Origin of the sequence: Methanoculleus sp. MH98A (assembly GCF_000691865.1) — an archaeon.
Lineage (GTDB): Archaea > Halobacteriota > Methanomicrobia > Methanomicrobiales > Methanoculleaceae > Methanoculleus.
The window spans coordinates 1-57,220 of the sequence record NZ_JMIO01000002.1 but is presented as its reverse complement, the minus strand read 5'-3'; the positions used below and the strand labels follow the sequence as shown (position 1 = coordinate 57,220).

The following is a 57,220-nucleotide window of genomic DNA, read 5'->3' as shown; positions in this document are numbered from 1 at the left end:
GCCGCTCCTGCAGCCTCTGCGTGAAACGGTGCCCGTGCGAAGCGATCCGTCTCGACAAGGAGGCGAAGGTCTGGGAGATCGACCGCATGCGGTGCATCGCCTGCGGCGACTGCGTCGAGGGCTGCCCGTTCGGGAGCCTCACGATGGAGCAGAGTTACCACCCTCCGGTGACGGAGCACGTGGTGGAGCGCTACACCATCACCTACGTGAAGCCCGAGAGGCCCGCGAAGAAACCGGCCGAAGAGAGCACAAAGGAAGAAGGCGTCGGCGAGAGCGCGTGAAGCATGGGGGCGGGGTGCAGGGGCACCCCGGTGGAGCCCCTTTTTGAGAACTTTTTTGGTTCGCGCTCAGTGGCCGTTCGAGCGCCTGAGGTGTAGGTAGTAGTTTAGGATCGATACACGGGACGGTTCGGAGTTATGGCTCTCCGAAAGGGATGATGATGCACGGTCGCATTCTGTTTCTTGTACCTGAGGATTCGTGAACTCCACCAGCACATATGCCGGCCACGGCTTTCCAGTGGATATCGCGTCTGGGGGAGGGGCGACGGGGAGGGGGCTGGCCCCCTCCCCTGTCTCTACCCCGTAAGGTTCTACCTGTGACCCCACCCCGCCCGGCCTCCGGCCTCCTCCCCCGCCCCTTAGGGGCGGGGGCAGTGCGTGGCGATATCCCCCCGGTCCAGTGTACCAGATTCGCTCATGGTCTCGGTTGTTCCGGCAGTCACAATCGCACCCAACACACGTCAAGAAGTGAAAAAACCGTTTCTTTCTAAAATAGGGTGCCTACCACACCCCTACGAGACTCTAACCAGTCGGAATAACATTGCCTTCCGGTTAATTTTACTCCTTTCACTTCCTCACCAGCGGATACACCATGTGGATGATGTCGTAGGTGTTGCTCGGGTAGGCCCACGGGATCGCGTCCAGCGTGAGGTCGTCCACCGTCAGACCGTGTTTGATCGCGAGGGCGAAGATGTTGATCACCTCCTCGACGTGGGGCCCGATGAGGTGGGCGCCGAGGATCCGGCGGGAATCCTCGTCGACCAGGAGTTTGTAGCCGGCGTGCCTCTGCCCAATGCTCCGGTTCGTGAACCGCCCGGAGAGGTCGCCGGCGTTGGCGACGTAGGGGATTCCCTTCTCCTTCGCCGCTTCTTCCGTGAGCCCGACGGAGGCGATGGGCGGGTTCGTGAAGACGGCGCTCGGGACGACGGAGTAGTCCGCAACGCGGGCATCGCTGCCCAGGATGTTGTCGACGACGATGTGGGCGTCCCTCACCGCCACCGGGGTCAGCTGCGGGCTCTGCGGGTTCGCGTCCCCGGCAACGTAGACCGCGGGATTCGAGACGCTCCGGAGGTGTTCGTCGACCACGATCCCGCGGCGGTCGGTCTCGACGTTCCCCGCGGCAGGATCGAGTTCCTCGACCGCCGATACCCTGCCTGCGCCGTGGACGACCATATCGGCACCAAAGGTCTTCTCCTCTCCGTCCCTTCCGGCCCGTACGCGCAGATCGGCGGCGTTCTTCTCGACCGAGACGAGCGGCATGTTCATCTGCACGTCGATCCCCGCCTCCCCCGACGCCAGCAGCAGCCGGTCGACGATATCGGGATCGAACTCTTTGAGCACCTGCCCGCTCCGCTGGAGGATGGTCACCGCCGACCCGGCAGCGGCGGCGATGTGGGCGAATTCAAACGAGATGTAGCCCCCGCCGACGAATACGATCCGTTCCGGGAGCGCTTCAAGGTAGAAGAAGTCGTCGCTTGAGGTCATCAGGTCCTCGCCCGGGACGTTTAAGGGGCGGGGGTGCGCACCGGCGGCGATCACGATGTACCGGCCCGTGAGCGTATCGGCGGCGACCGCCACCCTATCCGGCCCGGTAAAGCGGGCAAGCCCGTGGTAGGTATGGATCCCCGCCCCCCGGAAGCGCTCCTCCTTTTGCCGGGGAACGGGATCGGTGAAGGTCCTCTCAAAGGCGATCAGTTCCGGCCAGTCGATCGCGATCGCTCCCCGAATACCGTTCCCCAGCTGGTCATGGGCACGGGAAACCACCTCTGCGGCACCGGCGAGCACCTTTTTGGGGACACAGCCCCACAGGGCGCACGTCCCCCCGTAGTCCCGGGAATCAACGATCGCTACCTGCATCCCGGCCTTCCTGCAGTGCCAGGCGATGTCGGAACCGGCGTTCCCCGTTCCGATAACGACGACGTCGTACTCCCGCTCCATGGTGAGAGCCCGGTCGCCATGGACCGGCATAAAGGTTTACCCGGCCAGGAAGAATGCGGCACCGCCGGCTGCCCGGTCCGGGGACGGCACGGGAAGTCAGAAGTAGAGAAAAGAGACGATGCCGACGGCGATGAGGATGAAGACGACCGTCATGATGCTCCCGGGGACTATGTAGTCCCGGGTCCGGTAGTTCCCCGGGCCCATCAGGAGGGCGTTCACCGGATGTGTCGGGAGGAGGAAGGAGTTCGACGTGCAGATCCCGACGAGGAGCGCGAGGCCGCGCGGATCGAGCCCGAACGAACCCGCCATAACCAGCGCGAGCGGAACCAGGAGGACGGTGGCGGCGATATTCGACATGACAAGCGAGAAGGCGGTCGCGAGGACCGCAACCGCGATGAGGATGAGGGGCGTCGGGTATCCGGCGACCAGGCCGGCCGTCTGATCCGCGATGAATCGGGCGGTCCCGCTCGTATCCATGGCGATGCCGAGGGGAAGAATTCCGGCAATCAGCGTGAGCGTCCGCCAGTCTATCGCCCGGTAAACCTCGCCGATCGGGATGACCCGGAGGAGGATCATCGCGAGCACTCCCGAAAGAAGGCTCGTTGCGATCGAGAGCCCGGTGTAAGTGAGGGCGACGGCGGCAAGAAAGCAAAGGACGGCAGCGGCCGCACCGCGCTCGCGAACCCCCGCCCGCCCCTCGACGGGAGTCACCATGACGAAGTTCCGGTTCGTGGCGAGCGCCCGCAGCCGTTCCCAGCGCCCTAAAACGACCATCGCGTCCCCCGCCTGCAGCGGGCGGTCGGCAAGGTTCCTCCGCTGCTCCTCGGTTCCGGAGAGGAGGATCAGCACCTCGACGCCGTAGGTCACCCGGAACTCGAGGTCGCGAAGCGTTTTACCGACGATCTCTCCATACGGGCGGACGATCACTTCCGCAAACCCCACGTTCGGGTCGGCCATGACGTTCGCGGTGCTCTCCCCCGCCCGAACCCACTCGAGCCCGAAATTGTCCACGAACCGCCTGACATCCTCATCCTGCCCGAGAATGCCGAGTTCCTGCCCGGCGACGAACCGGGTGTGGCGCCACGGCGTGTAGGTGATCTCGCCCCGCTCGGCAAGAGAGATGAGATGGAGATTGTAGTGCGAGATCATATGCACCTCCTCGCGTGTCTTCCCGACGATAGGGCTCCCGGGCGGGACCCGCAGGTAGAATATCCGGCATGGCGGACACCATGTCCGGATCAGTTCCTCCTGCGGGCTCAACCGCGCCTTCTCGCGCCGGGGAAGGACCCGGTCCCCGAAGAAGCAGAAGAAGGCAATCCCGGCAAGCAGGAGCGGCACGCCGATGGGCGTCACAGCAAAGAGTCCGAAGGGGGCATACCCCTGCTGGGAGAGGAGATCGTTGAGGATGATGAGGGTGCCCGCCCCCACCATGCTGACGGTGCCCCCGAGGATCGCGGCATAGCCGACGGGCAGGAGAAGTCGCGATGCCGGAACCCCGGAAAGCGACGATACCCGCAGGAGCGACGGGAGGAAGACGGCGGTCGCTCCGACACTCTGCATGAACGCCGAGAGAGAGCCGGCGACGATGGAGACGGCGGCGATGAGCCGACGCTCGCCGGTCCCGGCGAGCCCGACGATCGCGCGGGCGATGCGGATCGTCACCCCGGTCCGGTCGAGCCCGTGGCCGAGCACCATCACCGAGAGCATCGCGACGACCGCGCTGCTCGATAACCCCGAGAGAGCCTGCGCCGGAGTAACGAGCCCGAGCCACGCGAGCGCGAGGGCCACGAGCACGGCGGCGACATCGACCCTGACGGCGCCGGAGATAAAGAGGACGGCGGTGCCGGCCACCACCAGCAGGGTGAGGAGGATCTCGGTCTCCATCGGGCACCCGGAGGTGAGCGGAGCAGAAAAAGGTGCGGGCGGATTGTCTCGAAACCGGCCGGAGCGTTACTCCCCGTACACGTCGCGGGTGACCCGGTGCGGCTCAAACCGCCCGCGGTGGAAGACCAGAACTTCGGCCTCTGCGCCTTTTCGGAAATCCCGCATCAGGAGATCGTAGGTCCGCCGGACGTACCGCAGTCCTTCCCGGTCGAAGAGGTCGCGGAGGGCCCGCCGGAACCGGATCGCCTGGTCGAGAAACGCCGCTTCGTAGGCCCGGGTCTCCCGGGCAATCCGGGCGCACTCGGCATCGTCAATCGGGTTGTTGTAGCATCCGTGTTCGTTCAAACCGCCGATCTGCCGCCAGTCGACGGCACCCGTCTCGTCGGCCTCCCGGTGGAGCATGTAGGGGTAGACCCGGCAGATGGCGAATCGCCGGTCGTAGATGCTGCACCTGCCATCCTCAAGGAAGATACAGGAGCCGTCCGGGTTTGTCCGGAGGGCGTAGCCCGAGACGTAGAACCTCCCCTGCTGATCGCAGGCATCAAAATCGGGTGCCGGGACGACGGCGTCGGGCGCAAACGAGCGGACGCTGTCGGTATCCTCCTCCAGCAAAAAGACATGACCGTTGAACTCCCGGGTGCAGCACCGGCCGCAACAGTCGCAGGAGAACCCCACCTCCCGGATGATCGCGATGAACTCGTCTTCCGGGAACCGGAGAAGTCTTTCGCGTTCCGCTTCAAGGGCAACAATCTGTTCGTCGAACGTGAACGTAGCCGGTAACCTCCGTTTGTCGGCCCGGCACGAATGCCGGACCTTCTTCCCTCAGGTGTAGAACGGGGAGGGGGATATGCCCTTCGGCACCCGCCTTCTTACGGCTTTTTCCCGACAGTCGCAACGTAGATCAGGAATTGGCGTTCGCCGTCGATGCCGAGAAGCAGGTTCATCGCCGCGTCGTCGAAAGCGGCGATCGCGCAGACGCCGCACCCCACGCCCGATGCCGCCAGGTAGAGGTTCTGGCAGGCGTGGCCGGCATCGAGATGCAGGTAGCGGTAGCCGCGCTCGCCGTAGCGCCACGCCATCCGGTCGGGGACGGCAGTCCAGAGGAAGGTGACGGCGCTCTCGAGGACGTGCGGCTGATCCAGGCATCCCGCCGCCACTTGCCGCGCAATGCCGGGGTCGCGTGACTCTTCGGCAAGGCGGTGCTCCAGCGCGAGGTAGCGGTAGAGCCCCGGCGGGACACCCTCGACCCGGTTGACCAGGAGGTAGGTCTCGAACGCGTGGCGTGCGCCTGCGGACGGGACGGTACGGAGGGTGAACACCCCGTCGACGACGCGCCTGACCCCCTGGGTGCACCAGAGGAGAAAGGCAACTTCCTCAAGCGTGAGCGGTTCCGATGCGTAGTTCCTGACGCTCTCCCGCTGCTCAATCGCGTCCCGAAGATCGACGGCAGGGGTGGCGATATCACCGGGCGCGGGCAGCGGAACGACCGTCTTCGCTTTTGTGTACGGAACCTCGAGAGGGGGAGGGGGACGGCCGAACATCTGATCCGACGGCGGCTGGGCTCCTAACTCCGTCCTCTGCATGAACTCCCTTCCCGCTCCGTGCAGGGACCTGGCTCCCGGAGTGAACATGACCGGGCCGGTGGATGCCGGGATTACATAACTTTTTGCCCGCCGCGCACTCGCCGCTCCCGGCAGCCTCCGGGACTCGGATTCGGAAACGTATTAGCAGACCCCGCCCAATTAATATCACTACTCCCGGGGCATTCCAGTGATCGTGACCATTATCGTATTCATCGTCGGCGTAGCCTCCTCGTCAAAGGAGCCGACCTCTTCGTGGGCGGCGGAAGCGGCCTCGCTCTCCGCCACAGCATCTCCCCGGCCCTGATCGGGTCGACGATCATCGCGTTCGGTACATCCCTCCCGGAACTCGTCGTCAGCACGAACGCCGCGGCAACCGGCAACACCGGAATTGCCCTCGGGAACGTCATCGGGAGCAATATCGCAAACATAGCCCTGGTTCTCGCCCTCTGCACCTTCATCCGGCCAGGTATGGTTGCCGATTCAGGGACATCGCGTTCCGCGCTCACCCGGCACACCGTGCTGATGCTCGTTGCGACGGCGGTGTTCGCCCTGTTCGCCTTGAGCGGTACACTCGATTCCCTTGCCGGAGTTGTCTTCCTCATCCTCTTCGCAGGGATCCTCATTGTTCTCCTGCGGAAGGGGCGCGAGGAGGAAGACGTCGAGATAGAATCCCACGGATGGGCCGACATCCTCTACATCGGCCTCGGGCTCGTCGCCGTTATCATCGGCGCGCAGCTGGTCGTCGATGGAGCTGTTACGCTCGCAGAAGTCTTCGGGGTCCCGGATTTCGTCATCGGCGTCTCGGTCGTCGCCGTCGGCACGTCGCTGCCTGAACTTGCGACCTCCCTCGTCGCGGCCGTGAGAGACGAGGGCGCCATCTCCATCGGCAACATTCTCGGGAGCAACATCTTCAACCTCCTCCTGGTCCTCGGGATCAGTCTCCTCCTCGCCCCGGCCGCCATCGGGTCGACCATCGATATCATCGTCGTCGTCCTCATCTCGGTCGCGATCCTCCCCCTGCTCTTTGCCCGCCCCTCCGTTGTCCGGGGCTGGTCGGTCCTCCTGCTCCTCGGCTACGCCGCCTACATCGCCTGGAGTTTCGGGGCGGTGCCGATCGGGTGAGAGGATGTTCAGAACCGTCGTTCTTCGCGTGAGCACCGAAGGTGCGAAGGGGGGTTACAGGTAATTAGGCCAAACTTCGCGTCCTTCGCGGCTTCGCGTGAGTGAATTGGGGGATATCGACAGAACTTCACGCGAAGAACGCGAAGCCGCGAAGGGGAATTTTTCACCTTTCTACCGAATTTCGCGTTCTTCGCACCTGCGGTGCTCACGTTCCTGCCCACGCATCTCGCACCTCGGTGCTCGAACTCCGTTCGCACCCGACGGTGCTCAAGCTCTGGCCTTCCGGCCCGTCGCATTCCCATGGAACGTCGTTCCTACCGGTGCTCAAGCTCCCTCCCCGCAGGGGAGGTCGCACTTCGCATCACCCGAAGACTTCGAAAATATTCGTAGGTTACGCAAACCTGAAGCATAGGGACGTGCATCTCCCCCTATCGGAAGGTGAACGGATATGTGGAACCGAAACGCGGTGCTGGTGGCCGTCCTCGGGTGTCTCGTGATCGCCGCGATCATCGGGACCGCCCTCGCGTCGGAGGGCGGCGGGGAGGAGACCCAGGGAGACTTGCTGAAGTTTTCGTCGAAAGAAGAGATCGAAGCGTTCCTGAAGGAACACGCGCAGGGAGTGAAGAGCGGTAACGGCTACCCCTGGATGGCGGGGACCGGACAGGAGACCGCCATGGACGCGCCTGCACCGACGAGTGCGCCGCCCGCCCCGTCGGCCGCACGCGACTACTCAACCACGAACGTGCAGGTAGAGGGCGTGGACGAGGCCGACTTCCTGAAGAACGACGGAAGATACATCTACGTCATATCGGGCGAGACCATCGCGATCCTCGAAGCGTTCCCGGCAGAGGATGCCAGGATCGTCTCCGAAACCCGGATCGAAGGGTTCCCGACGGCGCTCTTCCTTGCAGGCGACCGCCTGACGGTCTTTGTCACCGGAACGGAAGAGATCATGACCACCGTGAAAGGGAGCGCGACACCCGTTCCCGTCCAGCGGGCGGTGACGCACGCATACATTTACGACATCGCCGACCGGAGCGATCCCGAACGGGTCCGGACCCGGACCTTCACCGGCAGTTACTACGACGCCCGGATGATCGGGGACAACGTCTACGTCCTCACGCGGGAGGCCCCCGTCTGGATACGGGACGAGATCGTCCTCCCCGAGGTGCGGACGGACGGCAGCGAGCCCATCCTGCCCGACGTCTATCGCCCCGGAACCCCGCTGCAGAACTACGTCTTCTACACCGCAAGCGCCTTCTCCGTCAAAAACGACAGGGCCACTCCCGACGCCGAGACGTTCCTCCTCGGCTACGACACCACCCTCTTTGCGTCGCAGAAGAACCTCTACATCGCTACCGCCACATGGGGACCCCCGGAACGGCGCCCGACTACGCCGGCAGCCGGGAGCAGACGATCGTCCACCGGTTCGCGATCGATGACGCAAGGATTGAGTATGAGGCCATGGGCAGGGTTCCCGGGCACCTCTTGAACCAGTTCTCGCTCGACGAGTACGAGGAGAACCTCCGGGTTGCGACGACCGTCGAGGGCTGGACGCGTGAGGGGTCGGTCCAGTATAACAACGTCTACGTTCTCGACCCCGCAATGGAGGTCATCGGGACGCTCGAGCACATCGCGCCGGACGAGAGGATCTACGCCGCCCGGTTCGTCGGCGACCGGCTGTATCTCGTGACGTTCAAGCGGATCGATCCCCTCTTCGTCATCGATCTCTCGGACCCGGAACACCCCGGCATCCTCGGGAAACTCAAGATCCCCGGCTACTCCGATTACCTCCACCCCTATGACGCCGACCACATCATCGGCATCGGCAAAGAGACGAGCGAGAACACCTGGGGCGGCGTCTCGGTGGAAGGGCTCAAGATCGCGCTCTTCGACGTCTCGGACGTGAATAACCCGATCCCGATCGACGACGTCGTGATCGGGGAGCCCGGAACCGACTCGGAAGCCCTCCGCGACCACAAGGCCTTCCTCTTTGTGAAAGAGAAGGACCTCCTCGCCATCCCGGTGAGCGAGATAAAACGGGTGGAGAACGCCGAATCGAAGTACCCCGGCTCCTACGGCACCGCGGCCTGGCAGGGGGCTTACGTCTACCGGGTGAACCCGGCAGAAGGGTTCGTCCTGCAGGGCACGGTCGCCCACGCGGAGAAAGGTTCCCCGTACACCTGGGACTCGCCCGACGCCGTGCGCCGGTCGCTCTTCATGGACGACACCCTCTACACCGTCTCGGCAAGAAGCATCGTCATGACCGATCTTGCCGACGGCAGCCGGGTGAACGAGGTCTTCCTCCCCTACCGGTGGGGGGCCTCCCCGACCCCTGTCCCGGTCCGGTGAACGGGAGGGCGGTGTCTCCGGACCGCCTTGAAGACCTCCATCACGATCACGACCGAGGAGGCCAGGGCGAGCAGCGAGAGCCACTCGACCAGGGAGACGGGCTGCAGCTGGAGGACATCCTGAAGGAAGGGGACGTAGAGCGCGAGGATGTGTATACCCTGGGCGGCAATGACGCCGGCGACCAGGAAGTAGTTGCGGCTGATGGGGACGCGGAACGCAGAGAGGTACTCCGACCGGCAGTTGAAGGCATGGAAATTCTCGAAGAGTACCATCAGCAGGACGAGCAGGTTCCGGGCCGCGAACTCGTCCCACCCGTTTGAGATAAGCCAGTGCCAAGCACCGAGCGCAACCAGCGCGATGACCGTACCGGAGAGAAGCACTTCTTCCATCATCAGCCGGTTGAAGATCCCCTCCTCGGGTCTTCTTGGTGGTCGTTTCATGACGCCGGGCTCACCCCCTTCGAACGCCAGCGCCACGTCCTGAATGCCGTTCGTCACCAGGTTCAGCCAGAGGAGCTGGACCGCAAGGATAGGCAGCGGCAGGCCTATGAGGAGGGCGAGCATGAAGAGGAGGACCTCCGCAAATCCGGTCGAGATCAGGAGGTAGACGACTTTGCGGACGTTGTCGTAGGCGTACCGTCCTTCCTCGATCCCGGCGACGATCGAGGCGAAGTCGTCGTCGGTGACGATCAGCGACGCCGTATCCTTGGCGACGTCGGTCCCGGAGCCCATCGCGACCCCGATGTTCGCGCTCCGGAGCGCCGGCGCATCGTTGACCCCGTCTCCGGTGACCGCGACGTATGCCCCGCTCTCACGGTATGCCTCGACAATCCGGAGTTTCTGCAGCGGCGTCACCCGGGCAAAGACCCGGGCACCCTGCACCCGGTCGATGAACTCCGTGAACGTCGGGATCTCTTCATCGCCCAGTTCCGCGCCGGTGACGACCCTGTCGGGGGAGTCCGTGATCTTGAGTTCCCGCGCGATGGCGAAAGCCGTTGCGGGATGGTCCCCCGTCACCATCACCACGTCGACCCCGGCGTCGCGGCACCGCCGCACGGCGTCGGGCACGTCGGGCCGGATCGGGTCGATGAACCCGACCAGGCCGAGGAGTTCGAGGGGAGGGACCTCTGGGTTCTCCGCAGAGACCCCTCCCTCCGCACGACCGTGAGCCACGGCAAGCACCCGGTAGCCGCGGGAGGTAAGGCTATCGAGTTCCTCCTGCACCCGGTCCGGATCAAGGGGCATGCTTCTGCCCGGCCCTGCAGCCATGGTGCGGCAGAACGGGAGAACGGTCTCGATGGCCCCCTTGACCGCCACCAGGGTCTCCTCGCCCTCCCGGTACCAGACGGCGGCATACCGGCGCTCGGACTCGAAAGGAATCTCGGCGACGGACGGTGCGCTCTCGCGGATACCGGCGGGGTCGAGCCCCAGCTTGTAGGTGAGCGCGAGGAACGCCACGTCGATTGCATCGCCCCGGTGCGTCCAGTCACCCCCGTCGTTCCGCTCCAGGGTGGCCTCGTTGCTGATCGTCGCGGCCCGGGCCAGGCTTTCTATCCGGTCACGGACGGAGCCGGCGACCGCGGTGCCGCTCTCGTCGAGGATCTCTCCTTCGCCCGCGTACCCGGCCCCGGTGACCGAGAACATTTCGCCCGTGGGCAGGGCGACGACCCGGGCGGTCTGCTGGTTCACGGTGAGGGTGCCGGTCTTGTCGCTCGCGATCAGCGTGCAGCTCCCGAGACTCTCCACGGCGGCAAGGAACCGGACGATAACGTTTCGTCCGGCCATCCGTGACGCTGCAATCGAGAGCGCGACGGTCAGGGCGATCGGCAGGCCCTCGGGGATCGCCGAGACCGCGAGGGCGACGGCGAGGAAGAAGACCTCGATGGGGGGCACCCCCTGGCCGAGGACGATGATCGCAAGCACCCCGGTGGCGGCAAGGACGGCGATGCTGATCTTTTTGGAGAAGTCTTCCATGCGGATGACGAGCGGGGGTTTGCCCGCCTCCGACGCCGTGACCGTCTCGGCGATCTGCCCGATCTCGGTGTTCTGGCCGGTCGCGACCACGACTCCTATGCTCCGGCCGGTCATGACGGTGCTGCCGGCGTAAAGCATACTCTGGCGGTCGCCGAGAGGCAGGGACACATCCACGGGATCGGTGTTCTTCCCGACCGCGTGGGACTCACCGGTCAGGAGCGACTCGTCGACGGCGAGTGATTGCGCCCTGATGACACGGACGTCGGCGGGGACGCGGTCGCCCGACACCAGGACGACGCGGTCGCCGGGAACCAGGTCTTCTGCCGGTACGGTCGCCTCGCGGCCGTCCCGCCGCACCCGTGCATGGATCTTGAGCATCTGTTGCAGCGCCGTTGCGCTCCGCTCCGCCTTCACCTCCTGGAACGTCCCGATGACGGCGTTAATCAGGATGACGATGAAGATGAAGACCGCGTCGGTAAAGTCGGCGAAGAGGACGGAGATGATCCCTGCTGCAAGGAGCACGTAGATGAGCGGACTCGTGAACTGGCGAAGGAAGACCTCAAACACCGTCGGAGGCCGCTTCTGCGGGAGTGCGTTCTCCCCGAAGGTCCCGCGCCGCCGGGCGACCTCTTCGTCCGTGAGGCCCGCCTCCGGCGAGGCGAGGTTTTCGGCTGCGTCGTCCGCCGGTAGGGCGTGCCATGCCGTCGTCCGGGACTCTTCGGGGGAGAGGGGTGCGTCCATACGATCATCTCACGGGTCTACGCCACAGGATGCAGGTGCCCCGGAAGAAGGGGTGCACCGGCCATGCCGAACGATCCGTATCAGCAGTAAATCGACCGAATGGTGAAGTCTTTCCGCCCGACGAGGCCTGGAATGCCGGCAACACCGATCTCCCGGAACCTACCAGGGAGGGGATCCGTCGCCCGCATATAAAAAACCTGCAGACCGGTTTTGAGAGAAGGCCTATTCCCGAGGGATCAGGCATGAATCATCGTCAGCATCATCTTGAACCGCGTGACGGTGTGGACAGCGTGGGGAATTTCCGCCGGCATGATGATCAGGTCGCCTGTCTTCATCGGATACTCCTTGCCCGCGATGGTGATAAGGGCCTCCCCGTCGATGACCTGGAGAACGGCGTCGTAAGGCGCGGTGTGCTCCGAGAGCCCTTCGCCTGCGTCGAACGCAAAGACCGTGATCGTACCGGCCTTCGTGTAGACGAGCATCCGGCTGACGATCGAGCCCGGCTGGTAGGCGACGAGGTCACGGGGATCGATGACCTGCTCGGTGAGGTTCTCTTTCTTCGCTTCAGGCATAGGAGTCCGTTCTCACTGCAGGGTATTCTGTCTTGCGCCTGAAGCGACGAACAGGCATACAAACTCCTAACCCTTATGGACAGTCTGAAGGTATGACCCACTCTCAAATCCGATCACCGCCCGATCCCCGGTGAGAAGAATATTATAACGGGTGAATGAACTGTTAATGGTCGAAGGTGATACCATTGACAAAGGTGCGACTAACTATTCTGATCTGGGAGGAAGAGGGGACCTATGTTTCAAAGTGCCAGGAACTCGAGGTTGCCAGTTGCGGCGATACTCCGGAAGAAGCGCTGGATAATATCCGTGAAGCGATCGAGCTCTACCTGGAGAATGCAAGAGAACTCGGGATGCTGCAGGACATTGAGCCTATCCTGACATCGCGGCACAAGTTCACCTCGGTCATTGAGGTCGAGGCATGACGAAGCTGCCTCAGATCTCTTCCGATGACGTCATAAAGAAGTTGAAGGCAATCGGGTTCGGTTACGCTCCTCACCGGGGAAAGGGAAGCCACGTAGCTCTCTATAAAATCGGGGACGACGGGAGCAAACTGCTTGTCATCGTTCCTCGACGCGATCCAATTCCCCGCGGGACGCTTCTCTCGATCCTGAAGCAGGCACGCCTTACAAAAGAAGAGTTCCTTGATCTGTAAAAGTTCAGCACCGGAGTCGTCCGGAGAAGATTTGAAAGTCCCACATCCTCACCTTTTTTTCACCCGGCCCACCAAATAGTAAGAGACCCTCCGTGTACTACCATCTCATCCTGACCGACAACTGCAACCTCTGCTGCACCTACTGCCGGGGGAAGGCATTCACCGTCGAACCGCCGGAACTGCCCGATATCGTCATCGACGAAGACCTTCCGGTCGACCTCGATATCAACCTCGCCGACCTCTACCGGTTCCTCGCGAAGGACCCCGACGCCGTGCTGACCTTCTACGGCGGGGAACCCCTGCTGGCCGTCGACCTCGTCCGCGAGATCGTCCGCGACGCCCCGGTATCGGCGCTGATCCTGCACACCAACGGCACGCTTCTCGACCATCTCGAACCCGGAACCGCGAACCGGTTCGACACGATCCTGGTCTCGATTGACGGGCCCGAGGGACTCACCGACACACACCGTGGGGAGGGGACGTTTCGCCGGATCATAAAAAACCTCAACGGCCTCGTGACAGGCGGTTTTGCCGGCGAACTGATCGCCCGGATGACCGTGACCGAGGATACCGATATCGTGGAGGCCGTCCGCTACCTCACGGAGAACGACTTGTTCTCCTTTCCGGCCATCCACTGGCAGATGGACGCGAACTTCTGGAACGACTACCACCTGCGGGACTACGCCGCGTGGGTGGAGGAGAACTACAACCCCGGCATCCGGTCGCTCGTCGCGTTCTGGGTCGAGACGATGCGCAAAAAAGGAAGGGTGCTCCGGTGGTATCCCTTCATCGACCCGGTGGAGGACATGCTCCTATCGCGGCCAAGCATGCTCCGGTGCGGGTGCGGCCACGCGAACTACAGCATCATGACCGACGGGCATATCGCCCCCTGCCCGATCATGGTCGGGATGAAGGACTACTACGCCGGGCACATCGCCACCGCCGATCCCCTCCGCCTCCCGGTGACGACCGTGGGAAGCCCCTGCACGGAATGCGACCTTCTCGACTTCTGCGGCGGCCGATGTCTTTATTCAAATATCACACACCCCTGGCCGGAGGAAGGCCGGCGGGCCGTCTGCGGGACGGTGGAGAATCTCCATTCGGCGCTCTCGGCGGCGCTCCCCGAGATCCGGGCCCTCATCCGCGACGGGAGAGTCCGGATGGAGGATTTCGCTCACCGGAAGTACAACAGCTGCGAGATTATACCCTGAAAAAAGAGTTCAGGAGAGACCGAACCTTATTCGGCGGCATCGAGGAGTTCCCGGGCGCCGTCCACCATGGCGCGGGCGGCTTTCGCCTTTGCCTTCACGATGGCGTGGTTGCCGTCGTCGAGCGCCGCTTCCGCCTCCAGGTAGAGGGTCTCTGCCCGGTCCGTCCGCGTCCGGGACTTTTTGACGTCCAGTCCCTCGGCGGCCGCAATCTCGACCTCTTCCTGGACGGCAAGGAGGTCGCCGTAGAGTTCCTCCAGGAGTTCGCGCAACTCTTCGGTCCGGGCCGCATCCTCCTCCCGCTTCTGCCGGCCGCGCTCGCGGAGCGCCTCGCGGGCCTCCTCCTGACCCTCGATGATCGACTGGAGTTCGTCCTCGACGTCTTTGACCGCCTGCGCGAGCACCTCGGCAAACGCCGTCCTATCCTCGCGTGAGGACTCGTAGCCGTCATAGGCCCCGTATGCACCGCCGGCCGCCGCACCGCCGAGAGCACCGCCGATGACGTCGCTGACATCCCTGTCGCCTCGTACGATGCCCCCAAGGAGACCGCCGAGGCCTGCCCCGGCGATGGCTCCCGCGATCCCCTTCTTGACCTCTTTGCGCTCCCGGTCGACGGTGTAACTCACCCGGACGTTCTCGCGGTCGACCGTGATCTCCATGTGCCCCTCTTCGCCGGTATGCCGGACATCCATCCTCGAAGACGCATCCCCGATATTCTGGTGCGTGATCTCCGTGCCCCTGAGCGCGAGCTGCGACATCAGCCGTTCCACGAAATCGTCGTAGAGAGACGATACTCCCTGCCCGTAGTAAATAAACGCCATAGGATCACCCGTTATGGTTTCCGATTCTAGAAGATCGTTTTGTATCCAATAAAAAACTTCCCGGGCGTCCCTGGAGAGAGCGTCGACACAGGAGAGGCTCACCGGAGGGAGAAGCCAACATTCATCCGTCCGGAAGAAAGATTAGCATATAGACACCCATGACGGCCATCGGACAGATCCTCTGCAGAATCGGGCTCCACCGGTGGGGCAGGAAGCGGGGATACGACGAATACTCCTCGAATGTCATCGAGTGGGAGCAGCGGTGCGAACGGTGCGGGAAGAGAAAGCGGTGGGTCGAGGCGAAGCGGGACCGGCGGCGGTGAGAATCAGGCGGCGGCACCGGCATCCCGGACCCGCCAGCCGCCTTCCGGCACCAGTATCTCGAACCGTGCCCCTTTCCCGGGCTCCCCGGTCTCCCGGATGGCAAGCCCGGTGGCCGAGAGGATCTCCCGGACGAGAAAGAGACCGAGACCGGTGTTCCTACCGAAGCCACGTATGAATATCTTTTCTTTCTCGTGTGCTGGTACCCCGGAACCGTTGTCCTCGACGGCGATGATAAGGCTCCCCCCCTGGCGTTGGCACCGGACCCTGACCGTCGGGGCCGGCCCGGCATACCTGATCGAATTCTCAAAGAGATTGTAGAATGCCTTCTCCAGCATCGGATCGGCGTAAATCTCAACCTCCCCGACTTCGGCAAGGAGAGCGAGATCCCGGGAATTGAGGTCCGCCGCCGCCCGTGCCACGCATTCTCGAAGTCCCTGATAATCCGGGGTCCGGACCCCGAGGTCCTGATAGTCCTGGGTGAACGCAATCTGGCGGCCGATGAACCCGATGACCTGCTCCTGACGGTCCATGTACCCGAGGAGAACCGGATCGGTGATCCGCTCTCTCATGAACTCCAGGTTGCCCTGAAGGACAGTCAGCTGGTTGAGGATGTCGTGCCGGGTGATGCCGGAGAGCAGGTGCATCTTCCGGTTCGCGGCCATCAGCGCGGCTTCTGTCTGCTTCCGTGCGGTGACGTCCCGGACGATGGCCTGAAGCTGGCGCGGGCCTTTCACGTTCACCCGGCTCGCGCTCATCTCCACGTCGTAACGCTTTCCGCTCGGTGTAGAGATCCGCCATCCGAAGAACTGCGGCTGCCCGGAATACGCCGCCCGCATCTTCTCGATAGCGCTCGCAAACGCCGGGAGACCGTCCGGCTGCACAGGGCTGGAGAGTTCCCAGGGAGTCTTCCCGATAAGGAACTCCCGGGTGCACTGAAAGGTCTCGAGAACCTTTGAGTTGCAGTCGACGAATCGGTCCTCCTCGAAGATGAATATGGGATCGTTCGCCCCCTCGAAGAGAGCGCGGTAGCGCTCCTCGGAGTCACGCAGCGCCTGGATGGCACGCCGGCGCTCCACCGCCCGCACGACCCGGTGCTCAAGCTCGGCAAACTGCGATTGGGCGTCGCCTCCTTTCTGGATGTAGCCGTCCGCACCGCTATTGAGCGCCTCCACGACGACCTCCTCGCGGCCGCGCCCGGTAAAGAGAATGAACGGGATATCTCCGAAACGTTGCCGTACTTCCTTCAAAAGTTCGATGCCGTCCATGCCGGGCATCTGGTAGTCGGCGATGACGGCGTCGCAGGGCTGCCTTCCGAGCCGGCTCAGGGCTTCCCGGGCAGAGGAGACGGTCTCGATGGTGAGCGTACCCGAGCGCTCAAGGAATATCTTACCGACTTCGAGAAGGGCTGTTTCATCATCGACGTAGAGTACGGAATACTGAACCATCTGCAATGTTTCCAGTTCCCAAGAATACCCGAGCAACCATATAATAACTTATCGAAACAGTGAGACGGCGCTGAAATGCATCATTCAGAAGTTAAATGACAAATATAGAGTACTTTGCCGATAAACGGCGTTCCCGGCACTGATCCGTGTAACCCTGCATTATACGATGTCGTTTCCAGCGCAGGCGGAAACCGCTCCGGTGTCGATGCCGCTCCAACCGGCACCGGGGAGGGCCGAAATGGACGGCTGCGCCCTGTAGCGTCCGGAAGAACCTGATGTGTCGCTTGAGGCGAAATTAGAGTTATTGTTTGAGTTCCTTCCCCGCAGAGAAGGCCTTCGCGAGCACGCCGCCAAACCCGTAGTACTCCTTCCGCATCGAATCGTAGGCGAACGGCCGGATCTTCTCGATATCGGGCTTGCCGTCCTCCCCGATAACGCTCTCTTCCACCTTCACGTCCAGGATCTCCCCGATGAACTGGGTGTGCACGCCGATCTCGACCGTCTGGAGGAGCCGGCACTCGAGGACGACCGGGAACTCCCCGACGTACGGAGCGTTCACCAGATCGCTCTTTACCGGCGTCAGGTTGGTCGCGGCGAACTTGTCCTCGTCCCGGCCGGAGACGATGCCGAAGAAATCGGCCTCCCGGACGTAGTCCGTCGAGGGGATGCTGATCGTGAACTCGCGCTGCTCCACCAGGTTTGCGTAGGTCTGCCGGGCCTTCTGCACCGAGACCGCCACCGACGGCGGACGGGACGAGCAGATGCCGCCCCACGCCGCGGCCATGGCGTCCGGCCGGCCGGAAGCGTCGTAGGTTCCGATGATCAGGTCCGGGTGGGGGTAGAGGAGCGTTCGCGGACCGATTGAACGTTTTGTCATGGCCGTATATTTCGTCTCTATAACTCGATAACCTTTTCGAACCCTGACGACGGGAAACTGCAGGCGCGGGTCACGCAGTGCCCGCCGGCCCCATCTTCTGCTCCTGCACCGAGCGGTAGAGGAAATAGCCGACGATGGCGAATGTCGCCACCGGCGAGAGCCAGGCGGGGATATGGAACCCGAAGCTGTCCGCGAGCATGATCGTTCCGAGCACCAGGATGGAGTACATCGCCCCGTTCTTGAGGAAACAGTAATTCCGGATCCGGTCGACGCCGCGGACGGTCAGTTCCCTGACCACGACCGCCCCGATGCCGTTGCCTATCAGGATGAGCGGGACCGAGAGGGTGAAGGCGAACGCACCGATGACGCCGTCGATAGAGAAGGTCGCGTCGAGGACTTCGAGATAGGCAACCTTCGAGAGATCCGACATCCCCGGCTTCCGGAGCCGGGCCTCCTGCACCTCGGCGTTCTGTCTGAACCCGTGGACGATGAAGAAGGCGGTCGACCCGAGCACGGCCGCGAACCCCATCATGACGTTGACCTGCAGGGCGAACCAGACAAGGATCGCAAGCAGGATCGAGACGACAGCGTAGAACCAGACGCTCTGCCGGGAGAAGAACCGTTCGCTCCGGAGTCCGCAGGTCTTCTCCTCCACGAAGAGCCAGTGGAAGAAGAGGAAGACGAGGAACGTCCCTCCGAAGATCAGGAGGATCGGGGCCGAACTCTCGATCGCCTCGGTGACCGCGGGATCGTTTGAAAACGTCGCGAGCAGCGCATCGACAGGACCGAGCGACGGGTTCGTCGCCCAGACGATCAGCCACGGCAGGAGCCCCCTGACGACGAAGACTGCAAAAATCAGGCCCCAGAGAAGGAACCACCTGCGGGCTTTCTCCCCCATCGTCGCGAGAACGTCGGCGTTGATGATGGCGTTATCGATGCTTGAGACGATCTCGAAGACCGAGAGACCCGCTACGGTGAGAACGATCAGCAGCCAGTCCATTTTGTGTGACGTACGATCTATCACTGATTGCATATAAGGAGAAGGGGCAGCCCGGTGAGTGGGTTACGTTCATATACCATACCGGCATGAGTCAGTCGTCGAAACGGAGGAATTGCATATGGGACTTGTGAAGTGCTGCCGCGAGCAGGTGGTCGCCGTCTCGCCGGACACGCCGGCGGTGGAGGTGGCGAAGATCATGGGGGAGAAGAACGTCGGAAGCGTCGTCGTCGTCACCGGCGATAACCGGCCCACCGGCATACTGACCGACCGCGATCTCGCAGTCCGGGTCATGGCGCAGGAGAAGAACCCGGGCGAGGTGCGGGCAGAGGATGTCCTGACCCGGGATGTGATCACGTTCCAGGACAGCATGGGGATCTACGAGGCCATCCAGAAGATGACCGCCGAGGGAATCCGGAGGATGCCGATCATCGACGATGCGGGAAAACTGATCGGGATCGTCACGATGGACGACATCGTCCGGATGCTCGGGGAGGAGATGGCCGCAATTGCAAAGAATATCGAGAAACAAAGTCCCCCCATGCAGGAAATGGGCGCTCCCATACCCATGTAGGGGGCCGGCACCCTCTTTTTGGTGCAGGCCGCACGTTCGGCCCCCTATCCCATGGCGAAGACTACAGCCTCCCCGGACTGGTTCATCGACCCGTCCATCGCACGGACCATCTCCTCCCAGGTCGCCCCGGGCGCGAGCGCAAGATCGACGTCGAGCGCGTAGACCCGGAAGAGGTAGGCTTCGGCCCTTCCGGCCTCCGGGCAGGGCCCCCGGTAACCGGGGGTGCCGAAATCATTCGTGCCCTGCACGGCATGGAGCGGCGACTCCACCACCTCCCCTTCCGGGAACCCTTCGGGAATCAGGGGAACGGCAGGAAGGTTCCAGAGAACCCACGCCACCTTTGACGGCCCTTCCTCGGGGCTCGTCGTCGCAAGGACCGCGAGCGACTTGATGTTCGGGAGAATCCCTTCGACCCGGATAGGGGGCGACCGGTTCGCTCCCCTGCAGGTGTATTCCTCGGGGAACTCTTCGAAATCCAGGTTTACTACCAGTTTTTGCGTCATGCCAGGCTCCGTCGACACCCACCTTCGAAAACCATGGTATAAAAATGGTGCGTGCGGTCACCGGGAGTACATGGCGACGGTCTCGCCGAACCCGAGGACGTGGCCCCGCATCGCATTGATGACGTCGTGCTTGCCTGCGCCGGGCGCGAGATCGAGCATGGCATCGAGCCCGTAGACCTTGAAGAGGCAGCGGTGCGTCTCGCCCGGAGGAGGACAGGGGCCGCGCCACCCGATGCTCCCGTAGTCGTTCGTCCCCTGGACGGCATTCACCGGAGCCGTCACGACATCCTGCGGCGGGATGCCCTCCGGGAGCAGGGGTGACGGCGAGAGATTCCAGATGATCCAGGTCGTAAAGGAGCACCCGGGTTCGAAGGGGTTCAGCGCAAAGACCGCCATCGACAGCATCTCATCCGTTAGACCGCGGATCCTCAGCTCCGGCGAGAGATCGGGGCCGTCGCAGGTGCTCCAGATGGGAAGCTCCGCCGAACGGAGGGAGACGAACAGGTTTGCAATGCCGGAGGTCATACAGGGCCTCTCGGCGCGGGGTAATAAAAAAGGTTGCGGAACTCGAGCGCCCCGGATGCCGGGCGGCGAACGCCCTCCCGTATCATAAGAGTCCCATGTCCCGGGCCTGGATCAGCAGTTCCTGCACCTCCTGGTCGGTGACGTCGTGCCACCGCTCGTATGCCTGCGCCACCGCGAAGGTGCGGCTGGTTCTGACGTTTAAGCAGACGACGAAATCCGCCTTCCGGGCTATGAAGTTGACGGCGTGGAGCGACCCGGTGGGAACCGCCACGATGATCTCATGGGGAGACCCGGCCCGGGCAGCCTCGATTGCGGCGAACATCGTATACCCGGTTGCGAGGCCGTCGTCGATCAGGATCGCGGTCTGGTCCCTGATCCCCGGCTCCTCCCGGCCGCCGGCGAACTTCGCTATTCGTTCTTCCACGTTCTTTTTAGCCTTTGCAATGGCGGCGTTCACTTCGGCTTCCGAGAGATCGAGAGCATTCATGAGGGGCTGATTCAAAAAGACTCGCCCGTTCCAGGTCACGGCACCGAACCCGGCTTCCGGGTCCCAGGGAACCTGCACCTTCCGCACCACCGCCATCCGGAGCGGGGCCTTCAAGGCCCGCGCCACCTCAAGCCCCGGCGGCACTCCTCCGGCAGGGATGGCGCAGATCACCGGTTCGGCGGCCATCTCCAGGGACGAGAGGGGCGCCGCGAGTTGCCTCCCGGCATCGGTCCGGTTCTCAAAAACGCTCAACCTGTCGCGCATCGTTCTGTCCTCAATGATCCGGCCCGAATCCAGCATGGGCCCGCCTTTACTGCGCCGGGATATTAACTTTTTGCGGTGGCGGGCCGCCTGCTCCGGGGAACGATACCAATAACTCCCAAAAGATCGATGATCAACCCAGAGATGATCTGGAGAGAGACAGACCGGAGGGGACGTCGGTGACAAAAACCGATGAGGTGACGCTGTATACCGACGGCGCTTCACGGGGTAATCCCGGAGAAGCCGCCTGGGCATACGTGATCGTGCGGGACGGCTCCGTCGTGGCCGGCCGTTCCGGCTACATCGGAACCGCGACCAACAACGTGGCCGAGTATCATGCCGTCATCAACGGTCTTGACGCCGCACGGGAGTTCACCCGGGACAGGCTCGAGGTCAGGTCGGATTCGGAACTGGTCGTGCGCCAGCTCACCGGACGGTACCGCATCACCAAAGAGCATCTCGCCGATCTTGCAGAGGAAGTGCGGCGGCGGATGCGTCATTTCGCGGAGGTCGGGTTCGAGAGCGTCCCGCGGGAGCACCCCTGCATCCAGGTCGCGGACCGCCTCTGCAACGAGACGCTCGATGCAAAGAGACGGGGGAGGCGATAGCGGCATGGCTGCGCTGGAGTGCATCCCCATCGGCGTCGTCCGGTCGCCCTACCGGGAGCGGGGCGACGCCCCCCGGCAGGGGCGCCTCGTGGATGTCGTCGCGGAGATCCATGTCCTCGACGCCTACGTCCCGGGGCTCGAAGGCGTGGAGCGGAGCAGCCACCTCATCGTGCTCTACTGGCTCGACCGGGCGGAGCGCGGGCTTCTCTTCGCGAAACCGCCGGGCGAAACCCGGGAGAGGGGGGTCTTTTCCACCCGCTCGCCCGCCCGGCCGAACCCGATCGGCCTCGGGATCGTCGATCTTGTCGGGCGGGAGGGCAACGTCCTGGTGGTCAGGGGTCTCGACGCCCTGGACGGGACCCCGGTGCTGGACATCAAACCCTACTCCCCGGAGATCGACTGTATCCCCGAAGCGACGGGCGGGTGGCACATCAAAAGGTAGGGGCGGTCACGGCGCGGTCACCGCCTCCTCCTCGCCGATCCCGAGGTCGCGGAGTTTCTCCGGTGTGGGACGGCCTTCCCGGTCCCATCCCCGGACCCGGTAGTACTCGTCGAGAAGAGGCTCCCGCTCCCAGACCCGGCCTTTCGGGGCGCCTTCGGTGAGCGGTTCCCGGAGGAGACGCGGCGGCAGGGTGTCGTCCTCCCGGGTGCACCCGGCTCTTATGTTGAAGACCTTCTGCAGGTTCCAGATCCGCTCGCCGATCCGGAGCACTTCGCCGGCATCGATCTCGTAGCCGGTGACCGCCGAGACCATCGCGCCGTAGTCTGCCGCCCCGAGCGGGAACGAGGTGAAGAGACAGCTTCCCGATGAGTCGATGAAGGCAGTGAGGTCCTGGAACGTCTTCGTCCAGGCGGCTTTCCCCTCGCTCGAGTAGGGGTCGAGTTTCTCCGGCGACCCGAGCACTTCGGGGGCGATCAGGTAGGCGTAGACATGGTCGCCGCCCCGGACCGAGGTGGCGTAGGCAAGACCGTGCCCCTGCAGCCCCCGGGGATCGTAGGCAGGGAGTTCCTGCCGCTTGACGCTCATGGAGAGTTCGGGGTGCCCGTGACGCCTTGCGAAGCGGAAGGATCCTTCGGCGAGTTCGTCGCCGATGCCGTCGCGGTAGCCGATCCGGTGGACGAGGTCGACCATCCGCTCTGCGTCGCCGAACCGGACTTCTTCGTCGATGTAGCCCTTCTCCGAGAGCTCCATGGCGCAGGCGATCGTCGACCCGGCGGAGATCGTATCGAGGCCGAGGTCGTTGCAGAGATTGTTCGCCTCCACAATGGCCGCAAGGTCATCGATCCCGCAATCGGGGCCGAACGCCCAGATCGTCTCGTACTCAGGACCTGCCGTCCGCTTCCCCCCGACCTCAACCTCGCGGCCGCACTGGATGATGCAGCCCTGGCATCCCATCTTTCCGGCGAGGATGGTATCGGCCATCCGCTCCCCCGAGACGTTCTCCGCGGCAGGGAAGTGTGCGGTCTGGAAGTTCCGGGTCGGGAGGATGTAGTTCTCGTTGATGACGTTCACGAGGACCGCCGTCCCGAACCGGGGCAGCCCGCCGCCCGAGATGGCATTCTCCCGGATCTTTTCGGCGATCTCTGATTTAAGGGCAAGGAACCGGTCGCGGTCGGCAACGGTGATCCGGCCGCTCCCCCGGGCGACGACGGCTTTCAGGTTCTTCGATCCCATCACGGCGCCGACACCCCCGCGCCCTGCGGCCCGCGAGGTCTCGTTGATGACGCCGGCTATCCGGACGAGGTGCTCGCCCGCGGGGCCGATGCAGGCCACGCTCACACCGGGATCGCCAAGATCCTCCCCTATGGCCGCGGCCGTCTCGCTCGTCGTCATGCCCCACAGCTCCGAAGCGTCCCTGACCTCCGCATGCCCGTCGTCGAGGAGGAGGTAGACGGGCCTCTGTGCCCGACCCCGGATCACCACCGCATCGTAGCCCGCACGTTTCATGCCGGTGCCGAACTTCCCGCCGGAGTTCGCGCTGGTCATCGTCCCGGTCAGCGGAGACTTCGTGACGACATCGTACCGGGATCCCAGGGGAAGACCGCTCCCCGCAACCGGCCCGGTGGCGAAGACCAGCACGTTCTCAGCGCCGAGAGGATCGCTGCCCGGGTTCACCAGGTCCCCGATGATGCGAACCCCAAGCCCCCTCCCGCCGATGTACGCCCGCATCCACTCTTCGGGAAACGGCTCCTCCGCTGTCTGTTCTCTCGCGAGATCGACGTGGAGGATCTTTCCTGCATAGCCGTTCATAGGTTGTCACCATGTCCATATGACCTCGTTTTGGGTAATAAGACTGCGGGACGAAGAAAATGATTAACTTCCCCTTAAAAGAAAAGACATCACGTCATACCCGGGCGCCAGGAAACAATATCAGCCGGATATGCACGAGGGTAGACAGTTCCGCAGGATACGAGCGAAAAAGACACCGTAACAGTGAAAGACCGAGCTTACTCGTCAACATCTTAAAAAACGGCAGGAACGCCCTCGAGAGCGGCGATCTCGAACCATCACTCAAAGGCAACGGCACGGTCGACCCTCTCTATCCCCGCCGGCAGGGGTGACCCTGTGTCCGAAAAGGTGCGCCGGGGGCAGAACAGGGTTACGTGCTACCACCTATACCTTTTTGTTGCAATTGTCGTTAATATATAGTAGCTTTAGATCCTTCTCTAGAAGGATACTATACCGCAGAGGATACTTGCTATGACTCAGACGAACGAACCCAATAAGGAAACCTGCACCGGGAACTGCGCGAGCTGCCCGTCTGCAACCAAATGCGACGACCCGAGAAATGCGGATGCCCCGAAGGGCCTCCCACCGAAGGCCGATGTCAGCGTCAAGCACGTCGTCCTCGTCCTCTCGGGGAAAGGCGGCGTCGGGAAGAGCACGGTCTCGGCAAACCTCGCCTACGCCCTCGCCAACCGCGGCTTTAATACGGGACTCATCGACCTCGACATCCACGGCCCGGACATCCCGAAGATGCTCGGGATCGAGGAAGCCCGCCTCCAGTCCTACGACGGGAAGATCATCGAACCGGTCAAGATCACCGGCAACCTCGCGGTCATCTCCATGGCGTTCCTCCTCCCGGAGCGCAACACTCCCGTGATCTGGCGCGGACCGATGAAGATGACGGTCATCCGGCAGTTCCTCGAGGACGTCAACTGGGGCGATCTCGACTACCTGATCGTCGACCTTCCGCCCGGCACCGGCGACGAGGCGCTCACCGTCGCCCAGCTCGCCCCGAACATCGCAGGCGCGGTCATCGTCACCACCCCGCAGGACGTCGCGGTCCTCGACTCGAGCAAAGCGGCCGAGTTCATCAAGAAACTCGAACTCCGGGTGCTCGGGATCGTCGAGAACATGAGCGGCTTCATCTGCCCCCACTGCAAGGAGGAGATCGATATCTTCGGCAGGGGCGGCGGCAAGAAAGAGGCGGAGCAACTCGGGGTGCCCTTCCTCGGCTCCATTCCGCTCGATCCGGAGATGCGCAAGGCAGCGGACGAAGGAAGGCCGTTCATCATCCGCAAGGCCAAAGCCGAAGAGAGCCCGACCTGGAAGAGTTTCGACGCCATCATGCAGGCTCTGGTAGACCAGATCGAGGAGTAATATGGATTACTCGAGGATTCTTGCCGGCCGGGGGGAGGGCCTCCCGGTCTTCGCGCGGGTCGTCGAGGCGCTCGAAGAGTTCGAGGAGTTCCCCTTCCTGCTCGAGCCCATCTACCGCGAGGCCTCGGAACTCGGGGACGACGATCTCGACCGCCTCCGGTTCGGCCTCGTCCGCCTGCAGGTCTACGCCGACATCCACCGCTACGAGGACATGGAGACGGCTCAGCGGATGAAGTACGTGGCCGCGACGATCGAGCGGGTGCTCTTCGGCAAGCTCCTCCTCGAGGGGGAGGAAGACGGCAAACAGCAGTGCTGCTGAGGCCGGCCGGCCCGAAAAGATCATAGAAGCCCTGCTTTTTTACACCACAAAGAGGCGGCAGCAATCCGCCAAAAAAAAGAGTTCAGTAGGTCGCCAGGTACCGGTCGAGTTCCCAGGGGTGGACAGCCGTCCGGTAGGCGTCCCACTCGGCTTCGGCAACGCTCGTGAGCGCCTCGACGACGTGGGAGCCGAACGCCCTGCAGATGAGATCGTCGGCGAGCAGGGCCTGGTTCGCCTCGTAAAGGTCTCCGGGCAGCGTCTCGATCCCGGCGCCTTTCCGCTCCTCGATCGACATATGGTAGATATTTGTATCGACGCCTACCGGCGGCTCGATCCTCTCCCGGACGCCCTCCATCCCGGCGGTGAGCATCGCGGCGAAGGCGAGGTAGGGGTTGCAGGTCGGGTCGGGGCTGCGGAACTCGACCCGGGTGCTGTTGCCGCGGGGCGACGGAACCCGGACCAGGGCGGAACGGTTGCCGGCGCTCCAGCTGACGTAGCAGGGCGCTTCATAGCCCGGGACGAGCCGTTTGTAAGAGTTGACCGTCGGGTTCGCAACCCGGGTGATCGCCTTTGCGTGTTTGAGCAGCCCGCCGATGAAGTGCATGCAGGTCCTGGAGAGTTGGAGCGGCGCTTCGGGGTCGTAGAACGCGTTCTTATCGTTCTTCGCGAGCGAGCAGTTGGTGTGCATCCCGCTCCCGCAGATGCCGTAGATGGGCTTTGCCATGAAGGACGCGTGCAGGCCGCGCATCAGCGCAATCGTCTTCGCGGCGAACTTGAAGGAGATGACGTTGTCGGCCGTGTGGAGCGCGTCGCTGTACTTGAAGTCGATCTCGTGCTGGCTCTCGGCGACCTCGTGATGGGACGCCTCGATCTCGAACCCCATCTCGGTGAGCGCGAGGATGATCTCGCGCCGGACGTCTTCCGCAAGATCGGTCGGCGCGAGGTCGAAGTAGCCGCCGACATCCTGGAACTGCGTGGTCGGCCGCCCCTCGTGCATCCGGAAGAGGAAGAACTCCAGTTCCGGGCCGGTGTTGAAGACGTAGCCGTCCTTCGCGGCGTCCTCCATCGCCCGCCGGAGCACGTAGCGCGGGTCGCCTTCGAACGGTTTGCCGCTGGCCTTGTAGACATCGCAGACGAAACGCGCCTCCGCGTAGTCCCCGGACCTCCATGGCAGGAGGGTGTAGGTCGAGAGGTCGGGTTTGAGCACCATATCGGACTCCTCGATCCGGACAAACCCCTCGATCGACGACCCGTCGAACCCGATGCCGGTGGTCAGTGCCTTCTCGGCCTGCTTCACCGGGATCGCGACATTTTTGGGCATGCCCAGGAGGTCGGTAAATTGAAGACGGAGGAATCTGACGTTATCCTGTTCGATGCGCTCGAGCATTGCAGAAGTGGCATCACGGGACATGTGGAAGTCTTCTTCTATCCGATGAAATAAATACCTATTGACACAAATATTCCCGGGCAGAGTTCTAGAAAACGGCAACAGAACGTATTCACCGAGGTAACCATGTGCGGCATTTTTGGTGTAATGGATAAGAGGCGCCAGATGATGGATGGTTCCGGCATCCGGGAAGCCCTCTCCATAATGAATGAGCGCGGCAGCGGCGAGGGGGCGGGGTACGTCGCCTACGGCATCTACCCCGACTACCGGGACTGCTACGCGCTCCACGTCTTCTTCGACAATCCTGGCAAGAGCAAAGCGATTGTCGATGCAACACTGGAGCAGTGGGGAACGATCGAACACGACGAGGCGATCCCCACCTGCGACCAGCCGAATCTCAAGGCAAACTGTACCCCCTGGCGTTACTTCTTCAAGCCCGACGCTTCCCTTGCTCCGGGAAGCGCGTCGCCGGAGAAGGACGTCGTCACGAGTATCGTGATGCAGATCAACGCGAGTGCGAACGGTGCCGAGATAGTCTCGTCCGGCAAGAACGTCGGCCTTTTCAAGGCCAGCGGCTGGCCGGAGGATGTGGCGGACTACTACCGTATCCAGGACTACGAGGGCTACATCTGGCTCGCGCACAACCGCTACGCGACGAGCAACCCTGAGTTGTGGGAACGGCCCGACCCGTTCAACCTGCATGACTGGAGTGTCGTGGAGAACGGAAAGACCACCACCTACGGGGCCAACCGGCGCTACGTAGAGAGTTTCGGCTACAACTGCTCGACCGGCACCGACAGCGAGGTCATCGCCTACTTAATCGACCTTCTGACGCGCAAGCACGGTCTTGGGATCGACCTCGCCATCCGCGCGCTCGCCCCACCCTACTGGGATGAGATCGACCGGATGCCCGAAGCCGAGCAGAACCTGAACCGGGCGCTCCGGTTCGCCTACGGCTCCGCGACGATGAACGGGCCGTTCACCGTCGTGGCCGCGAACCCCGATACGATGATCGGGTTCACCGACCGGGGCAAACTCCGGCCGATGGTCGTCGGCGAGTGCGGCGACCGCCTCTACATCGCAAGCGAAGAGACGGCTATCCGCGCCATGGAGCCCTGCGTCGAGTCGATCAGGAGACCGGCTGCAGGCGAGCCGGTGATCGGGAGGGTTGCCCCATGAGCAGCAACTTCGGGAGCATGCCGCTCCGGTACCGGATCACCATCGACCGCGAGCAGTGCATGGAATGCGGGCGTTGCGTCGAGAACTGTCCCTACGGCGTCTTCCGGTGGGACGGCAACCGGATCCTGATCAACTCCCGGAACTGCACCGCCTGTCACCGGTGCCTCACCTACTGCCCCCGGGACGCCATCATGCTCCAGGAGCACCCCTGCGATTACCGGAGCCACCCGGTCTGGACCAGGGCGGTCAGGGAGTCGATCTACAACCAGTCCCGGACGGGTAAGATCATCCTTGCCGGGATGGGGAGCGTCGCGAACCTCCCGATCATCTTCGACCACCTGATGCTGGACGCCTGCCAGGTGACCACGCCCCCGACCGATCCGCTCCGCGAGCCCGTCGAACTCCGGACCTACCTCGGGAAGAAGCCGTCGAAGCTGGACTTCACGCAGAAGCCGAACGGCGACGTCGAACTCTCCACGGAACTCACGCCGAACCTCATGCTCGAGACGCCGATCATGCTCGGCCACATGAGCTACGGTGCGCTCAGCCTCAACGCCCACGTGGCGATGGCCCGGGCGGCAAAGGAGACCGGCACCTACATGGGTACCGGCGAGGGCGGACTCCATCCCGGTCTCTACCCCTACCAGGACCGGATGATCGTCCAGGTCGCCTCCGGGCGGTTCGGCGTGAACGTCGATTACCTGGAGCGCGGCGCCGCAATCGAACTCAAACTCGGGCAGGGCGCAAAACCCGGCATCGGCGGGCACCTCCCGGGTGAGAAGGTGAGTGCGGACGTCTCCAGAACAAGGATGATCCCGCAGGGCAGCGACGCGATCAGCCCTGCGCCGCACCACGACATCTACGGCATCGAGGATCTCCCCCAGCTCGTCAACTCCGTCAAGGAAGCGACGGAGCGGAAGAAACCGATCTTTGCGAAGATCGCGGCCGTCAACAACAACGCCGAGAACGTCGCGGCCGTTGCCCGGTCCGGGGTGGACGCCATCGCCATCGACGGGTTCCGCGGCGGCACCGGCGCAGCACCGCGGGTCTTCCGCGACCACGTCGGTATCCCGATCGAAGTCGCCATCGCGACCGCCGACCAGGAACTCCGAAAACAGGGCCTCCGAAACGAGGTCTCTCTCATCGCCTGCGGCAGCATCCGGGAGAGCACCGACGTCATAAAGGCAATCGCCCTCGGCGCCGATGCCGTGTACATCGGTACCGCGGCGCTCGTGGCGATGGGCTGCCGGGTCTGCGGGAACTGTTACCAGGGCCTCTGTCCCTGGGGAATCGCTACCCAGCGTCCGGACCTCGTGGCGCGCCTGGACCCCGACGTGGCATCGAAGCAGATCGCAAACCTGATCCACGCCTGGACGCTCGAGATCACCGAACTGATGGGCGCGGCCGGTATCAACAGCATCGAGAGCCTGCGGGGCAACCGCGACCGGCTCCGGGGCTACATGCTTGACGAGGGGCTCCTCGAAATTCTCGACGTCAAGTCGGTGGGAGCGTGAGCAAAATGGCAAAACAGGTCACGATCGATGCGAAGGGAGTGCATTACACCCCCTTGAACCAGCAGATCAGGAAGGCTATCGAGGACGGGGCCGACGAGATCGTCGTCAATAACGTCCTCGGGCAGCGGTTCATCGGCAACGGTCTCCGCGGGAACGCCACCATCCGGGTTAACGGCGTCGCTGGCGGGGATCTCGCCATGTTCATGAGCGGGCCGACCGTCATCGTCGACGGCAACGCGGAGCACGCTCCCGGCAACACGATGGATTCCGGGAAGGTGGTGATCCACGGGAGCGCCGGCGACGCGGTGGCGCACAGCATGCGGGGCGGCAAGATCTTCGTCCGCGGAGACATCGGCTACCGGGGCGGGATCCACATGAAGCAGTACGAGACGCAGCGGCCCATACTGGTCGTCGGCGGGTCGGCACAGACGTTCCTCGGCGAGTACATGGCGGGCGGCCTCCTGCTCGTCCTCGGTCTCGACGGGGCCATGAAAGCCCGGGAGATCGGGAGCGGGATCCACGGCGGCGAGATCGTCATCCGCGGAGACGTGGACGAAGCCTGCCTCGCTGCAGGGGCAAAGAAACTGCCGCTCACCGATGAGGACAGGGCACGGATCGCCCCGGTCATCCGGGAGTTTGCAGCCGATTTCGGGCTCGACGCGGAACCGCTCGTAAAGGCGAACTACACCAGGATCGTCCCTGCGAGCGCAAGGCCCTTTGCCGGGAAGTACACGTGGGAGTGATAGGCATGGAGATGAAGACATTCAAGGACCTGAAGGCGGAGGTCTGGGATACGGAACTCTGCTCCGGGTGCGGGGCGTGCGTGGCGGTCTGCCCGGCGGATGCCCTCCGGTTCGAGCCGGGGAACACCGATACGCCGGTGAACATCGGCTACTGCAAGGCCGATAACGACGGCGTGCCCTGCGGGGCGTGCTACGCAGCCTGCCCGCGGGTCGACCTCGCGGCGCAGGGGAAGATGCTCGGGGAGTACCAGGATATCGTTGCGGCCCGGTCGGTATTCACCGTTGAGCGCAAGCAGAGCGGCGGCGCGGTGACGGCGATCCTCGTCAACGCGCTCGATGAAGGACTTATCGATGCGGTCGTCACCGTGACGAGAGACCCCTGGACGATGAAACCGTCGTCTGCGGTGATCACCTCCTCGGAGGAACTCGTCCAGCACGCCGGGAGCCGCTACTCCTGGTGGGTGCCGCTCCTTGCGTCCCTCAAGGAAGCTGTGGTCACCCGGAAGTACCGGCACATCGCGGTCGTGGGCGTGCCCTGCGTGGCACGGGCGACCCAGGCGATCCGGGCGAGCGACCACGAACTCCTCCGGCCCTACGCGAAGGCGATCCGGCTCGTGATCGGCCTCTTCTGCACGGAGACCTTCGACTACGCGAAACTGGTCGAGGGGAAACTGCAGTCCGAGCGCAAGATCGAGCCCTGGGAGATCCGCCACCTGGACATCAAGGGCAAACTGGACGTCTACCTGCAGGACGAGCGGCACATCTCCATCCCGCTCGCAGAGCTGGAGGAGTCCGTCCGCCCCGGATGCCGGGTCTGCACCGACTTTACGGCGGTGAACGCGGACGTCTCCGCGGGTGCCGTCGGGTCGCCGGACGGATACACGACGCTCGTTATCCGTAACGACATCGGGAGAGGGTTCGTCGACCGTGCGGTCTGGCAGGGGAAACTCGCGACCGGCAGCGCCGTCGATCTCCACATCATCGAGCAGCTGGCCGCGCGGAAAGCGCAGCGCCGGCAGGAATAATACTTTTTTTACGCCCGTGAAGTCACGGGCAGTTCGGGCTTCCAGATATTCAACACGATGCCGGCAGGGTAGCGGCGCCCCCGGAATGCGCACAGTCAAGAGGTTCATATAGTATGAAAAATCATACTTGTGTGAATAGTTTGATTTGTGGGGGCGAGAACGTTGCACCAACTTCACAAAGACATACCCGAGCCTGTACCGGGGACCGAAACGGCGCGTAACACAGAACAGGCAGACCGGATGCCGGATCTCTACTTCAGGCTGATGTCGCTTGCGTTCCGCGTCAGGGATCGCATTCGCCCTCCGGGGAGACTGCTTGTGGAGATCGGGATCCGGGAAGGCATGACCGTCGTGGATTACGGCTGCGGCCCGGGGAGCTACGTCAAAGAGGCATCCGGGCTCGTCGGTGCGGCCGGCACCGTCTACGCGGTGGACGTCCACGAGCTTGCCGTCGAGGCCGTCTCCCACCGGAGCCGCAAGGAAGGGCTCGCAAACGTCATCCCCATCCTTGCGAAGGGTTACGACTCCGGTCTCCCCGATGCGGTTGCAGACCTCGTCTACGCCCTCGACATGTTCCACATGGTCGAGAACCAGAAGGCGTTCCTCGCGGAACTCCACCGGATCACGAAACCGGACGGCACCCTGATCCTGGACGACGGGCACCAGCCGCGGGAGAAGACGCGCAGGGCACTTCTGGATTCGGGATTCTGGAGTATCGAAGAGGAGACCACCGATCACTTACGATGCCGGCCGTTAGCGGCCGTAGACTGAGAACACATCGAGAAGGTGATCCGAACTATGTTCAACAACCACCACAGGCACCACGATCACGGCGGCAGAAGGCACATCTTCGGGACGGTCAAGGTCGGCGAACGCGGCCAGATCGTTATCCCGAAAGAAGCGCGCGAGATATTCGATATCAAGCCCGGCGACACGCTGATGATCCTCGGCGACGAAGGGCGCGGGCTTGCCGTCGTCAAGGCGGATAAATTCCGCCGGATAGCAGAGGAGATGCTCCGGATGTTCGAGGTTGAACCCGAGGAGCCGCCGGAGGAGTGAAGATGAGCGGTTCAAACGCACCATCTCGGAGAACCCCATGCAGGCCATAGACGCACGCAACCTGACGAAATCCTTCGGCAATCTCGTCGCCGTCGACGGCATCTCGTTTTCCATCGCGAGCGGCGAGATCTTTGGGCTCCTCGGCCCGAACGGAGCGGGAAAAACCACGACCATCGCCATGCTCTCGACGATGCAGAAACCCACCTCGGGCACGGCGACGGTCAACGGCCACGATGTCGTGACGCGGGAAGACGACGTCCGTAAGTCCATCGGAATTGTCTTTCAGGACCAGAGCCTGGACGAAGAACTGACGGCGTACGAGAACATGGACTTCCACGGCCGCCTCTACCGGATCGGCACCGAAGAGCGACGCCGGCGTATCGGCGAACTCCTGACTCTCGTCGGGCTTGCCGACCGGAAAGACGACCTCGTCAAGACCTACTCGGGCGGCATGCGTCGGCGGCTCGAGATCGCCCGGGGACTGCTCCACGAGCCGAAGGTACTCTTCCTGGACGAACCCACCCTCGGCCTCGATCCCCAGACGCGAAACCACCTCTGGGAGTATATCGCGCGGTTGAACGACGAGAAGGGCATCACCATCATCCTCACCACCCACTACATGGAGGAAGCCGACCGGCTCTGCGACCGCATAGCGATCGTCGACCGCGGGACGATCGTCGCGCTCGACACCGCGGAGAACCTGAAACATTCCATCGGCGGCGACGTCGTCACCATAACCTCGCCCGATCCCGGGGCAATCGCCGAGATCCTGACCGCCCCGTGGATCTCCGGGATCGAGCGGCACGACGGAACGGTGACGATCCGGCTGCAGGAGGCCGACCGGCACATCCCCGGGATCGTGACCGCCATTCACCAGAGCGGCATCGGGATCACCTCGCTCTCGGTGAGGAAACCGACGCTCGAGGACGTCTTCCTGCACTACACGGGGAGGACGATCAGGGACGAGGAGGCAAGCGGCAAAGAGACGATACGCATGTTCCAGCGGGCAAGGAGGCGGTAAGCGTGGATATCGTCTATACCATCTGGCTGCGCAACGTCAAGCGCTACCTCCGCTCAAAGAGCAGGATCGTCGGCAGCCTCGGGATGCCCCTCTTCTTCATGCTGGTGCTCGGGTTCGGGCTGAACTCGATCGTCCGGATTCCCGGCATGGAGGAAGGTTACCTGGAGTTCATCATTCCCGGCATCGTGGCGATGAGCGTCCTCTTCACCTCGGTCTTTTCAGGGATCCAGATCATCTGGGACAAACAGTTCGGGTTTCTGAAAGAGACGCTCGTCGCCCCGGTCTCGCGGCTCGAGATCATGATCGGCCAGACGCTCGGGGGAGCGACGACGGCGGTCATCCAGGGGCTGATCCTGATGGTGTTCGCGCTCTTCATCGGGCTCCAGCCCGCCGGCATCGCCGGGTTCCTGGTCGCCGTCGGGTTCATGGCGCTGATCGGCGTGACCTTCACCGCGTTCGGGATCGCGATTGCATCGAGGATGGAGGACATGCACGGTTTCCAGCTCATCATGAACTTCGTGATCTTCCCGATCTTCGGGCTTTCCGGGGCGCTCTTCCCCATCAACAGCCTGCCCGGCTGGCTCCGGCCGCTGACGCTTGCCGACCCCCTGACCTACGGCGTCGAGGGGATCCGTTACGGCCTCTCGGGCACCGCCCAGGTTCACCCGCTCGCGAGCCTCGCCGTCATGGCCGCCTGCGCCGTGCTCATGACCGTCGCCGGGGCATACCTCTTCCGGAAGATCAGCATCTGAGGGGCAGGTGCCGGAGGGGGGTTCCCCTTCCCTGGCGGCCTGCCCGGCGCATACCCGATCCCGACTGCGATGATCGGAACGGGGGGTAACAGAAGCAATCTGCGATGGAGGGCAGGCGTCCATCCTCAAGAGGGACAGGAAGACGGCGGTGGCGGGTGCCCGGTTGATCAGGAGAGAGGACCTGAGGGCGGGAAGGGGAGAATCCAGGTTAGACACCCAAAATCAACGAGTTTAATGTGTTTTGCCGTATCTATCCCGAAACATAGTACTTCAACGTAATATACGGATCGGAAACGCACGGGTACCGGGCTGGCGCAACGGTTATTTCCAGGAGAATGGTGTGAGCGTCCGCACAGTCGGGGAAGATTTATTGTATCGTGGGGGAGAATGCAATCGGCAATCGGGCTGCTGCAGTTGCTCAGGCTCCGGCCGTTGTATGCGGAAACCGGCCGGCCAAAGAGAGTTTCCGACCGCTGGTTTCACCAGGCGCGGCATTGCACGAAACCCCCGCAGACCGGGGTTACCGCAGCATGCAGCAGATCCCGTCCCGCATCTGCCCGGGGTGCGTATGAGCAAGGAGTCCCAGCCAGTCAACCTCTACCTCACGCTTGGAAAGGTGGGCGTATTCGCATTCGTCCTGATGAGTGTCTACCAGTCCATGAAGGACTACTTCTACCCGAACATGACGCTCGCGGAATCGCACATGCATACCGTCCTCTTCACCACCCTGCTGGCCGTGACCGCCGCTTACTTCGTCTTTCGCAAACAGCAGACTCTCCTTCTAATGCTGACCGCCGAAGCAAACGAGCGCAGGGTGACCGGAGAGGCCCTGCAAAAGAGCGAGGAGAAGTTCCGCTCCATCGTGGAGATGGCAAACGAGGGCATCCTCCAGATAGACAGCCGCTATATGACCACCTACGCCAACCGCACCATGGCCGGCATGCTCGGGTATTCGGTCGAGGAGATGCTCGGCCGGCCGCTAACCGACTTCCTGTTTGCCGAGGAACTCAGCGCGCACCGGAACCGCATGGCGGCAAGAGAGCAGGGCCTCGACGGCAGGTACGAGTGCCGTCTCAGGCACCGGGACGGCAGCGCACGCTGGGTGCTGGTCTCCGCAACCGCCAGGAAGGACGAGGACGGCAGGTTCGCCGGATCGTTTGCCATGTATACCGATATCACCGAGCGAAAGCGGACAGAGGAAGCGCTCCAGCACCACACAGAAGACCTTGCCCGGCTCCACCGACAACTCGACAGTGCGAACCGCGAGGCGAACCTCTACCTGGACATCCTCACGCACGACATCCGCAACACCGAGAATGTCGCGAACCTCTACACCGATCTGCTCATCGAGACCCTGGACGGCGATTCACGGACGTACGTGGAGAAACTCCAGCGGAGTATCAGAAAGAGCATCGAGATCCTGGGCAACGTCTCGACAATCCGGCGAATCCACCAGCCGTCCGGCGGGCACAAGCGCGTGGACCTGGACGCGGTTATCCGCGATGAGATCGCACAGTTCCCCGAAATTGCCATCCATTACGAGGCGGTCGACCGCCAGGTGCTGGCCGATGACCTCCTCTCAGAGGTCTTTTCTAACCTCATCGGCAACGCCGTCAAGTTCGGCGGGTCCGGCGTCGAGATTACCGTCCGCGTGGAAGACGAAGACGGGTTCGTCCGGGTCTCGGTCGAGGATACCGGCCCGGGGGTTCCGGACGATCAGAAGCGCGAGATCTTCCACCGCTACGAGAAGAGGAGGAGAGGCGTCGGCGAAGGGCTCGGCCTCTTCCTCGTGCAGGTGCTCATCGAACGTTACGGCGGCCGGATCTGGGTGGACGACCGGGTGCCGGGCACCACGGAAGCGGGGGCAGCGTTTCGGTTCACGCTGCAAAAAGCCGTCCGGGACGACCCGGGGGCTCCAGCCGATGGCGACGTGCAGGGGTGCAGGGTTCCCCTGATCGGTTGAGAGACGCCGGAGCGGCCCGGCAGGCCCTTACTTCCCCGTCAGCCTCTTGATCCTCGCAAGCGGCGATGCCCGGTCGAGGAACCTGGAGACAAAGACGGCAAACTCCTCGTCCCAGCACTCCGCACCGGCCTTCACCGTCCAGCCCTGCTTCATCGAGCGGCGGACGTGCTTGCCGAGCGCGACGTCAAAGAGCGCCTTCGACCGCAGGAGGTCGACGGCCCGGGTGTACCGGCGCGGGAGTTCGACCACGTAGCGGCCGTCCTCCACGTAGGGGCCGGCGAAGACCTCTTCCCGGACGTACTTCTCGAGGAACTTCTCGGCGTTCTCCCGTGCCGAGAGCGGCGGGCCGATATGCCGGCGCATCACCGGGACGGTATCGGCCATCAGCTCGAAGAGGAGCATGCACCGTTCTTTTCCCATGCAGACGTCGATGCGGCTCGCCGGAAACCCGCTCCGCTCCAGGAGTTCCCGGATCGATTCGGCGGATTTCCTGAGCTGGGGGACCACCGTATCGGGGGTGTATTCCGGCGTTGCAAACGTGAAAGAGAAGAGGTGCGTCCCCCGCGCGGAGAGGAGACGGGCGAAGACCTCCCGGGTGAGCGGCGGGGAGGGGGGCCGGCAGAAGAACGTCTCCGACGGCTCGGCGAGGTAGCCGCGGGCGAGTTCCACGAACTCGAACATCCGCGAGAGCGAGAGCGCCGCCGCCACGTTCCTCTCCGGGTCGACCGGATCGATGACGACGAGCGGGTCCTCGAACTCCTTCGTCCCGTGCCTCTCGATGTCGATCACCTCCCCGGGCTTCCAGCAGGCGGCGGCGCGAAGAAGCGGGTGGAACCCCCCGTAATAGATCGTCAGGATCTCGCAGAGGTAACCGGAGAACCCTTCGGTCATGTGGTCCGAGCCGTAGACCCCGCCCGACTTCGTAAACTGCTTGAAGAGGAGGACGTCGTCGGCGTAGCCGCCGATGTGGCCGAGGATGTAGCGGGTGTGAAACGGCGTCCGGTCCACGGCGCTCTTGATCTCGGTGGCGCTCGCAACGGCGTAGCAGGGGACGAGATCGATGTCCAACGAATCGATCGTCGCGTTGACGTAGGGGTGCTCCGCGTACTTCTCGCGCCAGGTCGCACCGAACTCCTCCGCGATCCGGTGCGCGAGGGCCAGACCTTCCTCCTGCAGCTCCTCCCGGGAGAGAGCGGGATCGAAGAGCATGAAGACGTCGAGATCCCGGTCGCCCCGGACGAAGGTGTCGCGGGCGACCGAGCCCACCATCATCGCCTTCGCCTTTCCCGAACGCTCCACCGCCTCGATCAGTTGTTCTCCCATCGTACGGACGTAGGTCCGCTCTTCTGGCGTGGGGCGGATCCTGTTGAGCACCTCTTCCTCGCATGGGCACCGGGTCAAAACGCGACCTCCGCAAGATCTTCGTAGATCGAACCGCGGGGCGTCAGCGTGCTCTTCTTGAGTTTGATCGCGGTTACCCGGCAGGTCCCGAGCGGCTCGCGCGGGGTGGATGCCGCCTCCCGACACTGCGAGGAGTGGAACTCTTTTACCCGGGCAAGCGTCACGTGGGGGCGGAAAGGACGCGTCTCCCGGGGGAACCCGAGCGGTGCAAGGAGAGCATCCACCTGCCGGGCGAGGGCGGCGCTCTCCCCGCCGTCCGTGACGTCGCACCAGATCACCCGCGGTTTCCGCGGCGGATTGCAGACCGCATGACCGACCGTCAGGCTGAAGGGGTCGGCCCGGACAGCCCGGAGCGCCTCGACGACCGGATCGACCTGCGCCGGATCGACCTCCCCGAGGAACTTCACCGTGAGATGGAGGTTTGCGGGGTCGACGATGGCGAGCCGCCCGGACGACCGTCTCAGGATCTCCTGGAATTCGCGGGCGCGCTCCCGGATCTCCTCCGGCAGATCGATTGCAACGAACGTCCTGACCATACTACCGTACTATCGTGCTTCACCCTACAAAATGATGATTGTCCGGCCGGGACGCAAGCGATAGAACGTAGCGGAAGACGCCGGAGGAAGAAGCCCGGTGCAAGTTTTCCCCCCGATGCACACCCGGATGAGAAGCAGCGTTCCGTACTGAATGAGATCTGTTATAACCGAACAGGACGAAAACAATAATGACCGACTAATCCGGGGGTATTATCATTTCCGATACAACGCAATTCACTGTATACACACTGGAATTCTGCCCGAATTGCGAAATACTCAAAGAGTTCCTGGCCTCCAGGGGCGTTCATTTCGTTGAATGCGACATGACATCAGCCGAGGCGCTGACCGAACTTCGCATGAACGGCGTATTCGTTCAGGAAGCGCCGGTCCTGCAGAAGGGCGACGCATTCTATACATCCGCCGATCTCTTCGGCGGAGGCGCGTTCCAGGAACACCTTGTCGCCGACCTGATCGCGGGGGCATGAGGTTGACTCGCAAGTCGACACAGGCAACTCTATTCGGGGAGTTCGTCCCGACGTTCCCAAAGGTCCGAACCTCCCGCGGCTACCTCCTCGACTGGAACCGGAACAGGATCGTCAAACAGATCCTGGAGGAGAGCCAGCTCGTGGAGACCTTCTACGGATACGAGGGGGCCGACGAAGAGACGGCGAAGGATATTGCCCGGCGGGTCGAGAAGAAGATCCAGATGCTGGGCCTCCAGTCGCTCTCCGGCCCCCTCATCCGCGAGATCGTCAACATGACGCTCCTTGAGCGCGGCCTCGTCCCCTACCGCAACGTCTGCACCCGGGTGGGAACCCCGGTCTTCGACGCGCACCTCATCGACGTGGGGCGCGGGTTCGAGGCGCACGACAACGCCAACCTCCAGGAGAACGCCGAGACATCCCACAAGAAGAAGGCGGACAAGATCAGCAAGGAGCAGTACCTCCTGCAGCTCCCCCCGGACCTTGCGGACCACCACCTCCGCGGCGATCTCCACATCCACGACCTGGAGTACTTCGGGACCCGCCCGTTTTGCATCGATGGGAGCACGGTCATACCAGTGCGGTTGAACAACCGGATTCGGAGCATCCGCCCCGATGAACTCCCGATCAAGGGCGACGAATGGCATCCGGATGACCTCTCCGCGCTAACGCCGAAGGGCTGGCGGCGAGTATTAAAGGTGACACGTCGGCGGGTGAATTCCGGCGAGATGCTCAGGATCCGGACGTCGGGAGGACGCACGCTGATGGTCACCGGCGAGCACCGGATCCCGGTGCGGACAGGAGACGGCATGATCATCCGCCGCGCCGACGAAGTACGCGCCAGGGACGCTCTCTACAGGATCTCCGCGGCCGACACCCTCCGCGGGGAGACGATCGAATCGATCGATCTCGTCCGGGAGTTATCCGCATCGGTTCCGACCGAATTTCTCGAGAACGTCTACGTCCGCGGTGCTGAAGAGATCTTTGCCGACGTGGTACGGAGCGGGAGGGCCGTCTCATACACCGACATATCGCGCGAGCTCGGCGTCGAGCACCAGAAACAGTGGTATACGCGCGGGATTATGCCGGTCGCGCTCTTCGAAGCCTTCTGCAACCGCTACGGCATCGAGGATTATGCCGGGGTCACCGTCGGGGTCACCGGGAGCGAGCACGAACTGCCCGCTCTCCTTGCGCTTACGCCTGAAATCGTCCGGCTCCTCGGGTTCTTCGTCTCCGAGGGCAATTACAACGCCGCCCCGGCGATCGGACAGTACAACCTCGCGATAACCGAGAACCACCAGGCGCCCGCGATCCAGGCCGCGGCATGCGCTGCCCTGAACACCTACGCGACCATCGCCGGCGGCGCTCCCGACACCACGACCATCTACGGGGTCGAGGTGGAACGCAACCGGGCGCTACAGGTCTACTTCGGCGGCAAAGCGGCCTACCTGCTCTTCCGCTACGTCTTCGGCATCCCGGAGGGCGCAGCAGGAAAACGCCTCCCCTGGATCGTCTACCATCTCGACGACGTCCTCCTCCACGAGTTCCTCTCCGCCCTCTTCACCGGGGATGGTTCGGCATACTATCGCCCGGAGAAGTCGGACTGCATCGTCAACTATACCACTGCATCACCGGCGCTCCGGCAGGAACTCTCGCTCCTGCTCACCTCGCTTGGGATGGCGCCGCATATCGTCGAACTCTACGAAGAGGAAGAGCGGCGGACGCTCTACCGGCTCCAGCTCAACGGCCGGCGGAACATCGAGGCGTTCGCCCGGTACGCCACATTCCTTGATTCGCGACAGGACCACATCGACAGGTTCCTCTCCGCGGTAAAGGAAGGACGGAACACGGAACGAGAGGAGACCGTTGTCAAGGTCGCTCCGGTAGAGCCCACCGGCGCGTACGTCTACGACCTCTTCCTCGACGGCGACGGGAACGAGGAGAGCCACACGTTCTATGCATCCGACGGCCTTCTCATCCACAACTGCCAGGATTGGGACCTGCGCTACTTCCTCTACTACGGCCTGATGCCTGATGGGAACGGGACGAAGGCCTCGGTCGCCGGCCCCGCGAAGAGGGCCGAGGTGGCGGTCCTCCACGCGGTCAAGGCGCTCGGCTCCGCCCAGACGAACTTCGCCGGCGGCCAGGGCTACTACAACTTCCTCACGTTCATGGCGCCCTTCTTCGAGGGGATGGACTACGAGGAGATCAAGCAGCTGATGCAGATGTTCGTTTACGAGATGACCCAGATGATGGTCGCCCGCGGCGGCCAGGTGGTCTTCTCGTCGGTCCAGCTCTCCCCGGGCGTCCCCACCCTCTGGAAGGACAAGCCCTGCGTCTACCGCGGCAAGGTCTGGAACGGAGAACAGGCACCGCTCCGGACCTACAACGAGTTCGAGCGGGAGGTCCGGCTCCTCTTCAAGGCGCTGATGGAGGTGATGCTCGAGGGGGACTACTGGGGCAAGCCCTTCTCCTTCCCGAAACCCGAGATCAGCATCGAGCCCGACTTCCTTAACGAGGACGAGGAGTTCAACCGCGAGCACCCCGACCTCCCGACCTACCAGGACCTCTACCTGATGACGTTCGAACTCGCGTCCAAGTACGGCACCCCCTACTACGACAACCAGATCCCCCCCTACCGGGGCGCCGGCGAGGGGATCTCCTGTTACCAGTGCCTGGCGGGCGACGAACTGGTTCCCATCGTGGACTCGAACGGCAGAACCCGGATCCGGAAGATCAGCGATCTCTTTGAAGATACGGCCGCAGAAGACAGGGAGATAGATCCATACGGCACGGAGTTTGCCCCTCTCTACGCAAAGACCCCGAGTGCCGATGTCGTGGGTATGACGGCAACGCTGCGCCCCTTCCGCGGGGTCATGCGAAAGAAGCACACGGGAGAGATGCTCCGCATCACCCTCGAATCCGGCCGCCGGATCACCGTCACGCCGGATCACCCGGTCTTCACCCTTGCTGAAGGAAGATTCACGAAGACAGCGGCACGAAACCTCAGTACCGGGGACTACCTCCCGGTGATCAGGACCGCCGAGTTCGGGAGCACCCCGGCGAGAGAACTCAACGTAGCAGAAACGCTTTGCGCCGCCGGATATGCCGGCGAGATCGTGCTCCGGGACGGGGAAGTGAACATCCGGAACGCGAAGAATCGTGGCCTGCCCCGGATTCTTCCCGTAACAAAGGAGTTCGTCAGGTTCCTCGGCTACTACCTCGCGGAGGGATGCAGCGATACCAGCGGACGGCGGTATACGGTAAGGCTTTCGTTCGGGAAGCACGAAGAAGGCCTTATCAAGGACGCTGCAGCGTGCATCAAAGGCTTCCTTGACTATGAGCCGCTGATCTCCGACGAGGCCACAGCCGTCAACGTCACCGTCAACAGCAAACTCCTCTATCTCCTCCTTGACGCAATCGGCTGCGGGAAGTGTGCTGCCGAGAAGAACGTACCGGATCTGCTCTTCGACGTCGACAGGGAACTGGTAGGCACTTACCTCGATGCCGCGTTCCGCGGTGACGGCAACATCAGCGTCCAGGCAGGGCAGCAGGGGTCGTACGTCCACCACGCAAGGGGCATCCGTATAAAACTGGTGTCGCGGAACGCAGTTCAGAAACTGGTCTGGCTCGCGCAACGTATCGGTGTCCAGGCGAACTATCTCGAACAGGAGACGACCGTCACGCACCCCCAGACCGGCGAGCCGTACCCCCTCACCGCTTACACCTGCACGATCACGGCCCAGGACCAGATCCGCCGCTTCGCCCATGAGACCGGCTACGGCATAGCGGCAGCCGCCGGATCGTCGCGACAGACCGGAGGGATCTTCACCCGCCTCCCGATAGAAGCAAGCGGGCTCCAGTACACCGGACTCGTCTACGCAAGCCAGTATGCCTCTTCGGGCCATCATAGCGCGCAGGTCTCCCTTATACGACCGGAGGCACAGACCGGAGATGTCGAACGGCTCATCAACGGCGACCTCCACCCGGTTCGCATACGGTCTATCGAGAGACTGCCCTACGACGGCTACGTTTACGATCTCGTGGATGTCGCCGACACCCACACCTTTACAAACGCGCTCGGCATCGTGACCGGGAACTGTTGTGCCTACCAGTTCTCCTCACTCGCCGACGAGGACGACGAGTTCGAGGACAAACTCTACTTCCGGGAAGGGAAGCACTTCTCGATGGGGTCATGGATGGTGATGTCCATCAACTGCCCGCGGGCGGCGTACAAGGCGGAAGGCGACCAGGAACGGCTCTTTGCCGAACTGAAGGCGCTCATGGATATCGCCGTCGAACTCTTCCGGATCAAGCGCCGCTGGATGTCTCACATCCGGACAAACGGCCGGATGCCGTTTGCGATGCAGCGCCCGAAGGACCCGAACACCAGCGAACGCGGCGCGGTTGCCGTGGATCTCGAGGGGCTCGTCTACACCATCGGTGTCGTCGGCGTCAACGAGATGGTGCAGCACTTCACCGGCCACCAGCTCCATGAGTCGCGCGACGCGTTCCGTCTCGCCGTCCGGGCAATGACCGAACTCGAGATGTACGCCCGTGAACTCTCGAAGAAGCACAACATGACGATCGCCCTCGCCCGCACCCCGGCGGAGACGACAGGCCAGCGGTTCGCGGTCGCGGACCTCCTCGACGAGCGGTTCCGCGACCACGCCATCCGGGTCGTCAAGGGCGACGCCGATGCGGCGCTCGATACGCTCGGCACGACGCTCGACCTCCCCATCTACTATACCAACGGGACCCATGTCGCCCCGGGAGCCCCCGTTCCGCTCACGAAACGGATCGAGATCGAGCACATCTTCTTCCCCATCGTGGACGGCGGAAACATCTTCCACGTATGGCTCGGGGAGGCGCGCCCCGACCCCCGCGGGCTGATGGAGATGGCGATGAACCTCTGCCGGACGACGCAGATCGGCTACTTCGCCTTCACCCGCGACCTGACGGTCTCCCTGAAAGAGTACCGGGAGTTCAAGCCGGCACGCACGGATAAGGCGACGACGGCCGGAATCAACCCGGTTGCCGATCAGGCAGGTGCCTGACCGGGATCATACCTTTTTTTGGTTCGCCGGGAAGACTCAGTTAGGAACCGCCCGGCATGACACCGCGGCGACATGCAAGAGGCCATCCATGATCGACCTGAAAACAACATTACTCGCCATCGATGTCGGCAGGGGTACCCAGGACATCCTGGTCTACGAGCCCGGCCGCTCGATCGAGAACAGCATCAAACTGGTCCTCCCCTCCCCGACCGTGGTGGCGGCGGCGAAGATCCGGGAGGCGACCCGGGCGGGGCGCCCGGTCTTCCTGGACGGGTACCTGATGGGCGGCGGCGCGAACACCGGCGCGATACGGAAGCATCTGGCGGCAGGTTTGCCCGTTTACGCCACGACAGAGGCCGCTCTTACCCTCCACGACGACCCGGAACGGGTGCGGGCGCTTGGAGTTGAGATCCGCGCCACCCCCCCGGGAGACGCGGCGGTCGTCCGCACCACCGACTACATGGAACCGGAACTCAGGCAGGCGCTCTCCCTCTTCGGCGTGGACTACCCACAGAACGTGGCGATAGCAGTCCAGGACCACGGCTACTCGCCGCACCGGAGCAACCGCATCCATCGGTTCGAACTGATGCGGGAGCGGCTGGACGCCGGGGACTGGGACCTCCTCTCGCTCGCGAGCGACCCGCCGCTCGCCGATATGACCCGGATGCAGGCCGTCCTGAGCCAGGCACCGGGAGCGTTCGTCACCGACACCGGACCGGCCGCCCTCATCGGGGCGCTCTGCGACCCGCAGGTTCGGCGCATGGCAAAGACCGGGGTGACCCTCGTCAACGCCGGGAACGGGCACACCCTCTGCTTCACCCTGAAGGGGCAGGAGATCCACGGCCTCTTCGAGCACCACACCGGCGCGCTCGATCCTGCGAAACTTCAGCACTACATCCGGCAGCTCGCCGACGGCACGCTGACCTCGGAAGAGGTCTTCGACGACGGGGGGCACGGGGCGGCGGTCAGAAAGCCCCTCGCCGCCGGTGCCGTGGCGGTCACGGGCCCGAACCGGCTCAGGCTGCTGCCGGAGGCCTACCAGGCGGCGCCATTCGGGGACATGATGCTCTCGGGGTGCTTCGGGCTCGCGTATCTCTGGAAGAGGTTCAGAGAACCGACGCTCTGAAAGAGCGGAGGTTGAGAAAACGCGAAGCGTTTTCGAGCGGCGACGCGTGCCCCGCTAGGGGCAGGCGGAGGTCGAGCACCGTCAGGTGCGAAGGCGATGCTCTGAAAGAGCGGAGGTTGAGAAAACGCGAAGCGTTTTCGAGCGGCGATGCGTGCCCCGCTAGGGGCAGGCGGAGGTCGAGCACCGTCAGGTGCGAAGGCGATGCTCTGAAAGAGCGGAGGTTGATCGGGCGTCCAGACAGGAACAGGGGAAAAGGAGTGCCCCGCCTCCACTCACGAAGCACGTTCCTGGTTCATCCCGAACAGGCCCTCGAAGAACTCCACGATCTGGTCGAATATCGACGGCGAGGGCGCGGACTGCGCTCCACCCGCGCCCCCTCCTTCCAGGTCGTAAACAGCCGCGATCTCTTCTTTCCCAAGGGTGCTCAGGGCCTCGAGATCCCCGACCGCCGCGGCAACGATCGCATCGTGATCGACGCCCCGCGCCCACGCCCCGGCCATCGTCTCCGACGGACTGAGCATCGAGTTCTCGACGCCCGAAAGCGCGTAGAGTCCGGGGAGGGAAGACACCTCCGCCGTTTCCGCGCTCCCGTCGCGCCGGATTGCAAGCACCGGGTCGGAGAAGCCCGATGAAGGCACCTCCTGGTCGCCGGCAAGAGCGTATGCCTGGAAGGCGAAGAGGTTGGGGTTCGACGTCAGGTTGGTGACCAGCCGCTCCTCGGGGAGGGTGAGGTTCGCAAGCGTCAGCCTCCCGGTGCGGGTGACGACCGAGAACTCCCAGACGCCGCGCTCCCCGTCCCCGAGGGTCCGAAACTCACGGGTCCGCGTGATCTCATAGACCCCGGTCTCGTCCGGGGGCGGCACCAGGACGACGTAGGCGGGGTTCTCCTCCGTGATCGTCACGTTCCTGGCCTCGACCGTCACGGTGACGGTGAATCTCTCCCCCTCTAAGACCGCCCGCGGGTGCCGGCCGCCGAGAAGCATCGCCGGGTCGAGCAGCCAGTCAAGATTCGCGATCTCCACCCCGCTCCGGGTGAGGGCGACATCTTCGGGCGTCCGGTCGAGGAGCACACCGATACCCCTGACGAAGAGACCGTCGCGCGGTACGGCGGCGGCGGACGGTATCCCGGTCTCGTTCTCCCCGGAGGTGTACGGCAACCCGGGATTGACGATCTGATGGCCGCTCTGGACCAGCGGCCGGTCGTGAGAATAGTGCGCTTTCGCCATCGTCGCGCTCGGTCGCGGCGGGGCATACCGCTCGAGAGTCGGTACCGGGCTTTCATCCTCCTCATCGTCATCGGAGTCGTCGACGTATTCGGTGGTGGTTGTTGCGTTCAGGGACGGCTCTTCCGCCGGTATCTCCTCTGTTTCCGCATCTCCGGTCTCGTTGCCGTTCGCAACCGTCCCCCCGGCAAACTGCGACAGGGTCGTTATAGCCGGAGACGGCGTAGAGGTTGCCGGAGTCGTCTCCGTCGGCTCCCGGGTCTCCAACTCCTCTTCGGCTGGAGGCGTGGCCTCTCCGGTTATCAGGATCTCGGGCTCCTTCTGTGCTGCGGTCTTCTCCTCCGACTCTTCAGGCGCCGGGCCCTCCGCAGGCGTGACCGGCACTTTATTAACGGCGGGCTTCTCGCCCGGTGCATCGACGGTGCCGTTCTCGTCGGAGCCGGCGAGAGCGGATGTGAGAAGGCCGGCCATAACGATACAGAGCACCAGAGCCCCGACAATGAGAAGAAATCCCTTCAACGGCACTCCCCCCGGTATCCGGGAACTCCGCGCACCCTGTTCGCCGGTTCTGCCGTAGGTGGCGCAGGCTTCACTATCCGGGCGGGGACTCGGTTCATGTGAGTCTCATGGAGCGCATACCGGTATAAATAATTTCCGGGCAGGAGCGCGCTCGAAACCTCCCCCGCAAATCGCCCCCGGGAGAACCGGTCACCTACCGCCCCGGGATACCCCGGGATGTCGCCGGATTACTGCAAAAAAGGTGTTCAGGCAGTCTCGTCCTGCACCAGCTGGACATCGGCGATGTCGTGCTGGCGCTGTGCGAGTACTTTTGCCTTGAAGATATTCTTCCCCGCTTTGCCGATGGCAAGGCCCCGGTCCTCGTCCCGGACCTCGATAAGGGCGACCTGCTGATCCTCCTCGTTCGTGTCGAAGTCGATGCCGGTGACCTGGGCGGGCAGGAAGCAGTTCCGGAGGAACTGGCCCGGGTCCGCGGAGTATTCCACGACCTCGATGCGCTTCCCCATCACGTCGGAAGCCTTCTTGATGCTCGACCCGCTCTTGCCGATGGCGAGTCCCATATCGCCGGGATTGATCACGAAGATGATCCGCTCGTTGCGGTTATCGACGATGCAATCGCGGCTGCCTGCGCCGGTAAGGCTCTCGAACTGGGAGATGAGGCGCATGCACTCCTCAGTCAGCGTAACCTGTGGCATCGTCTACACTCTCGCAGCATTCAGGATATCGGATTCTCCTGGCTCGACCACGGCGAGCGCACTGACGACGTACGGCCTGCCGCAGGCTTTCCCGAGCTGGACACTCGAGCCTTCGTAAACGTAGACAGGGGTATCGATCTCATTCACGAGATTTTTAACGGATTCCGGGCTGTTCCTGGCAACCACGACAAGTTTGGCCTTGCCTGACTCGATGGATTCCCGGGTCTTGTTTCGCCCGAGGAACACGGTACCAGTCTTCACGGCTTTGCGTAGCGAAGCATTAAAGTCCATTATGATTTCTCCTAGATTTTCAGGTTTATGGGTTTTGCGATGAGTTTCACATCACCGGTGCCAAGCTGGATAGGCTGGCCCACGATCACGTTCTCGGTGACGCCGTTTAATTCGTCCACCTCGTTCGCGATTGCAGCATCCAGCAGATGGTTGACCGTCACTTCGAATGCAGCCCGGGAAAGGACACTCTCCTTCTCGCCAGCAATACCGTGCCGGCCGATCTGCTTGACCTCGCCTTCCATGCACATCATATCTGCGACAAGCATGATATGACGGACATCGACGCCGATACCCTGTTCGTTCAGGGTACTTAAGGCCTCCTGGATGATTGCATTCCGGCCGGCCTCGATACCGAGCACATCGGCGATCTCGCTGATGTTGTTGCTCCGGGTGCGGGAGGTATCGACTCCTTCGACTTCGAAGACATCTTTTAGGTTGGAGCCCTCAGTATAAAGGATATACTCTCCACCCTCCTTTCTGACGACGACCCGCTCGATATCGTCGATGCCCTGGACGATGACGTGCCTGACGTGTTCCGCGAGCTGGAAGAGGTTCTGGTAACTCTCCCGGTTCTTCGGGGTGAACGTGAGCGAGGCCCTCTTCGGGTCCCCCTCGACGTCAAAGTCGCGGAAGTGCCGCTTTTCGCGGATCTTCCTCGGCGCCGTCTCGAGGATCTCGTCGATCGAGATCTTTCGCCGGTCGCAGACCGCCTTGTTTAGCATGACGAGAACCTGCATGTTCTCCATGTCGATGGTGATATCCCCGAACTCATGGAGCGGCGCGGCCTCGATCTGCCAGCTCACCTCACGGGCGCGGTCACGGTTGAACGCCCAGTCGTCCAGCAGGTGGATCGCCATCGTGGGGGTGCTCGGCTCGCGCCGGGCGTCCATGATCTCGATCAGGCGGGGGAGACCGAGGGTAACGTTGATCTCGGCCACACCCGCGTAGTGGAACGTACGCATCGTCATCTGGGTGCCGGGCTCGCCGATCGACTGCGCCGCCACGACTCCGACCGCCTCGCAGGGCTCGATCCGGCTCTTCTGATACTCCGAAAAGACCATCTCGAGGATCTGCTCGAACTGCTCCTCGGTGACATCCTGATCCGCGAGAGTTGCTTTGAGGTCCTCCCGCGTCCGGTAAGGCAGCTCGAGGGTATCGATCCGCTGCTCCATGTCGCTGTTCATTTGACCTCCTCCTTTAGCACGCTCTCGACGATGCCCTTCACGTCCACCGGGGCGCCGTAACTGCTTCTCCCGGGGTCGGTTCCGTCCTCGCCGTAGCGGAACTGGATGATCCGGCCACCCGTCGTCCGGACGGTGCCGTCGTACGCCACCTTGAGATCCTGCAGGGCGTTGATCATCCGCCGCTGGAGGTACCCGCTCTGCGACGTCCTGACCGCCGTGTCCACAAGACCCTCACGCCCGCCGATGGCGTGGAAGAAGAACTCGGTGGGGGAAAGACCGCTCTTGTAACTGTTGGTGATGAACCCGTGCGCTTCCGCACCGCGCTCGTTCCGCCTGAAGTGCGGCAGCGTCCGGTCCTCGTAGCCACGCATGATCCGCTCGCCACGGACGGACTGCTGTCCGAGACATCCGGCCATCTGCGTCAGGTTCAGCATCGACCCACGGGCGCCGGAGACCGCCATCACCACGGCACTGTTGTCCATCCCGAGGTGCCGGCCGGCAATCTCACCGGTGCGGTCACGGGCCTTGCCGAGCACCTGCATGATCTGCATCTCGAGCGTCTCTTCAAGCGTCCGGCCCGGCATCGGTTCGAGCTGTCCCTCGTTGTAGATCTTGATCCGGCGGTCGACGTCGCTGATGGCGGTATTGAGCACCTCGTCGATCTGGCCGTACTCCGTCCGGGTCAGGTCTTCGTCGTCGATACCGAACGAGAACCCTTCGAGCATGATGCCCCGGATCGAGAGCTTGGTCACGTCGTCGATGAACCGGGCAGCCCGCTTCATGCCGTGCTGCCTGATGATCCGGTGCAGGATCTGACCGTCGAACGCACCGATCCCCTTCTTGTCGATGGTTCCGGAGATCAGGTTCCCGTTGATGATCCGGACGAACGCATCGTTCTCACACATCTCACGGCGGCAGGTCTCGCAGTTCTGGCACGACGAGGCCTTGAAGACCATGTTCAGGTCGTCGGGGAGAACGAGCGAGAAAACCTGCTTGTTCGTCCAGAGGGGGTTGCCGTTCTCGTCCATCCGGTCCGGCTCGGGCAGGTGCTCGATATCCAGGTGCTGGGTGAGGTAGAGTGTCTCTTCCTTGCTGAAGTGGCGGACGGTATGCGTCAGGAGGAAGATGCCCGAGATGTGGTCGTGAATACCACCGATGATCGGGCCGCCGGTCCTCGGCGAGAGGATGTTCGACGACACCGAGACCAGGATCTCGGCCTCGGCCCGCGCCTCCTCGGTCTGCGGGATATGCAGGTTCATCTCGTCGCCGTCGAAGTCGGCGTTGTAGGGCGGGCAGACGGCCGGGTTCAGCCGGAACGTCTTTCCGTCCATCACGACGACCCGGTGGGCCATGATGCTCATCCGGTGCAGCGAGGGCTGCCGGTTGAAGAGAACGATATCGTTATCCTTTAACTGCCGCTCCACCGTCCAGCCCGGCTCGATCATCTCCGCGACCGTTTCGAGGTTCGCCTCGGACAGGCGCATCCTCCGGTTGTCCGGCCGAATAGCGTAGTTTGCGCCGCAGGGCGACCGGATGGTAGGGCGTTCGGGGCCGTTTAAGATGTACTGCCGCATCTCCTCGAGGTTGAACTGGGTCACCCGGATCGGGAGCGTCATCTCGTTTGCGATGGCGAGCGGTATCCCGACCTCGCCGATGGAGAGGTTCGGGTCGGGAGAGATGACCGTACGGGCCGAGAAATTGACACGCTTACCCGAGAGCGAGCCGCGGAACCGGCCTTCTTTCCCCTTGAGACGCTGCGACAGGGTCTTTAGGGGCCGACCGCTCCGGTGCCGGGCAGGCGGGCACCCCGCCACCTCGTTGTCGAGGTAGGTGGTGACATGGTACTGCAGGAGTTCCCAGAGATCCTCGATGATCAGCTGGGGCGCACCGGCGTCCTGGTTCTCCTTGAACCGCTGGTTGATCCTGATGATGTCCACGAGCTTGTGGGTCAGGTCGTCCTCGGATCGCTGCCCGTTCTCGAGGATGATCGAGGGCCGCATCGTGACCGGCGGGACCGGGAGGACGGTGAGGATCGTCCATTCCGGGCGCGCGACATCCGGGTTGACCCCGAGAGCCCGGAGATCGTCGTCCGGGATCCGCTCGAGACGCGCCCGGATATCGGCCGGGGTCAGCTTGTGCTCGACTTTGCGCCCGTCTTCCACGAAGACCTCGGAGAAGGTGGTGGGTTTCTCGAAGTTGATCTTGAGCTGCTGCTCCCCGCAGTGGGGGCAGACCCGCTCTTTCTTGATATCTTTCTCGGAGACGATCTCGCCCGCGAGCTCGCTGTCCTCGTGGCCGATGATCTTTTCGACCTCCTCGGACGTCATCAGCAGCCGGGAGCACGACCTGCAGGTCACCCGCAGGAGTTTCCGGATCAGCCGGGTGTAGCCGACGTGAATGACGGGCTTCGCGAGCTCGATGTGCCCGAAGTGGCCCGGACAGTCGGCCGCCTTCTGGTCGCAGGTCTTGCACCGGAGACCGGGGTCGATGACGCCCAGGTTCAGGTCCATCAGGCCCTGCGGGTAGGGGAACCCGTCGTCGTCATAGGTGTCCGCCCAGATGATCTTTCGAACACTCATCTTGCGGATCTCCTTCGGGGAGAAGAGCCCGAACTCGATCCTTCCAACACGTTTTGGACTGGTCATAGTTTGATTGTGCCCCCTCTCTTACACCATATCGTCGAGTCTCAGGCGGGGAGCGATGCCCATGCTCTTCATCTCGTCGAGGAGGAGCTTGAATGCGTAGCTCATCTCGACCGGGTAGATATCAGTCTCACTGCCGCAGGCAAGGCACCGCGTCACCTTCCTCTTCCTATCAACCATCGCCACCATGCCGCACTTCGCACAGACCCACTGGGTCACCTTGTCCGACTCGTCGAGGAGACGCTCTTTGAGGGCCATCGCCGCGCCGTGGCCGATCATCACGTCCCGCTCCATCTCACCGAACCGGAGACCGCCCTCGCGGGCACGCCCTTCGGTCGGCTGGCGGGTGAGCACCTGCACGGGGCCGCGCGACCGCGCGTGCATCTTGCTCGATACCATGTGGTAGAGTTTCTGGTAGTAGATGACGCCGATGTAGATATCGGCCGCAAACTGCCGGCCGGTGATACCGTCGTACATGACTTCGCGGCCGTTGTGCGAAAAACCGAGTTCTTTGAGTGAACTCCGCAGAGCCGTCTCGCGTTCGCCGCGGAACGCGGTCGCGTTGATCCGGTGCCCTTCGAGCGAGCCGACCTTGCCGCCCAGCATCTCGAGCATGTGCCCGATGGTCATACGGCTCGGGACGGCGTGGGGGTTGATGATCAGGTCGGGCGTCATGCCCGACTCGGTGAACGGCATATCCGCCGAAGGCTGAATCAGCCCGATGACGCCCTTCTGACCGTGCCGGGACGCGAACTTGTCGCCGACCTCCGGCACCCGGAGATCTCGGGTCCGGACCTTCACCAGGCGCGAGGAGTTCTCGCCCTCGGTGATGATGACGGTGTCCACGATGCCGTGCTCGTTGCTCCGCATCGTGACCGAGGTGTCGCGCCTCTTTTCGACGGCGATGAGCTCGCTCGTCGGCTCTTCGAGGAACCGGGGCGGAGAAGTCTTCCCGATCAGCACGTCCTTCTCGCGGACGACCGTCTCGGGATTGATGACGCCGTCGATGTCCAGGTTCGCGTAGAACTCGGCACCGTGCGCGCCGGAGACCTCTTCGTCCGGGATCTCGATCCGGTCGACCTGGCCGCCGGGGTATCGCCGCTCTTCGCCGTCGTAGGTGCGGAAGAAGTGCGAACGTCCGAGGCCGCGGTCGATGGATGCCTTGTTGATGATGAGCGCATCCTCAATGTTGAACCCTTCATACGAGATGATGGCGACGACGAAGTTCTGGCCCGCGGGCCGATCGTCGGAGCCGATCACGTCGGATGTCTGGGTGAAGGTGAGCGGCTTCTGGCCGTAGTGGAGCATGTGCCCCCGGGTGTCGGGGCGGAGTTTCATGTTCGATGCCCCGAAGCCGAGCGCCTGCTTGACCATCCCGGCGCCCATGGTGACACGGGGACTGGCATTGTGCTCGGGGAACGGGACGTGCGCCGCACCGATACCCAGGATGAGGGAGGGATCGATCTCGAGATGCGTGTGCTCGGGAGTGAGGTCCGCCTCATTGATGGCGATGAAGAGGTCTTCCTCCTCTTCGGCGTCGACGAACTCGATCGCGCCCTTCCGCACCACGTCCTCGAAGATTGTCTCGCCGTTTCGGAGACGCTCGATGTCGTCGTCGGTTACCTGCGGCACACCGTCCCTGACCACGATCAGCGGCCGGCGTGCCCTGCCGCGATCGGTATGGATGATGACGTCGTTGTTGAATTCCTTGTAGGATACATTGACCTCGGAGGAGATCTCGCCGCGCCGGCGCATTTCGCGCATCCGCTCGACCAGTTCCCGCGGGTCGTCCACAAGCCCGATAAGGGCTCCGTCGACGAAGACACGTGACTGTCTCATGCCGTCTCTCTCCGGAGGGCGATGACGCCCATATCGTACAGAATGTTCTTCACTTCCTCTTCGTTGATTACGCCCTTGCTGATCTCGACCATCTGGGCGAAGTTCTTCACCAGTCCACAATTCGGACCCTCAGGTGTCTCGCTCGGACAGATCCGCCCCCACTGGGTGGGGTGCAGGTCACGGGCCTCGAAGTGAGGCTGCGAGCGGGAGAGCGGGGAGATCACACGGCGAAGGTGCGAGAGCACCGCCATGTGATCCACCCGGTCGAGGAGCTGCGAGACGCCGGTGCGCCCGCCCACCCAGTTGCCGGTGGCAAGCGGGTGCAGCAGCCGCTCGGTCAGGACGTCCGCGCGCACGGCGGTCCCGATCGAGAGATCGCGGTGACGCATGCTGGCGCGCTCGAGTTGGTACTTCACGTCGCGCGTCAAACGGTTGAGCGATATCCGGAAGAGGTCTTCCATCAGGTCGCCTGCAAGTTTCAACCGCTTGTTCGAGTAATGGTCCTTGTCGTCGATCCGGCGCCGATCGAGCACCAGGTCGAAACAGGCCTCGGCCATGCGGCCGAGGAAGTGCGCCTTTGCGAGGCGGACGCCTTCGACTGCCGCCCGGTAGCCGGGATCCTCTTCTTTCAGGCCCACCGGCATCAGGTAGTTCAAGTGCGGCAGGAGGTAGTTGTCGAGGACGAACTCCGCACGTTTCCGCTGGTAGTCCCGCGTCTGGTTGGGTGCGAGTTTCTTGCCCACATACATGACGCCGTCGTCGACGGTGTCGCACTCGCTCTCTTCCAGGTTCTGCATCATGAAGGTGAGGATCTCCTCGTCGGTGGAGACCGCCTCCACGATGTCGTGGTCGCCCTGCAGCCCCAGCGACCGCATCAGGTCGACGAAGCGGAGGTGCCCGGCGACCGAGGGGAACGAGACCTCGAGCAGGTTCTTCCTGTTCCGCTCGACGATCACGAGCGCGCGGTAGCCCCGGTACTGCGAGAAGACCTTCGCTACGTAGATCCGCTCGTTGTAGCGCTCGGTGAACTCGGTCATGATCTTGTTCGAGGCGAGATCCTCGAGCGTCATCAGCACCCGTTCCGTGCCGTTGACGACGAAATAGCCACCGGGATCGAGAGGGTCTTCGCCGTGCTCGATCCGCTCGGCGTCGCTCATGTTGTAGAGGTTGCAGGCGGCCGAGCCCACCATCACCGGCAACTGCCCGATGATGGTGACGATCGGGTCCTGCGCTTCTTCGCCCTGGACAAGCGTCATCTCGAGTTGAATGGGTGCCGCATACGTGAGGTTTCTCAGGCGCGCCTCGCTCGGGAAGAGTTCGGACTGCGATCCGTCCGCCTCACGGACAAGAGGTTTCTTCACCTCGACCTTGCCCAGTTCAACCCATACGGCCTCCTTTCCCTTCCCGCGGGTCTCGATATCGGTCTCGATGATGCGCTGCTCGTCGACGACTTTCTGAAGGTTGTGCAGGAGGAAATTGTTATAAGAGTCTAACTGGTGGCGCGCTACGTGCTCCCGCGCAAAATATGCTCTCGACAAAACACTTCTGTCTAACAGATGGATCAGCTCCCGGCCTCTGAATTTATTTCTTCGGTCTCTTCACAACGAGCCTGTAGGCTTCGGCTCTGCCCGCGGTGCGACTGTCGCGAATGATCCGGATGACGTTCCCGACCTCGCCACCGATAGTCTTCACTGCAGGATCGTCGTGGTAGATTTTCGGCAATTGCTCTAGAGTTATATGGTACGTCGCAAGAAGGTCGGCGACCTCTTCTTCGCCCATAATTTGATGGTCCGGAACCATCTCATGGTTGAGTACGTCAAGTGAAGTCCCCATCACCTACACCTCACCGACGAAAAAGTTGCGTATCAGATACATCACCTTGTTAAAATCCATAGACATCGCCCATGGCAACGGGCCCAAGGGGATTTGAACCCCCGACCACCTGGTTAAAAGCCAGGCGCTCTACCTAACTGAGCTATAGGCCCCGCGCGTACTGCCATCCAGCATTATTACAATGCGAGAATAGTATAAATAACTTACTTGCAGGCGTATCATATCATTCGCAGTCTAACGATATAAACCTTTCAATTATCAACCCACTGCAGACTTACCGGAATGTTTAATGCTCCTCGGACATCCCGTCTATATACGTATTTCCCGGATCAGGGTGCCCCATGATTCCTTCCAAATCCCATGCAGATAAGGCCATATCAGCAATATCATGGGTAACGCTGAGCATATACATGCTCATCGCCGTCTCGCTCTCCCTGCTCGCGATATTCTCGTTCTACGACGTCATTCTCCAGGTAGTAGCGCTCGTTCACGCCGAAGACATGACACAGGGCATACTCGGGGTGCTGCACGCGCTCCTCCTGACCCTCATCATCGTGGAGATCCTGGAGACGGTGACGGCGTATTTCAGGACAAACAGAGTGCTCGTGACGCCGATCCTGATTGCAGGCATCACCGCAATGGTGCGGCGGGTGCTGACCTTCGGGGTCGAACCCCTCGAACCCGTCGATATCGGGATGACACTCGTGGCGATCCTCGTGCTGACGATCGCGATCGTCTATATCGGGAAGCAGGAACGCGTGGATAGCCGCTAGGGGCGGGAGCAGCGACCCGAAACGATACCGGATGGGGCGCAAAAATCCTGATTTTGAGAGCGAGGACGATCAGCGCGCCACGAAGAGCTCGTCAAACTGGGTGCGAACCTGATTCAGCCGTTCTTCCTGAATCTTGATGCTCGCCGCCATGCTCTTTATGGCCCTCGTGATATCCTCGCCCATGCCCGCCCGGGCATCTTTGATGCTGTAGGTGGTCTCAAGAATCTTTAAGAGGCGGCGGTTGATATCGACACTCTTTGCGAGACGTTCGTACTCGTCGACGAGCTGCGAGTCCACGCCGGCTTCGCGCGCCCGCTCGATGTCGGCGGCGATGGAGTGCCGGCGGGCCAGCACGTGCTCGATGGCCTCATAGAGCTGGTGATGGGTGGTGGGCTTGAGGATATAGTCCTCGATGTAGGAACCGTATTCGTTCGCCTCCTCGGGCGTGAGGGGTTTTGCGGTCAGCATGAGGACGGGGATATCCTGCGTTGCAGGGTTGGCCTTGATCCGCTCAAGCGTCTCCCAGCCGTCCATCGGTTCCATCATGATATCCAGAAGGATCAGGTCGGGAGGGGTCGCATTCAGGGCCTCAAGACACTCCTCGCCACTGAAGGCGGTGATCGGCCGATAGCCGCCACGCTCCAGCATGGTAACAAAAACATCGACGATCATGGGGCTATCGTCGACAACCAGTATCGTATACATCATGCCTCCTCCTCTCCGATCCTGACTGCTATGTCCAATAACTGTCTCTGTACGGTTGGTAGATCCGCTGACTTATCAATTACCGCCGCGATCAGGGCGGCCTCCCCGACACTCACGATGAGGATTGTAGCGTCGGCCGAGGCAACGGCGACCAGGAACGGTCGCTCTACATCGACGCTGCCGCAGGCCGCCTCTGCCGATGCGAGGATCGTTGCAGACATCGCTGCAAAAAGCGACGACGTGAGGTCACCTTCCGGGAAGTGTTTACCCAAAATTCTGCCATCACTGGATACGAGAGCGCATGCGGCAACACCGACAACGGACCGGACCTCATCGATGTGCCTTTGGGCACTCTCTTCCATGAAGGGATGACGGCTCATCAGATTAACCCCGAGATATCTCACTGAGGTATCTGCGTCGCATCATATATGAATATCGAATCTGCATTGCATCGAACCGATTTGCCAACTCGCATTTACCACGCTCAATAGGGAATCGCAGCCCCTGAAACGAAGAACTCCTGTTGCCGCAACACGACCGGGCCGCGATATAATCGTGAAATTCGGCCATAAAAATGGATCCAGACATTTTCCATTCGGGCTTTTCCGAGAAAAAGTATTTCC

At 62.8% G+C, this 57,220-nt stretch carries 53 protein-coding genes and 1 tRNA gene (1 of these 54 cut by a window edge); 26 read left to right on the top strand and 28 right to left on the bottom strand.

The window, feature by feature from the left end:
* Positions 1–281: the 3' portion of a 4Fe-4S binding protein gene (locus EI28_RS00420; RefSeq protein ID WP_369792222.1), read on the top strand. It extends 118 nt beyond the left edge of the window; only the last 281 of its 399 coding nucleotides appear in the window; the start codon falls outside the window, past its left edge; it ends in the stop codon at positions 279–281.
* A 564-nt stretch (positions 282–845) separates the two neighbouring features.
* Here the strand turns inward: EI28_RS00420 and EI28_RS00415 are convergent.
* The 4 genes from EI28_RS00415 to EI28_RS00400 form a co-directional block, all read right to left on the bottom strand.
* Entirely contained in the window at positions 846–2,246 is a 1,401-nt protein-coding gene (locus EI28_RS00415) for an NAD(P)/FAD-dependent oxidoreductase (RefSeq protein ID WP_231476500.1), read from the bottom strand.
* 66 nt (positions 2,247–2,312) lie between these two features.
* Positions 2,313–4,100, bottom strand: a complete 1,788-nt coding sequence (locus EI28_RS00410) for an SLC13 family permease (RefSeq protein ID WP_048111764.1) — start codon at positions 4,098–4,100, stop codon at positions 2,313–2,315.
* Between the two features lie 66 nt (positions 4,101–4,166).
* Entirely contained in the window at positions 4,167–4,850 is a 684-nt protein-coding gene (locus EI28_RS00405; RefSeq protein ID WP_048111762.1) for a YkgJ family cysteine cluster protein, read from the bottom strand.
* 119 nt (positions 4,851–4,969) lie between these two features.
* Positions 4,970–5,683, bottom strand: a complete 714-nt coding sequence (locus EI28_RS00400; RefSeq protein ID WP_048111760.1) for a SagB/ThcOx family dehydrogenase — start codon at positions 5,681–5,683, stop codon at positions 4,970–4,972.
* A 252-nt stretch (positions 5,684–5,935) separates the two neighbouring features.
* Here EI28_RS00400 and EI28_RS00395 point away from each other — a divergent pair, with 252 nt between their 5' ends.
* From EI28_RS00395 to EI28_RS15240, 3 genes are all read left to right on the top strand, one after another.
* Complete coding sequence (locus EI28_RS00395; protein WP_231476499.1) at positions 5,936–6,805, top strand: calcium/sodium antiporter; 870 nt, start codon at positions 5,936–5,938, stop codon at positions 6,803–6,805.
* 448 nt (positions 6,806–7,253) lie between these two features.
* Positions 7,254–8,297, top strand: a complete 1,044-nt coding sequence (locus EI28_RS15245) for a beta-propeller domain-containing protein (protein ID WP_255342058.1) — start codon at positions 7,254–7,256, stop codon at positions 8,295–8,297.
* Entirely contained in the window at positions 8,222–9,157 is a 936-nt protein-coding gene (locus tag EI28_RS15240) for a beta-propeller domain-containing protein (protein WP_255342059.1), read from the top strand. Before EI28_RS15245 ends, EI28_RS15240 begins: the two co-directional genes overlap by 76 nt.
* Here the strand turns inward: EI28_RS15240 and EI28_RS00385 are convergent.
* On the bottom strand, positions 9,115–11,871 hold the full coding sequence (locus EI28_RS00385; protein WP_048111758.1) for an HAD-IC family P-type ATPase: 2,757 nt from the start codon (positions 11,869–11,871) through the stop codon (positions 9,115–9,117). The two genes, EI28_RS15240 and EI28_RS00385, sit on opposite strands and share 43 nt — an antisense overlap.
* 236 nt (positions 11,872–12,107) lie before the next feature.
* Positions 12,108–12,443: a cupin domain-containing protein gene (locus EI28_RS00380; protein ID WP_048111755.1), complete on the bottom strand. Its 336-nt coding sequence runs from the start codon at positions 12,441–12,443 to the stop codon at positions 12,108–12,110.
* A gap of 194 nt (positions 12,444–12,637) precedes the next feature.
* Between EI28_RS00380 and EI28_RS00375 the strand changes: the two genes are divergently transcribed.
* From EI28_RS00375 to EI28_RS00365, 3 genes are all read left to right on the top strand, one after another.
* Positions 12,638–12,865 carry a type II toxin-antitoxin system HicB family antitoxin gene (locus tag EI28_RS00375; RefSeq protein ID WP_231476498.1) on the top strand — a complete coding sequence of 76 codons (228 nt, stop codon included), beginning with the start codon at positions 12,638–12,640 and terminating at the stop codon, positions 12,863–12,865.
* On the top strand, positions 12,862–13,095 hold the full coding sequence (locus tag EI28_RS00370) for a type II toxin-antitoxin system HicA family toxin (RefSeq protein ID WP_048111751.1): 234 nt from the start codon (positions 12,862–12,864) through the stop codon (positions 13,093–13,095). Before EI28_RS00375 ends, EI28_RS00370 begins: the two co-directional genes overlap by 4 nt.
* A 92-nt stretch (positions 13,096–13,187) precedes the next feature.
* On the top strand, positions 13,188–14,306 hold the full coding sequence (locus tag EI28_RS00365; RefSeq protein ID WP_048111749.1) for a TIGR04084 family radical SAM/SPASM domain-containing protein: 1,119 nt from the start codon (positions 13,188–13,190) through the stop codon (positions 14,304–14,306).
* Between the two features lie 26 nt (positions 14,307–14,332).
* Here EI28_RS00365 and EI28_RS00360 read toward each other — a convergent pair whose 3' ends face one another.
* Positions 14,333–15,124 (bottom strand): hypothetical protein, encoded by a 792-nt coding sequence (locus EI28_RS00360; protein ID WP_048111747.1) that lies wholly within the window; start codon positions 15,122–15,124, stop codon positions 14,333–14,335.
* Positions 15,125–15,282: 158 nt separating this feature from the next.
* On the opposite strand from EI28_RS00360, the gene EI28_RS14310 reads away from it, so the two are divergent.
* On the top strand, positions 15,283–15,447 hold the full coding sequence (locus tag EI28_RS14310) for a hypothetical protein (RefSeq protein WP_011843191.1): 165 nt from the start codon (positions 15,283–15,285) through the stop codon (positions 15,445–15,447).
* Positions 15,448–15,450: 3 nt separating this feature from the next.
* Here the strand turns inward: EI28_RS14310 and EI28_RS13075 are convergent, their stop codons facing one another.
* From EI28_RS13075 to EI28_RS00345, 3 genes are all read right to left on the bottom strand, one after another.
* The gene (locus EI28_RS13075) at positions 15,451–16,893 is read right to left on the bottom strand and encodes a response regulator (protein WP_052379619.1); all 1,443 of its coding nucleotides are present in this window, start codon (positions 16,891–16,893) and stop codon (positions 15,451–15,453) included.
* A 301-nt stretch (positions 16,894–17,194) separates the two neighbouring features.
* The gene (locus EI28_RS00350; RefSeq protein WP_048111745.1) at positions 17,195–17,770 is read right to left on the bottom strand and encodes a flavin reductase family protein; all 576 of its coding nucleotides are present in this window, start codon (positions 17,768–17,770) and stop codon (positions 17,195–17,197) included.
* Positions 17,771–17,840: 70 nt separating this feature from the next.
* On the bottom strand, positions 17,841–18,770 hold the full coding sequence (locus tag EI28_RS00345) for a DUF475 domain-containing protein (protein WP_048111743.1): 930 nt from the start codon (positions 18,768–18,770) through the stop codon (positions 17,841–17,843).
* Between the two features lie 118 nt (positions 18,771–18,888).
* Between EI28_RS00345 and EI28_RS00340 the strand changes: the two genes are divergently transcribed.
* Positions 18,889–19,341, top strand: coding sequence for a CBS domain-containing protein (locus tag EI28_RS00340; protein ID WP_048111741.1), 453 nt, complete (start codon positions 18,889–18,891; stop codon positions 19,339–19,341).
* Between the two features lie 44 nt (positions 19,342–19,385).
* Here the strand turns inward: EI28_RS00340 and EI28_RS00335 are convergent, their stop codons facing one another.
* From EI28_RS00335 to EI28_RS00325, 3 genes are all read right to left on the bottom strand, one after another.
* Complete coding sequence (locus EI28_RS00335; protein WP_048111739.1) at positions 19,386–19,844, bottom strand: YbhB/YbcL family Raf kinase inhibitor-like protein; 459 nt, start codon at positions 19,842–19,844, stop codon at positions 19,386–19,388.
* A gap of 57 nt (positions 19,845–19,901) precedes the next feature.
* Positions 19,902–20,369, bottom strand: a complete 468-nt coding sequence (locus EI28_RS00330) for a YbhB/YbcL family Raf kinase inhibitor-like protein (RefSeq protein WP_048111737.1) — start codon at positions 20,367–20,369, stop codon at positions 19,902–19,904.
* An 82-nt stretch (positions 20,370–20,451) separates the two neighbouring features.
* A complete protein-coding gene (locus EI28_RS00325; protein ID WP_048111735.1) occupies positions 20,452–21,156 on the bottom strand; it encodes a phosphoribosyltransferase in 705 nt (234 codons plus the stop codon).
* A gap of 140 nt (positions 21,157–21,296) precedes the next feature.
* Here EI28_RS00325 and EI28_RS00320 point away from each other — a divergent pair, with 140 nt between their 5' ends.
* Entirely contained in the window at positions 21,297–21,725 is a 429-nt protein-coding gene (locus tag EI28_RS00320) for a ribonuclease HI family protein (RefSeq protein ID WP_052379618.1), read from the top strand.
* 4 nt (positions 21,726–21,729) lie between these two features.
* Positions 21,730–22,167, top strand: a complete 438-nt coding sequence (tsaA, locus tag EI28_RS00315) for a tRNA (N6-threonylcarbamoyladenosine(37)-N6)-methyltransferase TrmO (protein WP_048111732.1) — start codon at positions 21,730–21,732, stop codon at positions 22,165–22,167.
* Between the two features lie 6 nt (positions 22,168–22,173).
* Here the strand turns inward: tsaA and EI28_RS00310 are convergent, their stop codons facing one another.
* Entirely contained in the window at positions 22,174–23,976 is a 1,803-nt protein-coding gene (locus EI28_RS00310) for an aldehyde ferredoxin oxidoreductase family protein (protein WP_048111730.1), read from the bottom strand.
* Positions 23,977–24,426: 450 nt separating this feature from the next.
* On the opposite strand from EI28_RS00310, the gene EI28_RS00305 reads away from it, so the two are divergent.
* Together EI28_RS00305 and EI28_RS00300 are read left to right on the top strand one after the other, a co-directional pair.
* The gene (locus EI28_RS00305; protein WP_048111728.1) at positions 24,427–25,329 is read left to right on the top strand and encodes an Mrp/NBP35 family ATP-binding protein; all 903 of its coding nucleotides are present in this window, start codon (positions 24,427–24,429) and stop codon (positions 25,327–25,329) included.
* A gap of 1 nt (position 25,330) precedes the next feature.
* Complete coding sequence (locus EI28_RS00300) at positions 25,331–25,648, top strand: hypothetical protein (protein ID WP_011843179.1); 318 nt, start codon at positions 25,331–25,333, stop codon at positions 25,646–25,648.
* A gap of 82 nt (positions 25,649–25,730) precedes the next feature.
* On the opposite strand, the gene EI28_RS00295 is transcribed toward EI28_RS00300, so the two are convergent.
* Complete coding sequence (locus tag EI28_RS00295; RefSeq protein WP_048111724.1) at positions 25,731–27,059, bottom strand: glutamine synthetase family protein; 1,329 nt, start codon at positions 27,057–27,059, stop codon at positions 25,731–25,733.
* Positions 27,060–27,161: 102 nt separating this feature from the next.
* Between EI28_RS00295 and EI28_RS00290 the strand changes: the two genes are divergently transcribed.
* The 9 genes from EI28_RS00290 (at position 27,162) to EI28_RS14610 (ending at position 36,291) form a co-directional block, all read left to right on the top strand.
* Entirely contained in the window at positions 27,162–28,214 is a 1,053-nt protein-coding gene (locus EI28_RS00290; protein ID WP_048111722.1) for a glutamine amidotransferase family protein, read from the top strand.
* On the top strand, positions 28,211–29,728 hold the full coding sequence (locus EI28_RS00285; RefSeq protein WP_048111721.1) for a glutamate synthase-related protein: 1,518 nt from the start codon (positions 28,211–28,213) through the stop codon (positions 29,726–29,728). The genes EI28_RS00290 and EI28_RS00285 overlap by 4 nt, the downstream gene beginning before the upstream one ends.
* 5 nt (positions 29,729–29,733) lie before the next feature.
* A complete protein-coding gene (locus EI28_RS00280) occupies positions 29,734–30,471 on the top strand; it encodes a hypothetical protein (RefSeq protein WP_048111720.1) in 738 nt (245 codons plus the stop codon).
* 5 nt (positions 30,472–30,476) lie between these two features.
* Positions 30,477–31,496, top strand: coding sequence for a Coenzyme F420 hydrogenase/dehydrogenase, beta subunit C-terminal domain (locus tag EI28_RS00275; protein WP_048111718.1), 1,020 nt, complete (start codon positions 30,477–30,479; stop codon positions 31,494–31,496).
* Between the two features lie 240 nt (positions 31,497–31,736).
* Positions 31,737–32,267 carry a class I SAM-dependent methyltransferase gene (locus EI28_RS00270; RefSeq protein WP_048111716.1) on the top strand — a complete coding sequence of 177 codons (531 nt, stop codon included), beginning with the start codon at positions 31,737–31,739 and terminating at the stop codon, positions 32,265–32,267.
* A gap of 15 nt (positions 32,268–32,282) precedes the next feature.
* Positions 32,283–32,555, top strand: coding sequence for an AbrB/MazE/SpoVT family DNA-binding domain-containing protein (locus EI28_RS00265; protein ID WP_231476497.1), 273 nt, complete (start codon positions 32,283–32,285; stop codon positions 32,553–32,555).
* Between the two features lie 37 nt (positions 32,556–32,592).
* A complete protein-coding gene (locus EI28_RS00260) occupies positions 32,593–33,576 on the top strand; it encodes an ATP-binding cassette domain-containing protein (protein ID WP_048111787.1) in 984 nt (327 codons plus the stop codon).
* Between the two features lie 2 nt (positions 33,577–33,578).
* Entirely contained in the window at positions 33,579–34,328 is a 750-nt protein-coding gene (locus EI28_RS00255) for an ABC transporter permease (protein ID WP_048111712.1), read from the top strand.
* Between the two features lie 568 nt (positions 34,329–34,896).
* Positions 34,897–36,291, top strand: coding sequence for a PAS domain-containing sensor histidine kinase (locus EI28_RS14610; RefSeq protein ID WP_052379617.1), 1,395 nt, complete (start codon positions 34,897–34,899; stop codon positions 36,289–36,291).
* A 27-nt stretch (positions 36,292–36,318) separates the two neighbouring features.
* On the opposite strand, the gene cca is transcribed toward EI28_RS14610, so the two are convergent.
* The gene (cca, locus tag EI28_RS00245; protein ID WP_048111710.1) at positions 36,319–37,692 is read right to left on the bottom strand and encodes a CCA tRNA nucleotidyltransferase; all 1,374 of its coding nucleotides are present in this window, start codon (positions 37,690–37,692) and stop codon (positions 36,319–36,321) included.
* Entirely contained in the window at positions 37,689–38,228 is a 540-nt protein-coding gene (gene thpR / locus EI28_RS00240) for an RNA 2',3'-cyclic phosphodiesterase (protein ID WP_048111709.1), read from the bottom strand. Before thpR ends, cca begins: the two co-directional genes overlap by 4 nt.
* Positions 38,229–38,437: 209 nt before the next feature.
* Between thpR and EI28_RS00235 the strand changes: the two genes are divergently transcribed.
* From EI28_RS00235 to EI28_RS00225, 3 genes are all read left to right on the top strand, one after another.
* Positions 38,438–38,713: a glutaredoxin family protein gene (locus EI28_RS00235; RefSeq protein ID WP_369792227.1), complete on the top strand. Its 276-nt coding sequence runs from the start codon at positions 38,438–38,440 to the stop codon at positions 38,711–38,713.
* Positions 38,710–43,767: an anaerobic ribonucleoside-triphosphate reductase gene (nrdD, locus tag EI28_RS00230; protein WP_048111704.1), complete on the top strand. Its 5,058-nt coding sequence runs from the start codon at positions 38,710–38,712 to the stop codon at positions 43,765–43,767. Before EI28_RS00235 ends, nrdD begins: the two co-directional genes overlap by 4 nt.
* Before the next feature lie 88 nt (positions 43,768–43,855).
* Positions 43,856–44,893 (top strand): DUF1786 domain-containing protein, encoded by a 1,038-nt coding sequence (locus EI28_RS00225; protein ID WP_048111701.1) that lies wholly within the window; start codon positions 43,856–43,858, stop codon positions 44,891–44,893.
* Between the two features lie 272 nt (positions 44,894–45,165).
* On the opposite strand, the gene EI28_RS00220 is transcribed toward EI28_RS00225, so the two are convergent.
* The 9 genes from EI28_RS00220 to EI28_RS00180 form a co-directional block, all read right to left on the bottom strand.
* Positions 45,166–46,635, bottom strand: coding sequence for a hypothetical protein (locus tag EI28_RS00220; RefSeq protein ID WP_048111699.1), 1,470 nt, complete (start codon positions 46,633–46,635; stop codon positions 45,166–45,168).
* Between the two features lie 245 nt (positions 46,636–46,880).
* A complete protein-coding gene (locus tag EI28_RS00215) occupies positions 46,881–47,330 on the bottom strand; it encodes a NusA-like transcription termination signal-binding factor (protein WP_048111697.1) in 450 nt (149 codons plus the stop codon).
* Positions 47,331–47,333: 3 nt separating this feature from the next.
* Positions 47,334–47,621, bottom strand: a complete 288-nt coding sequence (locus EI28_RS00210; protein ID WP_048111695.1) for a 50S ribosomal protein L30e — start codon at positions 47,619–47,621, stop codon at positions 47,334–47,336.
* A gap of 11 nt (positions 47,622–47,632) precedes the next feature.
* Positions 47,633–48,793, bottom strand: coding sequence for a DNA-directed RNA polymerase subunit A'' (gene rpoA2, locus EI28_RS00205; RefSeq protein WP_369792226.1), 1,161 nt, complete (start codon positions 48,791–48,793; stop codon positions 47,633–47,635).
* An 8-nt stretch (positions 48,794–48,801) separates the two neighbouring features.
* Positions 48,802–51,450: a DNA-directed RNA polymerase subunit A' gene (locus tag EI28_RS00200; protein ID WP_048111692.1), complete on the bottom strand. Its 2,649-nt coding sequence runs from the start codon at positions 51,448–51,450 to the stop codon at positions 48,802–48,804.
* Positions 51,451–51,471: 21 nt separating this feature from the next.
* On the bottom strand, positions 51,472–53,286 hold the full coding sequence (rpoB, locus tag EI28_RS00195) for a DNA-directed RNA polymerase subunit B (RefSeq protein ID WP_048111691.1): 1,815 nt from the start codon (positions 53,284–53,286) through the stop codon (positions 51,472–51,474).
* Positions 53,283–54,824: a DNA-directed RNA polymerase subunit B'' gene (locus EI28_RS00190; RefSeq protein WP_048111690.1), complete on the bottom strand. Its 1,542-nt coding sequence runs from the start codon at positions 54,822–54,824 to the stop codon at positions 53,283–53,285. The genes rpoB and EI28_RS00190 overlap by 4 nt, the downstream gene beginning before the upstream one ends.
* 43 nt (positions 54,825–54,867) lie before the next feature.
* A complete protein-coding gene (locus EI28_RS00185) occupies positions 54,868–55,119 on the bottom strand; it encodes a DNA-directed RNA polymerase subunit H (protein WP_048111689.1) in 252 nt (83 codons plus the stop codon).
* A gap of 78 nt (positions 55,120–55,197) precedes the next feature.
* Positions 55,198–55,271, bottom strand: a tRNA-Lys gene (locus tag EI28_RS00180).
* A gap of 258 nt (positions 55,272–55,529) precedes the next feature.
* On the opposite strand from EI28_RS00180, the gene EI28_RS00175 reads away from it, so the two are divergent.
* The gene (locus tag EI28_RS00175; RefSeq protein ID WP_231476496.1) at positions 55,530–55,892 is read left to right on the top strand and encodes a phosphate-starvation-inducible PsiE family protein; all 363 of its coding nucleotides are present in this window, start codon (positions 55,530–55,532) and stop codon (positions 55,890–55,892) included.
* A 69-nt stretch (positions 55,893–55,961) separates the two neighbouring features.
* On the opposite strand, the gene EI28_RS00170 is transcribed toward EI28_RS00175, so the two are convergent.
* On the bottom strand, positions 55,962–56,597 hold the full coding sequence (locus EI28_RS00170) for a response regulator (RefSeq protein ID WP_048111686.1): 636 nt from the start codon (positions 56,595–56,597) through the stop codon (positions 55,962–55,964).
* A complete protein-coding gene (locus EI28_RS00165) occupies positions 56,597–56,977 on the bottom strand; it encodes a roadblock/LC7 domain-containing protein (protein WP_048111684.1) in 381 nt (126 codons plus the stop codon). The genes EI28_RS00170 and EI28_RS00165 overlap by 1 nt, the downstream gene beginning before the upstream one ends.
* Between the last annotated feature and the right edge of the window lie 243 nt (positions 56,978–57,220).

Coding starts and splice junctions, on each gene's coding strand:
- EI28_RS00415 (WP_231476500.1), bottom strand. CDS start 2,246: ATGCCGGTCCATGGCGACCGGGCTCTCACCATGGAGCGGGAGTACGAC.
- EI28_RS00410 (WP_048111764.1), bottom strand. CDS start 4,100: ATGGAGACCGAGATCCTCCTCACCCTGCTGGTGGTGGCCGGCACCGCC.
- EI28_RS00400 (WP_048111760.1), bottom strand. CDS start 5,683: ATGCAGAGGACGGAGTTAGGAGCCCAGCCGCCGTCGGATCAGATGTTC.
- EI28_RS15245 (WP_255342058.1), top strand. CDS start 7,254: ATGTGGAACCGAAACGCGGTGCTGGTGGCCGTCCTCGGGTGTCTCGTG.
- EI28_RS00385 (WP_048111758.1), bottom strand. CDS start 11,871: ATGGACGCACCCCTCTCCCCCGAAGAGTCCCGGACGACGGCATGGCAC.
- EI28_RS00380 (WP_048111755.1), bottom strand. CDS start 12,443: ATGCCTGAAGCGAAGAAAGAGAACCTCACCGAGCAGGTCATCGATCCC.
- EI28_RS00370 (WP_048111751.1), top strand. CDS start 12,862: ATGACGAAGCTGCCTCAGATCTCTTCCGATGACGTCATAAAGAAGTTG.
- EI28_RS00360 (WP_048111747.1), bottom strand. CDS start 15,124: ATGGCGTTTATTTACTACGGGCAGGGAGTATCGTCTCTCTACGACGAT.
- EI28_RS14310 (WP_011843191.1), top strand. CDS start 15,283: ATGACGGCCATCGGACAGATCCTCTGCAGAATCGGGCTCCACCGGTGG.
- EI28_RS13075 (WP_052379619.1), bottom strand. CDS start 16,893: ATGGTTCAGTATTCCGTACTCTACGTCGATGATGAAACAGCCCTTCTC.
- EI28_RS00350 (WP_048111745.1), bottom strand. CDS start 17,770: ATGACAAAACGTTCAATCGGTCCGCGAACGCTCCTCTACCCCCACCCG.
- EI28_RS00345 (WP_048111743.1), bottom strand. CDS start 18,770: ATGGACTGGCTGCTGATCGTTCTCACCGTAGCGGGTCTCTCGGTCTTC.
- EI28_RS00340 (WP_048111741.1), top strand. CDS start 18,889: ATGGGACTTGTGAAGTGCTGCCGCGAGCAGGTGGTCGCCGTCTCGCCG.
- EI28_RS00335 (WP_048111739.1), bottom strand. CDS start 19,844: ATGACGCAAAAACTGGTAGTAAACCTGGATTTCGAAGAGTTCCCCGAG.
- EI28_RS00330 (WP_048111737.1), bottom strand. CDS start 20,369: ATGACCTCCGGCATTGCAAACCTGTTCGTCTCCCTCCGTTCGGCGGAG.
- EI28_RS00325 (WP_048111735.1), bottom strand. CDS start 21,156: ATGCTGGATTCGGGCCGGATCATTGAGGACAGAACGATGCGCGACAGG.
- tsaA (WP_048111732.1), top strand. CDS start 21,730: ATGGCTGCGCTGGAGTGCATCCCCATCGGCGTCGTCCGGTCGCCCTAC.
- EI28_RS00310 (WP_048111730.1), bottom strand. CDS start 23,976: ATGAACGGCTATGCAGGAAAGATCCTCCACGTCGATCTCGCGAGAGAA.
- EI28_RS00305 (WP_048111728.1), top strand. CDS start 24,427: ATGACTCAGACGAACGAACCCAATAAGGAAACCTGCACCGGGAACTGC.
- EI28_RS00300 (WP_011843179.1), top strand. CDS start 25,331: ATGGATTACTCGAGGATTCTTGCCGGCCGGGGGGAGGGCCTCCCGGTC.
- EI28_RS00295 (WP_048111724.1), bottom strand. CDS start 27,059: ATGTCCCGTGATGCCACTTCTGCAATGCTCGAGCGCATCGAACAGGAT.
- EI28_RS00290 (WP_048111722.1), top strand. CDS start 27,162: ATGTGCGGCATTTTTGGTGTAATGGATAAGAGGCGCCAGATGATGGAT.
- EI28_RS00285 (WP_048111721.1), top strand. CDS start 28,211: ATGAGCAGCAACTTCGGGAGCATGCCGCTCCGGTACCGGATCACCATC.
- EI28_RS00280 (WP_048111720.1), top strand. CDS start 29,734: ATGGCAAAACAGGTCACGATCGATGCGAAGGGAGTGCATTACACCCCC.
- EI28_RS00275 (WP_048111718.1), top strand. CDS start 30,477: ATGGAGATGAAGACATTCAAGGACCTGAAGGCGGAGGTCTGGGATACG.
- EI28_RS00270 (WP_048111716.1), top strand. CDS start 31,737: ATGCCGGATCTCTACTTCAGGCTGATGTCGCTTGCGTTCCGCGTCAGG.
- EI28_RS00260 (WP_048111787.1), top strand. CDS start 32,593: ATGCAGGCCATAGACGCACGCAACCTGACGAAATCCTTCGGCAATCTC.
- EI28_RS14610 (WP_052379617.1), top strand. CDS start 34,897: ATGAGCAAGGAGTCCCAGCCAGTCAACCTCTACCTCACGCTTGGAAAG.
- thpR (WP_048111709.1), bottom strand. CDS start 38,228: ATGGTCAGGACGTTCGTTGCAATCGATCTGCCGGAGGAGATCCGGGAG.
- nrdD (WP_048111704.1), top strand. CDS start 38,710: ATGAGGTTGACTCGCAAGTCGACACAGGCAACTCTATTCGGGGAGTTC.
- EI28_RS00225 (WP_048111701.1), top strand. CDS start 43,856: ATGATCGACCTGAAAACAACATTACTCGCCATCGATGTCGGCAGGGGT.
- EI28_RS00215 (WP_048111697.1), bottom strand. CDS start 47,330: ATGCCACAGGTTACGCTGACTGAGGAGTGCATGCGCCTCATCTCCCAG.
- EI28_RS00210 (WP_048111695.1), bottom strand. CDS start 47,621: ATGGACTTTAATGCTTCGCTACGCAAAGCCGTGAAGACTGGTACCGTG.
- rpoA2 (WP_369792226.1), bottom strand. CDS start 48,793: ATGGAGCAGCGGATCGATACCCTCGAGCTGCCTTACCGGACGCGGGAG.
- EI28_RS00200 (WP_048111692.1), bottom strand. CDS start 51,450: ATGACCAGTCCAAAACGTGTTGGAAGGATCGAGTTCGGGCTCTTCTCC.
- rpoB (WP_048111691.1), bottom strand. CDS start 53,286: ATGAGACAGTCACGTGTCTTCGTCGACGGAGCCCTTATCGGGCTTGTG.
- EI28_RS00185 (WP_048111689.1), bottom strand. CDS start 55,119: ATGGGGACTTCACTTGACGTACTCAACCATGAGATGGTTCCGGACCAT.
- EI28_RS00175 (WP_231476496.1), top strand. CDS start 55,530: ATGCTCATCGCCGTCTCGCTCTCCCTGCTCGCGATATTCTCGTTCTAC.
- EI28_RS00170 (WP_048111686.1), bottom strand. CDS start 56,597: ATGTATACGATACTGGTTGTCGACGATAGCCCCATGATCGTCGATGTT.
- EI28_RS00165 (WP_048111684.1), bottom strand. CDS start 56,977: ATGAGCCGTCATCCCTTCATGGAAGAGAGTGCCCAAAGGCACATCGAT.